Annotated in this window: 56 protein-coding genes and 1 riboswitch (2 of these 57 cut by a window edge); of the genes, 49 read left to right on the plus strand and 7 right to left on the minus strand. The window is 44.4% G+C overall.

Annotation, left to right across the window (positions count from 1 at the left end; genetic code table 11):
• From abc-f to V6668_RS14235, 8 genes are all read left to right on the plus strand, one after another.
• Positions 1-705 carry the final stretch of a ribosomal protection-like ABC-F family protein gene (abc-f, locus tag V6668_RS14200; RefSeq protein ID WP_076249424.1) on the plus strand. It extends 774 nt beyond the left edge of the window, so 705 of the gene's 1,479 nt are visible here — the last part of the coding sequence; its start codon lies beyond the left edge, outside the window; its stop codon occupies positions 703-705.
• A 151-nt stretch (positions 706-856) separates the two neighbouring features.
• Positions 857-1,423 carry a TetR/AcrR family transcriptional regulator gene (locus V6668_RS14205; protein ID WP_036608234.1) on the plus strand — a complete coding sequence of 189 codons (567 nt, stop codon included), beginning with the start codon at positions 857-859 and terminating at the stop codon, positions 1,421-1,423.
• A 352-nt stretch (positions 1,424-1,775) separates the two neighbouring features.
• Positions 1,776-2,930, plus strand: coding sequence for a glycosyltransferase family 2 protein (locus V6668_RS14210; protein ID WP_074094947.1), 1,155 nt, complete (start codon positions 1,776-1,778; stop codon positions 2,928-2,930).
• Positions 2,931-2,967: 37 nt separating this feature from the next.
• Entirely contained in the window at positions 2,968-4,275 is a 1,308-nt protein-coding gene (locus tag V6668_RS14215) for an aminotransferase class III-fold pyridoxal phosphate-dependent enzyme (RefSeq protein WP_338708741.1), read from the plus strand.
• Between the two features lie 42 nt (positions 4,276-4,317).
• Entirely contained in the window at positions 4,318-5,349 is a 1,032-nt protein-coding gene (locus V6668_RS14220) for a zinc-dependent alcohol dehydrogenase (RefSeq protein WP_338708742.1), read from the plus strand.
• Between the two features lie 80 nt (positions 5,350-5,429).
• Complete coding sequence (locus V6668_RS14225; RefSeq protein WP_338708743.1) at positions 5,430-6,674, plus strand: MFS transporter; 1,245 nt, start codon at positions 5,430-5,432, stop codon at positions 6,672-6,674.
• Positions 6,675-6,768: 94 nt separating this feature from the next.
• On the plus strand, positions 6,769-7,362 hold the full coding sequence (locus V6668_RS14230; protein ID WP_100528042.1) for a DUF1349 domain-containing protein: 594 nt from the start codon (positions 6,769-6,771) through the stop codon (positions 7,360-7,362).
• A gap of 39 nt (positions 7,363-7,401) precedes the next feature.
• A complete protein-coding gene (locus V6668_RS14235; RefSeq protein WP_338708744.1) occupies positions 7,402-8,043 on the plus strand; it encodes an HAD family hydrolase in 642 nt (213 codons plus the stop codon).
• Here V6668_RS14235 and V6668_RS14240 read toward each other — a convergent pair.
• Positions 8,040-8,855 (minus strand): AraC family transcriptional regulator, encoded by an 816-nt coding sequence (locus V6668_RS14240; protein WP_338708745.1) that lies wholly within the window; start codon positions 8,853-8,855, stop codon positions 8,040-8,042. The genes V6668_RS14235 and V6668_RS14240 overlap by 4 nt on opposite strands.
• 296 nt (positions 8,856-9,151) lie before the next feature.
• Here V6668_RS14240 and V6668_RS14245 point away from each other — a divergent pair, with 296 nt between their 5' ends.
• The 3 genes from V6668_RS14245 to V6668_RS14255 all read left to right on the plus strand — a co-directional run bounded on the left by V6668_RS14245 (position 9,152) and on the right by V6668_RS14255 (position 12,026).
• On the plus strand, positions 9,152-10,294 hold the full coding sequence (locus V6668_RS14245; protein ID WP_338708746.1) for an FAD-binding oxidoreductase: 1,143 nt from the start codon (positions 9,152-9,154) through the stop codon (positions 10,292-10,294).
• On the plus strand, positions 10,291-10,578 hold the full coding sequence (locus V6668_RS14250) for a hypothetical protein (RefSeq protein ID WP_338708747.1): 288 nt from the start codon (positions 10,291-10,293) through the stop codon (positions 10,576-10,578). Before V6668_RS14245 ends, V6668_RS14250 begins: the two co-directional genes overlap by 4 nt.
• A 215-nt stretch (positions 10,579-10,793) precedes the next feature.
• Entirely contained in the window at positions 10,794-12,026 is a 1,233-nt protein-coding gene (locus V6668_RS14255) for a cytochrome P450 (protein WP_338708748.1), read from the plus strand.
• Positions 12,027-12,127: 101 nt separating this feature from the next.
• Here the strand turns inward: V6668_RS14255 and V6668_RS14260 are convergent, their stop codons facing one another.
• Complete coding sequence (locus V6668_RS14260; RefSeq protein WP_338708948.1) at positions 12,128-13,567, minus strand: DHA2 family efflux MFS transporter permease subunit; 1,440 nt, start codon at positions 13,565-13,567, stop codon at positions 12,128-12,130.
• Between the two features lie 282 nt (positions 13,568-13,849).
• Here V6668_RS14260 and V6668_RS14265 point away from each other — a divergent pair, with 282 nt between their 5' ends.
• From V6668_RS14265 to V6668_RS14340, 16 genes are all read left to right on the plus strand, one after another.
• Entirely contained in the window at positions 13,850-14,455 is a 606-nt protein-coding gene (locus V6668_RS14265; RefSeq protein ID WP_282321527.1) for a TetR/AcrR family transcriptional regulator, read from the plus strand.
• A gap of 45 nt (positions 14,456-14,500) precedes the next feature.
• Complete coding sequence (locus V6668_RS14270) at positions 14,501-15,034, plus strand: GNAT family N-acetyltransferase (protein WP_338708749.1); 534 nt, start codon at positions 14,501-14,503, stop codon at positions 15,032-15,034.
• A gap of 73 nt (positions 15,035-15,107) precedes the next feature.
• Positions 15,108-15,782: a response regulator transcription factor gene (locus tag V6668_RS14275; protein WP_282321525.1), complete on the plus strand. Its 675-nt coding sequence runs from the start codon at positions 15,108-15,110 to the stop codon at positions 15,780-15,782.
• On the plus strand, positions 15,779-17,149 hold the full coding sequence (locus tag V6668_RS14280) for a HAMP domain-containing sensor histidine kinase (protein ID WP_338708750.1): 1,371 nt from the start codon (positions 15,779-15,781) through the stop codon (positions 17,147-17,149). Before V6668_RS14275 ends, V6668_RS14280 begins: the two co-directional genes overlap by 4 nt.
• 217 nt (positions 17,150-17,366) lie before the next feature.
• The gene (locus V6668_RS14285) at positions 17,367-18,353 is read left to right on the plus strand and encodes an alpha/beta hydrolase (protein ID WP_338708751.1); all 987 of its coding nucleotides are present in this window, start codon (positions 17,367-17,369) and stop codon (positions 18,351-18,353) included.
• Between the two features lie 193 nt (positions 18,354-18,546).
• Positions 18,547-19,467, plus strand: a complete 921-nt coding sequence (locus V6668_RS14290) for an alpha/beta fold hydrolase (RefSeq protein WP_051447070.1) — start codon at positions 18,547-18,549, stop codon at positions 19,465-19,467.
• Positions 19,468-19,506: 39 nt separating this feature from the next.
• On the plus strand, positions 19,507-20,964 hold the full coding sequence (locus V6668_RS14295) for an alpha/beta hydrolase family protein (protein ID WP_422395260.1): 1,458 nt from the start codon (positions 19,507-19,509) through the stop codon (positions 20,962-20,964).
• Positions 20,965-20,996: 32 nt separating this feature from the next.
• Complete coding sequence (locus V6668_RS14300; protein ID WP_338708753.1) at positions 20,997-23,084, plus strand: serine hydrolase domain-containing protein; 2,088 nt, start codon at positions 20,997-20,999, stop codon at positions 23,082-23,084.
• A 162-nt stretch (positions 23,085-23,246) separates the two neighbouring features.
• Positions 23,247-23,921: a response regulator transcription factor gene (locus V6668_RS14305; RefSeq protein WP_036608200.1), complete on the plus strand. Its 675-nt coding sequence runs from the start codon at positions 23,247-23,249 to the stop codon at positions 23,919-23,921.
• Positions 23,918-25,279 carry a sensor histidine kinase gene (locus V6668_RS14310; protein ID WP_282321521.1) on the plus strand — a complete coding sequence of 454 codons (1,362 nt, stop codon included), beginning with the start codon at positions 23,918-23,920 and terminating at the stop codon, positions 25,277-25,279. The genes V6668_RS14305 and V6668_RS14310 overlap by 4 nt, the downstream gene beginning before the upstream one ends.
• Positions 25,280-25,473: 194 nt before the next feature.
• Positions 25,474-27,600 (plus strand): serine hydrolase domain-containing protein, encoded by a 2,127-nt coding sequence (locus tag V6668_RS14315; RefSeq protein WP_338708949.1) that lies wholly within the window; start codon positions 25,474-25,476, stop codon positions 27,598-27,600.
• A gap of 57 nt (positions 27,601-27,657) precedes the next feature.
• On the plus strand, positions 27,658-28,599 hold the full coding sequence (locus V6668_RS14320; protein ID WP_047842860.1) for an alpha/beta hydrolase: 942 nt from the start codon (positions 27,658-27,660) through the stop codon (positions 28,597-28,599).
• Positions 28,600-28,775: 176 nt separating this feature from the next.
• Positions 28,776-29,150 (plus strand): hypothetical protein, encoded by a 375-nt coding sequence (locus tag V6668_RS14325; protein WP_338708754.1) that lies wholly within the window; start codon positions 28,776-28,778, stop codon positions 29,148-29,150.
• A 2-nt stretch (positions 29,151-29,152) separates the two neighbouring features.
• Positions 29,153-30,871: an ABC transporter ATP-binding protein gene (locus V6668_RS14330; RefSeq protein ID WP_100528051.1), complete on the plus strand. Its 1,719-nt coding sequence runs from the start codon at positions 29,153-29,155 to the stop codon at positions 30,869-30,871.
• A gap of 457 nt (positions 30,872-31,328) precedes the next feature.
• Positions 31,329-31,751, plus strand: coding sequence for a MarR family winged helix-turn-helix transcriptional regulator (locus V6668_RS14335; protein ID WP_036670809.1), 423 nt, complete (start codon positions 31,329-31,331; stop codon positions 31,749-31,751).
• Positions 31,748-32,827 (plus strand): low specificity L-threonine aldolase, encoded by a 1,080-nt coding sequence (locus tag V6668_RS14340; RefSeq protein WP_338708755.1) that lies wholly within the window; start codon positions 31,748-31,750, stop codon positions 32,825-32,827. Before V6668_RS14335 ends, V6668_RS14340 begins: the two co-directional genes overlap by 4 nt.
• Positions 32,828-32,948: 121 nt before the next feature.
• On the opposite strand, the gene V6668_RS14345 is transcribed toward V6668_RS14340, so the two are convergent.
• The gene (locus V6668_RS14345; protein ID WP_422395280.1) at positions 32,949-33,218 is read right to left on the minus strand and encodes an AraC family transcriptional regulator; all 270 of its coding nucleotides are present in this window, start codon (positions 33,216-33,218) and stop codon (positions 32,949-32,951) included.
• A 509-nt stretch (positions 33,219-33,727) separates the two neighbouring features.
• Between V6668_RS14345 and V6668_RS14350 the strand changes: the two genes are divergently transcribed.
• The 12 genes from V6668_RS14350 (at position 33,728) to V6668_RS14405 (ending at position 44,544) form a co-directional block, all read left to right on the plus strand.
• The gene (locus V6668_RS14350; RefSeq protein ID WP_338708756.1) at positions 33,728-34,492 is read left to right on the plus strand and encodes a methyltransferase domain-containing protein; all 765 of its coding nucleotides are present in this window, start codon (positions 33,728-33,730) and stop codon (positions 34,490-34,492) included.
• Between the two features lie 11 nt (positions 34,493-34,503).
• A complete protein-coding gene (locus V6668_RS14355; RefSeq protein ID WP_338708757.1) occupies positions 34,504-35,133 on the plus strand; it encodes a pentapeptide repeat-containing protein in 630 nt (209 codons plus the stop codon).
• A gap of 70 nt (positions 35,134-35,203) precedes the next feature.
• Positions 35,204-35,304: riboswitch (guanidine-I (ykkC/yxkD leader) on the plus strand.
• Positions 35,305-35,405: 101 nt separating this feature from the next.
• Positions 35,406-35,744, plus strand: a complete 339-nt coding sequence (locus tag V6668_RS14360; protein WP_100528055.1) for a DMT family transporter — start codon at positions 35,406-35,408, stop codon at positions 35,742-35,744.
• Entirely contained in the window at positions 35,744-36,058 is a 315-nt protein-coding gene (locus tag V6668_RS14365; protein WP_100528056.1) for a DMT family transporter, read from the plus strand. The genes V6668_RS14360 and V6668_RS14365 overlap by 1 nt, the downstream gene beginning before the upstream one ends.
• Before the next feature lie 117 nt (positions 36,059-36,175).
• Positions 36,176-37,582: a DEAD/DEAH box helicase gene (locus V6668_RS14370; protein ID WP_036608186.1), complete on the plus strand. Its 1,407-nt coding sequence runs from the start codon at positions 36,176-36,178 to the stop codon at positions 37,580-37,582.
• 142 nt (positions 37,583-37,724) lie between these two features.
• Positions 37,725-38,078: an MmcQ/YjbR family DNA-binding protein gene (locus V6668_RS14375; RefSeq protein WP_076317967.1), complete on the plus strand. Its 354-nt coding sequence runs from the start codon at positions 37,725-37,727 to the stop codon at positions 38,076-38,078.
• Between the two features lie 105 nt (positions 38,079-38,183).
• Positions 38,184-38,876: a hypothetical protein gene (locus V6668_RS14380; protein WP_036608182.1), complete on the plus strand. Its 693-nt coding sequence runs from the start codon at positions 38,184-38,186 to the stop codon at positions 38,874-38,876.
• Positions 38,877-39,040: 164 nt separating this feature from the next.
• Positions 39,041-39,925, plus strand: coding sequence for an alpha/beta hydrolase (locus tag V6668_RS14385; RefSeq protein ID WP_338708758.1), 885 nt, complete (start codon positions 39,041-39,043; stop codon positions 39,923-39,925).
• Between the two features lie 230 nt (positions 39,926-40,155).
• Positions 40,156-41,313 (plus strand): type III polyketide synthase, encoded by a 1,158-nt coding sequence (locus V6668_RS14390; protein ID WP_338708759.1) that lies wholly within the window; start codon positions 40,156-40,158, stop codon positions 41,311-41,313.
• Positions 41,300-42,019 (plus strand): methyltransferase domain-containing protein, encoded by a 720-nt coding sequence (locus tag V6668_RS14395; protein WP_338708760.1) that lies wholly within the window; start codon positions 41,300-41,302, stop codon positions 42,017-42,019. The genes V6668_RS14390 and V6668_RS14395 overlap by 14 nt, the downstream gene beginning before the upstream one ends.
• A gap of 6 nt (positions 42,020-42,025) precedes the next feature.
• The gene (locus V6668_RS14400) at positions 42,026-43,174 is read left to right on the plus strand and encodes an NAD(P)/FAD-dependent oxidoreductase (protein WP_338708761.1); all 1,149 of its coding nucleotides are present in this window, start codon (positions 42,026-42,028) and stop codon (positions 43,172-43,174) included.
• Between the two features lie 179 nt (positions 43,175-43,353).
• Positions 43,354-44,544 (plus strand): PLP-dependent aminotransferase family protein, encoded by a 1,191-nt coding sequence (locus V6668_RS14405; RefSeq protein WP_338708762.1) that lies wholly within the window; start codon positions 43,354-43,356, stop codon positions 44,542-44,544.
• Between the two features lie 67 nt (positions 44,545-44,611).
• Here the strand turns inward: V6668_RS14405 and V6668_RS14410 are convergent, their stop codons facing one another.
• Entirely contained in the window at positions 44,612-45,037 is a 426-nt protein-coding gene (locus V6668_RS14410; protein WP_338708763.1) for a MaoC family dehydratase, read from the minus strand.
• A gap of 161 nt (positions 45,038-45,198) precedes the next feature.
• Here V6668_RS14410 and V6668_RS14415 point away from each other — a divergent pair, with 161 nt between their 5' ends.
• The 9 genes from V6668_RS14415 (at position 45,199) to V6668_RS14455 (ending at position 54,607) form a co-directional block, all read left to right on the plus strand.
• Positions 45,199-46,197, plus strand: coding sequence for a LacI family DNA-binding transcriptional regulator (locus V6668_RS14415; protein WP_338708764.1), 999 nt, complete (start codon positions 45,199-45,201; stop codon positions 46,195-46,197).
• Between the two features lie 116 nt (positions 46,198-46,313).
• Positions 46,314-47,198 (plus strand): AraC family transcriptional regulator, encoded by an 885-nt coding sequence (locus V6668_RS14420; RefSeq protein ID WP_017688600.1) that lies wholly within the window; start codon positions 46,314-46,316, stop codon positions 47,196-47,198.
• Positions 47,199-47,283: 85 nt separating this feature from the next.
• Entirely contained in the window at positions 47,284-48,549 is a 1,266-nt protein-coding gene (locus tag V6668_RS14425; protein ID WP_036608163.1) for an ABC transporter substrate-binding protein, read from the plus strand.
• 46 nt (positions 48,550-48,595) lie between these two features.
• Complete coding sequence (locus V6668_RS14430; RefSeq protein ID WP_036608160.1) at positions 48,596-49,486, plus strand: carbohydrate ABC transporter permease; 891 nt, start codon at positions 48,596-48,598, stop codon at positions 49,484-49,486.
• 14 nt (positions 49,487-49,500) lie between these two features.
• Positions 49,501-50,382 carry a carbohydrate ABC transporter permease gene (locus tag V6668_RS14435; protein ID WP_081745887.1) on the plus strand — a complete coding sequence of 294 codons (882 nt, stop codon included), beginning with the start codon at positions 49,501-49,503 and terminating at the stop codon, positions 50,380-50,382.
• A 200-nt stretch (positions 50,383-50,582) separates the two neighbouring features.
• Positions 50,583-51,992, plus strand: coding sequence for a spore germination protein (locus V6668_RS14440; protein ID WP_036608157.1), 1,410 nt, complete (start codon positions 50,583-50,585; stop codon positions 51,990-51,992).
• 40 nt (positions 51,993-52,032) lie between these two features.
• Entirely contained in the window at positions 52,033-53,151 is a 1,119-nt protein-coding gene (locus V6668_RS14445) for a GerAB/ArcD/ProY family transporter (protein WP_036670828.1), read from the plus strand.
• Between the two features lie 19 nt (positions 53,152-53,170).
• Positions 53,171-54,346 carry a Ger(x)C family spore germination protein gene (locus V6668_RS14450; RefSeq protein WP_338708765.1) on the plus strand — a complete coding sequence of 392 codons (1,176 nt, stop codon included), beginning with the start codon at positions 53,171-53,173 and terminating at the stop codon, positions 54,344-54,346.
• A 42-nt stretch (positions 54,347-54,388) separates the two neighbouring features.
• Positions 54,389-54,607 carry a hypothetical protein gene (locus V6668_RS14455; RefSeq protein WP_036608149.1) on the plus strand — a complete coding sequence of 73 codons (219 nt, stop codon included), beginning with the start codon at positions 54,389-54,391 and terminating at the stop codon, positions 54,605-54,607.
• A gap of 83 nt (positions 54,608-54,690) precedes the next feature.
• Here the strand turns inward: V6668_RS14455 and V6668_RS14460 are convergent, their stop codons facing one another.
• Entirely contained in the window at positions 54,691-55,965 is a 1,275-nt protein-coding gene (locus tag V6668_RS14460) for a stalk domain-containing protein (RefSeq protein ID WP_338708766.1), read from the minus strand.
• Between the two features lie 266 nt (positions 55,966-56,231).
• Here V6668_RS14460 and V6668_RS14465 point away from each other — a divergent pair, with 266 nt between their 5' ends.
• A complete protein-coding gene (locus V6668_RS14465; protein ID WP_017688591.1) occupies positions 56,232-56,654 on the plus strand; it encodes a hypothetical protein in 423 nt (140 codons plus the stop codon).
• 96 nt (positions 56,655-56,750) lie between these two features.
• Here V6668_RS14465 and V6668_RS14470 read toward each other — a convergent pair whose 3' ends face one another.
• Together V6668_RS14470 and V6668_RS14475 are read right to left on the minus strand one after the other, a co-directional pair.
• On the minus strand, positions 56,751-57,176 hold the full coding sequence (locus V6668_RS14470; protein WP_338708767.1) for a hypothetical protein: 426 nt from the start codon (positions 57,174-57,176) through the stop codon (positions 56,751-56,753).
• Between the two features lie 46 nt (positions 57,177-57,222).
• On the minus strand, positions 57,223-57,671 hold the 3' portion of the coding sequence (locus V6668_RS14475; RefSeq protein WP_338708768.1) for a GAF domain-containing sensor histidine kinase. 784 nt of this gene lie beyond the right edge of the window; the window shows 449 of its 1,233 coding nt (coding positions 785-1,233); its start codon lies off the right edge, out of view — the gene reads right to left on this strand; it ends in the stop codon at positions 57,223-57,225.

Here is a 57,671-nt window from a genome sequence, read left to right on the forward strand (position 1 = left end):
ATTGGGCACAAGGCTGCCAAAATGATGAAACGTTCCAAAAATATCGAACAAAGGCAGCAATCTGCGATTCAAGAGAAATCCAAACTTCTCAAAAACATCGAGAGTGCAGAACGTTTACAGATTCATCAGCTGGATTTTCACAAGCAGGAACTTGTTGAATTGGAACATGTGTCGATATCATACGGCTCCAATACGGTGTGTAAGAATGTCAGTATCACGGTTGAAAACGGGGGTCGTATTGCCCTGTACGGTAAAAATGGATCTGGCAAATCAAGCATTCTTAAACTTATCTGTGGTGAAGATATCCCTTATACAGGTCTTTTCCGAAAGGATCATCAGCTTAAAATCTCGTATGTGTCGCAGGACACGTCCGATCTCGGAGGGCATTTATCTGAGTATGCGGCCACACAGGGGATTGATGAAAGCCTGTTTAAATCGATACTTCGAAAGTTGGATTTTTCCAGACTGCAATTGGAGAAAGATATCTCAACGTTTAGCGCAGGTCAAAAAAAGAAAGTGCTCATTGCTAAAAGTCTTAGTGAGAAAGCTCATCTGCATATTTGGGATGAACCACTCAACTTTGTAGATGTCATTTCACGTATGCAGATCGAAGATTTACTCTTGGAATACTCGCCAACCCTGCTTTTTGTAGAGCATGATCGTGAATTTTGTACAAATATTGCAACGAGAATCATCGAACTGTAAGTAACGTGAAAGATAACCATGTTAAGAGCCGCCAAATGGCGGCTTTTAGTATTACTCGTGAGGAAGTATGCTATAATTTTATAATCTCATCCAATCATTTGATGGATGACTAGATCAATTGTAGACTAATTCGCCAAGAGGTGTAATACCAATGAAAAAGGAAATGACAACAATCAAACAAACCAGGCTCCATTCCATTTTGGACGAGGCCACCAAATTGCTGATTGAAAAACCGAATGCTTCCATGAATGAAATTGCGGAATCTGCAAAAATCGGAATCGCTACGTTACATCGATACGTGGAAAGCCGCGAACAGCTTATGGTATATCTCGGATTACGCGCAATCGAGGTGGTCAGTGAGACCATGAAAGAAATCCAACTGGATGAGGAGCATTGTGAAAAGTACATACCTGAGCTGATCGAGGCGTTGATTCCATTAGGCGACAAAATTTATTTTCTGGCTCATGACACCACCATTAACTATAATCCCGAGATTGAGGGAGCAGATCTGAAACTGAGAGAACCTGTATTACACGCGGTCGGTCTGTTACAACAGAAAGGTTATTTCCGCTCCGATCTCGATAAAACCTGGATTGTCGATGTGTTGTATTCCATCATGTTCCTGACGTGGCAGCAGGTTGTAAGTGGTCATATCGCGAGAAAAGCAGCCCCTGCGCTTGTGGTGGATACGTTTTATCATGGATTTAAGCAGCGATAGGTCAGGGTCTATCCAATGAAAAACAATAGATTTTAATACGAAAACACCCTCAAAGAATCAACTGTATCGTTAGATACACAGACTCTTTGAGGGTGTTTTTTTTGCGTTCACAACAGCGTTTCTCAGTGCGCAAGCTGCAAAAACTTGATTTTCTCACATATTCAAATATTAACAGAGTTCAGAATTTAAGATTTTCAGTTTACAAAAAATGATATAAATTTCTAGTAGATTCAAATCATTACCAAATAAAGACAAAATATTCAAGTGAGGGGGCCGGACAGAAACACCAGCAATTGTGCAGTTCGAATCAGCTTATGTACTCATTCCATCAACCCAAATCAGGAGGGATTCCATGCTTTACACCATTATTGTGCCAGTCAACCAGGACTATAACATTTTGAACCTGTTCACAGATTCGCTACTCCGGACGGTAAGCCCATCCACTCAGATTATTTTCATCAACGATGGTTCCGGCTCAGCAGTCTTTCAACATCTGGATAAACTGAAGCAAGAAGTAAGAGAAGGTGTGACCATCGAGATTCTTCAGCATGATTTTCCACTCGGTTGCGCCGTGTCGATTAATAGCGCACTGAGCCTAGCCAAGGGAGAGTACATTTTCTTCCTGGATTCTGACACCATTCTTCAACCGAACTGGCAACCGATGATGAAAGAGACACTGGATAGCGATATTACGATTGGCATGATTGGGGGCGTTCTGTTGTATCCGCAAACAGGAGGCGTGCAGCATTGCGGCATTGCTTTTGCGGACACCATCGGCCGACACCTGTTCCTGAACGCATCACCTGATGATATCCCAAAAGAAACCTTCTCTGTTCAACTGGTGGTGTTTGCCATGTTTGGCATGAAGCGGGAGGTGTATGAGACCATCGGCAACCTCGATGAGAAATTCTTTAACGGATACGAGGACTTTGATTATCAGATGCGGGCACGAGCTGCCGGATACGATACGGTCATTAATCCGAATATTCAAGCATATCACTGGGAACGCAGCAGCGGCATTCACCGCAACTTCAACCGGAAGAACAATCTGGCACGATTCTGGAAAAAGTGGGGCGGTCAAATCGAGGCTGATGTGTGGCCCTTCGTTTTCAGTCATCTGAAAGCACAACTGGAAAGCCAAGAGGAAAACCAGCAACTGCCGATTGTCGGCATTGACCTTGCCGAGGTTCGAAGTGATGCCGATACATTCTGGACCAAGCTGGAGGAAGCCGAATTTGCAAATGTAGCCGAAGTACGGGACTATTCAAACCGCTTTAATTCCAACGGGGCCATCTGGCTGCCACAGGTACTGGGCAAGGAATTGATTCATAGTGAGAACCGGTTACTGTTTTTGGTGGACAATTTCGCCCGTTTGCTGGAGAACCGCTACTGGATTGAGATGAGACATGCTCATCGAGCCAAGGATCTGATCATTGATCTGTATGGCAATGTGATCACAATGGATCGCATATACGATGGATGCTGGCCTGGAACCAAAGTTCGGTAATACACTCACAACGAAAATAAACAGGGAGGTACTTAAGGTGAAAGAAAAAGAGAGCACGCTCGATCGTGCCGTACGGTTTACCCGTAATCTGGAGTGGTTGGAACAAGTCGAGAAGGTAATTCCGAGCGGATGCAGCACTTTAGCCAAAGCACCTGAACGTTTATTTCCGGGCCATACACCCGTATGTTGTGCAGAGGCTTATAACTCCCGATTTACAGATATCGACGGGAATGAATGGCTGGATTGCGAAATGGCCATGGGTACGGCGCCATGGGGCCATGCCAGACATGAAGTCCAATTAACCGTCATTCACCAGTTGAAAAAAGGGACAAGCTTTTCTTTACCTGCCGACATCGAGCTTGAATGTGCCGAGTTGATTCTGGAGCGGTTCGAGGGGCGTTATCCATCGCTGCGCTTCACCAAGAGTGGTGCTGATGCAGTGAGTGGGGCCGTGCGTCTGGCCCGTGCCGCTAGTGGCAAAAGCAAGGTTATTGCGACAGCTTATCATGGGTGGCACGACTGGTCTGCCTACGGTTATTATGGTGGCCAGACGAAAGAACGTGGCATCCCGGTGGATATCGAGCGTTCAACGATCTGGGTCAACAAGCCTACTACGGAGCGAATTGAGGCTCAGATTACCGCGTCTCCCGAGGATATCGCATGTATTGTTCTATGCCCCAACGAGTGGAAAAAGGATGCGCTGGAGGAAGCCGTAAACCTATGTCGGTCTCTGGACATCATTATCATATTCGATGAGGTAACTTCCGGTATTCGAATGGGCAAGCAGGCTACAGCAGGAGAATATGACATCTGGCCTGATCTGCTCTGTATCTCTAAAGGTATGGCCAACGGTTTACCGCTCGCAGCGGTTATGGGGCCTGAGCACTTGATGTCTTTGTCAGGACAGGTCAGATTCAGTAATGCCCATTCCAGTGAAACGACAGCGCTCGCGGCAGCTATTGCCTGTGAACGATTAATGAAAAATGCGAAAGTATGGCCGACTTGGCGTGATCCGGCAACCCGGATCATGGATCGTCTGGAATCTGAACTTGTGTTACTCGGATTGACGGATCAATTGGAAGTGAGAGGGACTTATGCAAGCTTCTGCATTCAATCCTTGGCTGAAGATAACTTCCAAACCGATCCTTTCCGCGAGTTCATGGTGAAGAGAATGGCTCACTTCGGCATTTTCACCAAAGGATACTTTATTTTCTCTGATGCCCATACACGGGAAGAATTGCTATGGGTCGAGGAAGCGCTGTTGCAGATCCTGTCAGACTGGAAAGAGATTCAGAAGCAGGAACATCTTCATGCGATGCAACTTTCGAAAACGTTTGAAGCTTAATCCATAGATCATAATCAACAATCGACTAGGAGGAATTATTCAATGAAAGCACTCGTATATCAGGATCTCAAACAGGTGACTTACCAGGAGATTGAGGAGCCAACCATTCAAAAGCCAAACCAGGTGAAAATTAAAATCTATGGTTCCGGCATCTGCGGTACAGATCTGAATATTGTCAAAGGCAAAGTGCCTGCGAATAAAGGAACGATCATTGGTCATGAAGGCGTAGGCACAGTGGTTGAGGTGGGCGACGACGTTCGTGGTTTCAAGATCGGTGATCGGGTATTGGTTGATCCCACGCAATCTTGCGGTACCTGCTCATACTGCCGTGAGGGTCTGTTCATCTACTGCGAGAATTTTGATGATTATCAAGTAGGGATGACGACACACGGAACCTTTGCTGAATATTTTGTCGGGGACGAAAAGTATATCTATGCCATCCCGGATTCCATGAGTTGGGAAACGGCCATGATGATCGAACCACTGGGATGTGTACTTCAGACGTTCATGAAAGCAGGGACTAAGCCAAGTGACTCTGTACTGGTCCTCGGTTCTGGAGCAATCGGTTCCCTGTGTCAGCTTGTTAGCAAACGATTGGCAAGGCTTACCGTAGGCACGGAAGTTGATCCATACCGCAAAGAGTTTGCTTCAGGGATCGCGGATCATGTGTTCTATCCTCAGGATCTGAAACTGGATAAAGTATACGAGATCAATAATAACAAAAAGTTTGATATTGTAGTGGACGCGGTTGGTAACCAACTTCATGTAGGATTTGAGCTGATTGCCAAAGGCGGAAAAATTATTCCTATGGGATATGACGACAGCTATGAGGTGACGTTCAAATCAACAGCCGTGATTAATGATGGCATTAGTATCATCGGCGCGGTGGCTAATCACTCGATGATCAGTACAGCACTGAAATTTGCCCAAAGCATCCCGGAACTGGAACAGATGGTGACAGCCAAGGAACTGCTGAGTGATTATGAACAGGCCTTTAATGGAACGATTGGTTATGACATGCACACTGGAGAGAAGTTGCCGATGAATTCGGTCAAAACAGCTCTTATCCTATAAGCATGTAGACATTAGGGGGTTTGCCGCTGCGAGAAGTTTGAATTCGCAGCGGTGAAAACCGCAGAAGGAAGGGATATCGATTGAAATTGCTTCAAGATTTGCCGAAGAATCCACGCTACTCCATTTTACTCGAACCGGTATGGGCCATTCCGGGCACGATCGTTCTCTTTTACGCTCCTTTATATATGAAGGAAGCCGGACTTTCGGACATAGAAATCGGTTTAATCAATTCGGTGAATCTTTATTTTGCCTTTATCTTTCAATTGTTTGCGGGTTCCATTACGAATAAGCTGGGCCGGAAACGAACAACACTGATCTTTGATCTGCTTGCTTGGAGTGTTCCCATGTTCATCTGGGCCTTCTCCCAGAACTTCTGGCTGTTCCTGATCGCCTACTTACTGAACGCAACATCCAAGTTTGTAACGGTCGCCTTTAACTGTCTGATCATAGAGGATGTGGAGGAACACAAACGATCCAAGGTATTTGCCATTCTCAACATGATTATTACAGGGGCAGGTGTACTCACGCCTATTGCCGGGGTGGTCATTGCTGATTATGGTATTGTGCCTACACTCGCCAGCATTTACTTTGTCGGAGGCATCCTCATGACCGCCATGTTTTTCATTCGTAACCGATACACGGATGAGACCGAGGTCGGCAAGGAACTTATGGGATTGCATAGTAAAACCCGAGTGCTTCAGAGCTTGGGTTCCAGTCTGCGCCTGTTTGGAAAATCGTTCTACAAACGGAGACTTTTTCCGATTATTCTGATCACGGTGTTATCCAATCTGATTTTGCAGCTGAATTTCTTCCAGGTCATTTTCTTCAAGGAACAGTTGAAGTTTGATGACCGTGTCATTTCTTTTATTCCGGTCGTGACCGCGGTGACCGTCATGCTGCTCTATCTGGTCATCATTCCGCGACTGAAACGGCGTTCGGAAGAAAAGTATGTTGGTTTTTCCATCGTGCTTAGCACGGTCGGAGCCATTCTGTTTCTATTGATCCCTGTGGGGAATATAGGGATGTTGTTTCTCACGCTAATCGTGCTTGCTGCGGGTAACTTCATTTTGCAGACGTACCGGGATTCCCTGCTGATGAACCGATTGGGTACGCATGAGAAAGCCGATATGTTCTCGGCCGTGCAGACCGTCATGACGCTTACAGCCATTCCATCCGGTTACCTGACGGGCCTGCTCTACCATCACAATCCAACACTGTTATTCAGCGTCATTCTTGGTCTATATGTTGTACTCATGGTCATTATGTTTTTCCTGCCAGATCCGCAAAAGCACTCCCAAGTGCTGGAACCTTACAAAAATATGTAGAAAAAGGGGTTTACTGTATCTGGAGCGAATATGTAGTACAGAAAAAAACTAGAACTACCTCTAGAACATATTTTAACTTGGGAGGCTGCTACAAATGACTAACGTAATGACAACAGAAGCACGGAAGCAATGGAGCTGGATGAACGAGCCCGAAAGCTGGTCCTATACCGATCAGGGAGGTGTGCTGGTGGAAGCGAAGGCGGACACCGACTTTTTCCAGGACCCTGCGGGCAAGCATATTCGTGCAACTGCTCCTTTCTTGTCCATGCCTGTGCCTGGCGATTTCGAAATCACAACCCAATTAACCGTTGATATGAAAAATCAATATGATTCCGGATGCCTTATGGTGATGGCGGATGATCTTAACTGGTGCAAAATTTGTTTTGAGTATGATGGCAAAGTGCCTACCATCGTGTCGGTGGTGACACGTGATGGTTCATCGGATGATTGTAATTCGGTGGAAGTCTCCGTACCTAATCCCTATCTGCGTATACGCAAAGTAGAGGGCTGCATATCATTCTTTTATTCACCCGATGGGGATGAGTGGAAACTAATTCGTTATTTCGGCATGCCGATACAAGGGGAACTTCGAGCTGGATTAGTTGTTCAGTCGCCGACTGGAACGGGCTGTACGTGTCACTTTTTATCGGTGAACGTTACTCATCCGGACTTGACCGCACGTTTCTAATCCGCTCCCCCGGCCGATCATTGGAGGGAGAACAGGTTCATGGTAAAAGCATTTATATTTGATTTTGATGGACTTATTGTCGATACAGAGACACCCTGGTATTATGCATTTCGCGATATTTATGAAGAGCACGGAGTGGAACTTGGTCTGGAGCTTTGGTCGAAAAATGTGGGGACATCCTTTGAGGAGTTTCATCCATATCTATATCTAGAGCAGGCACTCCAAAAAAAGATAGATCATGATCATATCAAACTGCTCTCTGAACAAAAATACGAAGTCTATTTGGGACAGGCCGCCATTCTTCCAGGGGTGTATGAATTGCTTCAGTCTGCGAGGGAAAAGAGGATTCAGCTTGCGGTTGCTTCCAGCTCCACACGGGACTGGGTGCATGGTTACTTGCAGAAATTAGGCATTTTCGATTATTTCACAGTCGTTCATACATCCGAGGATGTAAAGCGAGTGAAACCGGACCCTGAACTGTACCTTCTTGCTCTCCAGAGTCTTGGGATCGAGGCTTCCGAAGCGATTGTGTTCGAAGACTCACCTAATGGCTTGAAGGCAGCCAATGCAGCAGGTATTCGGTGTATCATCGTACCTAACGAGGTAACGCGTGGTCTGGAATTCGCCATGCATGAACTGCGGTTATCCTCGCTGGCCGAGATTGATATGGAGGCGCTTTAATCCAGATAATGCTTGCGTAGCTCGATAGGGGAGATCCCTTCGTATTTTTTGAACACTGATCCAAAGTAACTGGCACTGTTGAAACCAACGGCTTTGGCTATTTCATGAGCGGTCGTAGCGTTATTTTCGATGAGCATTTCCTTGGCTTTCAACAGCCGATATCGCATCAGATACTCCAATGGAGTCATTTGAAATTCTTTTTTGAATATCCGATTGAGGTGCTGCTCGGTAACGTCCATCTGCTCAGCCAACATGGGGAGAGAAATATCCTGATGATAATTTTGTTTGATAAAAGTAATGATTTCATCCAATCTTAATCGGGCATCAGAACGTTCGTAAGCACTATAGCGTTCACCTTCAATGGTTAATCTGACCAAAAGCATGTACAGTAATGCGGAGACGTGCCAGATCTGATCCTTGTGCCGGGACTGCAGCGCCAACGTAATTTCACGCAACAGGATATGAAGCATTCCATCCGGCTTGAAGGCGCGCAGCTCCCCGATCTGCAAGGTATGCAAGAACCGTGGCAATAAATAGCCATTGAAAGACAGACAATCAAATCGTAATGAATCACTCAGATTGTGGTAACGGTAGGTTACCTCCGGGAACAAAATGAGAGCGGTCCCTTTTTTGATCGAAAATTCATGATTTTTTGCTGCGATTCGCCCTGTTCCTCCGATGCACTGTACAATGCTGTAATCCCGTGAATGGTCGCTCCAATTCATCAATTCATCAACGGTCAACTGGTTTTGCCCTGTAATCATGAGCGGCATATCGGTATCCATCGGATTCCCCATACTAGGTTTCGGCATCGTCGTGTTATTCCTCTTTTCGTTAAAGGATCATGTGCGTAAGTGGCGTGGTTACAGCGTTAAAAGAAACCTAGAAAGAATTATATTACATAAATGGAATAATTTTAATTGAATGACGGGCAATATATAAAACGTTTTCATATAAATGCTTCAACAATTCTTTATTGGATGAATGAGTATGAACTGTGGTCTGATCAGCCTCTATTTATGGATCTAAAAGTACGGCCTGCCTTGCCAACAGAATGCGAAACGGTATACGCTATAAGGAATGAGTGATTAAAGAAAGGGATGCAAACATGAAGAAAGTCATCGTAGTCGGATCGGGTATTCTGGGGGCATCAACAGCCTATCAATTAGCCAAACATGGCGCAGAGGTCATCATCGTAGATCGAAAAGATATAGGACAGGCAACGGATGCAGCTGCCGGTATCATCTGTCCATGGCTGTCACAGCGTCGCAATCAGGACTGGTATCAGCTCGCCAAGGCTGGTGCGCGGTTCTATCCGGGCATCATAGCGGAGCTTAAAGCCGAAGGAGAAACGGAAACCGGTTATGCTCAAGTGGGCGCGCTTAGTATTCATACGGATGTGGACAAAATCAATAAGATGGAAGAGCGGGCCCATCTTCGCAAAGCAGCTGCGCCGGAGATTGGCGACATTACACCTCTTGATGCCAAAGAAACCCGTGATCGTTTTCCTCTACTGGATGAACGTTTTCAATCGGTACATATCAGCGGTGCTGCACGTATAGATGGAAGGGCGCTGCGCGATGCCTTGATCCGGTCTGCACAGCGAAATGGAGCGGAAGTGATCCATGGAGACGCCACGCTTCAATTCGAAGCGGATCGGGTCATTGGTGTGAGTATTAATGATCGGCGTTTCCTGGCAGATGAAGTCGTTGTCTGTGCAGGTGCATGGGCCAACGAACTGCTGAAGCCACTCGGCATACACTTTAAAGTGCATTATCAAAAGGCACAAATTATGCATCTACATGTCACGGATGGGGAGGATACAGGCCGCTGGCCTGTGATCATGCCACCTTCTGATCAATATCTGCTGGCCTTTGATCAACAGAAGATTGTGATTGGTGCCACTCATGAAAATGATGTGGAGGGTTATGATACAAGAGTAACTGCAGGGGGCATGCAGGAAGTTTTGAATAAAGGTCTGGAACTGGCGCCGGGGCTAGCCAATAGCACATTTCAGGAGGTAAGAGTTGGGTTCCGTCCGTTCACACCTGGCTTTCTGCCAGTAATGGGGGCTGTTCCAGGCTGGCAAGGTCTGATTACCGCGAATGGACTTGGAGCCTCTGGACTGACCATGGGTCCTTTTATCGGGAGTCAACTGGCGAAACTAGCTCTAGGCATGGAACTGGATATCGATATTGAGCCCTACACTGTTGGCAAAGCAATGGATGAAATTGAAAGAGGTGAGTCATGACATATTCACAACGTGTATCCGATGGAGCGAACTCGTCCGACATCATATATCTGGAGCATCAGATCGGTACGACAAAAGAAAAACTGCGCATAGCTTTGGAGAAACAAGAAACATACAAAAGCGAATTGTCGGAATTGAAGTCATCACCAATCAGGAATGCATCGGAAGACAATTCTGAAGAGCAAGTCTTAATGGAGAAGGCAAGCCAAACGAAGAACTTGATTGAAACCCTGTCTGAACAACTGGAGCAACTACAGGAAGCATTAGCGAAACTAGGCGATTGATTGGTTCGTATGGCTTACCTCTCTGAGACATCGACAGAAATAATATACGATACGTATAAAACAAAAACCCCTTATATTAAGGGGTTTTTCTGATTTGGTTCAAATGGTTTATATCAATAAATGAACGAATGGTATAAAATGGAATCAGGTGCTGAACTGTCAATTCAGGTACCCATGTAACCAATCACGAAACTATGCTGAGAGGTGGATTCCAAATGTATAAAGAAGTGATACGTGTTGAGGACATCACGGGGTTTCAGTCCAGATCTGAAGAGTTTTTCCCACTTCACTGGTTTCGAAAAATGCTGTCTGAGCATCCAGTGTATTATCACGAAGATACAGACACATGGAATGTGTTCAGATACGATGATGTGAAGCAGGTCCTCAGTAATCATGAGTATTTTTCGGCCGAAGGAACCCGGACGACCGTTGCCGTTGGAGCAAAGAACAATGAAGGCACACCTCCAGACAAATTAAACATATCAAGTATCGATCCTCCCCGTCATCAAAAAAGTCGTTCGTTGTTATCCGCTGCTTTTACACCGCGTAGTCTGAAAAACTGGGAGCCACGAATTCGCAACATTGTAGAGCAACTGGTAGCCGATATTGAGCCAAATACGACCATTGATATTGTTCAAGCGTTGGCCGCTCCACTGCCTTCGATGGTTATGGCCGATCTGCTTGGCATCCCTCTTACAGACAGCCATCGCTTCAAGAACTGGGTAGATATTCTGTTTCAACCCATCAATCCCAAGACGGCTGAGGAGAGTGAACTGAAAAAGCAAACTGCAGCTCAAGAGTATTATCAATTCCTGTATCCTATTGTGGTTCATAAACGGACTCATCCTGGTGAGGATATCATTACCGATCTGTTGAACGTGGATGTTGAGGGGGAGAAGTTCACGGAGGATGAGGTTGTTCGCACGACCATGCTTCTGCTTGGAGCCGGTATAGAGACAACGAGTCATATGGTTTCAAATACGTTCTATTCCTTCCTCTACGATGACCCGAGCTTGTATGGCCAACTCAGGCAGAACCCCGAATGGGTTCCGCTCGCAGTGGAAGAAATGCTTCGTTATAGGTTCCATAATGCCAAGCGGCATCGGACAGTAAAGCAGGATAATCAACTGCTCGGAGTGGATTTGAAAAAAGGAGATGTTGTCATCTCCTGGATGAGTGCAGCCAATATGGATGAGCAGATGTTTGAAGACCCCTTTGAGCTGAATATTCATCGTCGGAATAACAAAAGACATCTTACCTTTGGTAATGGCCCACACTTTTGTCTAGGGGCCCCGCTGGCAAGAATGGAACTAAGCATTGCCTTGACAGCATTTGTGGAGAAGATTGCTCGGATTGAACCGGTGGAGTCCTTTGATCTGGAGAATAATCTGGCCACTTCAGCTCCGGGGCAGTCGTTGACCCATCTGCCAGTGAAGATCGTTGGGTAGAGGGAAAGGTTCATACGGGATACAACCTAAAAAGCGGCAGATCAGACGTAAACGTCTTGATCTGCCGCTTTGTTATGCAAGCAAGTATGAGGCTGGACACCTTAATTTGAATTCATGGAAACTTTTTGTCTTACCACCTGTTTGATTTCTTCCTCTTTGGCTTGTTTGGTGCGTTTGATAAAGAAGGAAAGGACCAATCCCACAACAGCGATACCGATGATAACAACATAAGCATCATTGATACCCTGGATCATGGATTCTGTAGCAAGCTGTTTTTGACTGAGACCATTGGCTGCACCAGTCGCCATCATATCCTGTACGTGCGCTGTTGTACGGGAGGTCATGACACTTACGAGTAATGAAGTGCCTACAGCACCAGCCACTTGTCTGACGGTGTTGGAGATAGCTGTACCGTGTGCACCAAGTCTTGGTGGCAGTTGGTTAAGTCCCGCAGTCTGAATCGGCATCATGAGCAGAGCCATACCAATTCGGCGGCCGGTAGACATTAATACCAGGTAACCATAACTGGTTGAATCCGTTAAGTCGATGAATCCAATTGTTGTCACGATGGTGATCACCATCCCGATAACGGCGAGCCATTTCGCTCCAAATCGGTCAAACAATTTTCCGGCTACTGGCATCAGGAAGCCCATGACAAGAGCACCCGGAAGGAGTAATAATCCGGACTCCAGTGCAGTGTAACCACGTGCGTTCTGGAGATACAAGGGAAGCAACATCATGTCAGCATACATGATCATTGTAATCGCGATACTAATGACCGTGGTCAAGGAGAACATGTTGTATTTGAATGCCCGCAGATCAAGCAGCGGAGTTTCAGAAACGAGCTGTCTCCATGTAAACAGGGCAAGAGAAACAATCCCAGCCGCAATGCAGATAAGAACTTCTGCACTTGACCATCCCAGACTTCCTGCTCTGCTGAAACCATAGAGCAATGCGCCAAATCCGATCGTGGACAGCACCACACTGATTGTGTCGAACTTTGTGTTGACCCGATCGGATACATTCTTCAGGTATACAAACGCAAAAGCAATGACAATAAGAGTTAATGGAATCATGCCGTAGAACATCGTTTGCCAAGAGTAGTTCTCGAGAATATAACCGGCAAGGGTAGGCCCGATTGCAGGGGCAAAAATGATGGCAAAACCAACCATACCCATTGCAGATCCTCGTTTTTCAGGAGCAAACAAGGTCAAAATAACGTGCATTAAGAGCGGCATGATAATGCCGGCACCCGCTGCCTGAATCATACGTCCTGTCAGCAGTGTGCCAAAGTTATCTGCAAGAGCAGATACGATAGTACCAATCAGGAAAATAAACATGGAAGCTTGGAATAATTGCTTGGTTGAAAAGCGTTGCATGAAGTAGGCCGTAATGGGGATAAGCACCCCGTTCACCAGCATGTAACCTGTCGTTAACCATTGTGCAGTTGCGGCGGAGATGTTAAAATCACCCATCAGTTCCGGTGTAGCAACACTCATGATCGTTTGATTCAACGTTGCAAGGAAGGCTCCCAAAATCATGATAAACAGGATGGGGCCTTTCTTTACGGATAATTCTTCTTGTACTCTAGCCTGACTCAATCCTTTTCATCCTTTCAATCCACACGTGACTAAATTTACAACGTGTTGTATAGTTTACATTGTATTTATTGAATTATATACATATTCGGACAGATTACAATTTACGTTATGACGTGTTTTCGTTGTTTATTTTACAAATAAAATGAATTTGTTGTGTAAATCAAAAATAAACGACTGATTGTTTAAAATTGTAATGTTTAAAATTTGATAGGAGGGATACACGTGAAAGACGAGAAGAAATCAGCCGTGGACCCAAGAATATTGCGAACACGTCAGTTAATTCGAGGTGCATTTGTTGAATTGCTGCAGGAAATGGATATTGAGAAGTTGTCAGTCAACAAAATTGCCGAACGAGCGACGATCAATCGGGTAACCTTCTACCTGCACTATCGTGATATTACGGATATGATGGAGAAGATGGCCGACGAGATGATCGAGAATATTCAACGGATCGTGGATGAATATGCCCCTCATTTTGAGAAACAAAGGACGGAAGAGGCTTGGCCTGTTCTGGTCAAGTTACTGGAACATTTTGCAGAGAATGCCTCGTTCTATCAGGTGGTTCTTGCTACAAAGCGCACACCGATTTTTACCGAACGACTGCTCAAATTGTTAAGTACGCTGGTCAAAGCCAAAATTGATCGGGTAGAGATGGAAGATGAACTCGAAGAATCCGGCATTCACAAAGAAATCGCAATATGGTACGGTTCTTCGGCTCTGATTGGAACCATCGTTGCCTGGTTGCGTAATGATATGCCATATTCACCTCATTTCCTGGCGAAACAATTCTCGTTGATTCGCTCGTACTCTTATAATGACCTGATATAATCATGCTACAATTGCATCTAACGTTAATAGAGGAGGAATAATGTGATGAAATATAGTGCAGAACGTATCTATGTGAGATTTTGGAATGTGGATGATGCCTCATTGCTTCTGGATCTACAGGTTCGCAATCGTGCGGAAATCGAGAACATATCAGCAAGTGATCGGGACGAGTTTTTCTACAGCTTGGAAGGGCAAAGGTCACTCATTGAGAGCTGGAACAAGAAGAGAGAAGAAGGAAATCGCTATTCTTTTGGTATTTTTCTACATACAACGGATGAACTCGTCGGTGAAATTTCTTTGTTCGAGATCATACTGGATTCTACCCCAAAATGGATCCTTGGTTATGTGACGGATACTCTGCATCAAGGAAAAGGATATATGAGCGAAGCCCTGCAATGTGTAATGGAATTTGCCAAACACGAAACTGAAATTACTCGAATCGAAGCTGGCGCTGTGCCCGATAATACAGGTTCCATCCGTGTCCTTCAAAAAGCAGGATTCAAGGAGAATGGGTCACAGCCTGTGCCAATCCAGGGAACGTTGAAAGAACATACGATGTTTGCTGTGGATATACTATAAGCAAGATGTTTTAATATTTACTATACAAGTTGGACTATATATTTAAACGTAACGGAGAGGACAGAAAAAACATATGGCTACTATACTCGTTGCAGACGACGATGCGAACATTCGTGAACTCGTCTGTCTATTTCTCAAAAACGATGGATTCACAACAGTGGAAGCTGCGGACGGTAAGGAAGCTCTCACTATATATGGCGAAACTCCAGTGGATCTGGTCGTCCTTGATATTATGATGCCTGTCATGGACGGATGGGCACTGTGCAAAGAACTCCGAAGAGCCAATCCCGACCTCCCGTTACTCATGCTGACGGCGAGAGGCGAGACTTGGGAGAAGGTGAAAGGATTCGAACTGGGTACGGATGATTATTTGACCAAACCATTTGATCCATTAGAGCTGACCGCTCGTGTCCGAGCATTACTGAAACGATACAAAATCGGCTCCACACACACAATCCAGTTTGGCAACGTCATTCTGGACCGTCAGACGTATAAGGTGATGAGAGGTGCAGAGTCGCTTACGTTACCACTTAAGGAGTTCGAATTGCTGTATAAGCTTGCTGGAACACCAGGACAAGTCTATACACGTGAGCAATTAATCGATCAGATATGGGGTATTGATTACGCGGGAGATGATCGAACAATAGACGTACATATTAAACGCCTGCGCGAACGATTCGCAACTACACCTGATTTTCGGATTGAAACGGTGCGTGGGCTAGGGTACAGACTTGAGGTCTATGAATGATCAGATCCTTATATATTCGTGTTGTTCTGACCTTTCTGGTGTCAGTCATCACAGGCACGATTATTTCATTTTTTATGTCAACCTGGATGTTCGAAGATCAATTGAATGAAAATGCTCAAATTAACATACGCAATTTTGGCCAGGACGTTGTGCAGATTTATAAGACGCTGCCTGATGATGAAGCAGAATCATTCGTTAGTAGAATGAAACAACTTGATTCGTATCATATTCGAATTTATGATGCAACGGGCAATTTCCAGTCTTATGGGAAGCTTAACGAACATAAATCATCCCCCGTATCGACGGATCAACTCAAGAAGGTGTTAAACGGAGGGGTTGTGCAGGACACACCTAAAGGTATCGCTACCGTTCTTTTGGGGCTACCGATCAAGACGGAAACGGGTACAAGAGCGATGTTTCTAGAAACACTCTCACCGCCCTCAGCCTCTTTTGTGGTCCAGTTTGGCTTGATTTTTGCAAGCTGTTCCTTGATTGTAGGAAGTTTGTTGATTGTGGTTGCTTCTGTATATCTGGTTAGACCGATCAAAAAATTGACCAAAGCGACCAAACGGATTGCAGCTGGAGATTTCAACGTCAAGTTGAACATTAAACAAACGACGGAGATTGGTACATTGGCCCGCAGCTTTGAAGAAATGATGCATGATCTTCAGCAGTTGGAGCAGATGCGCAGGGAATTCGTTACAAATGTTTCGCATGAGGTTCAGTCTCCGCTCACCTCGATATCCGGTTACGCTTCAGCACTGAAGCAAGTAAATCTCTCAGAACAAGAACGAAACCGTTACCTGGATATTATCATCTCAGAAGCAAAAAGAATGTCCAAAATGAGCGATAGCCTGCTGAAGCTGAGTTTGCTTGAATCGCAGTCACAGCAAGTACGGCTCACCACCTTAAGCCTTGATGAACAGATCAGGCGGGTCATCGTGGCGCTTCAGCCGCAATGGTCTGGGCGCAACATTCATTTCGAGCTTGATTTGGAGAACGTGAAGGTAACGGCTGATCACGATCAGTTAAATCAGGTATGGACAAACATCATCGGAAATAGCATCAAGTTTTCCGAGGATGGCGGTATGATTAAAGTCAGTATCGAAGAGGACTTCAAAAATGTGACTGTTCGAATATCCGACACGGGCATTGGAATTCCCCTGGAAGATCAGAAGCGTATATTCGACCGTTTTTTCAAGGCAGATCGTTCCCACAGCCGCAAATATGACGGGAGTGGTATGGGACTTGCTATCGTTAAACAGATCGTCTCCCTTCATCAGGGTGACATCCAAGTGGAAAGCGAACCTGGTCAAGGCACGACCTTTATGATCACGTTGCCCATCCATCCACCAACCGATAGTTAGATTCACAGGATAGGTGAATGAATTAGAATATCCATCGGAGTATCTAGACCGAATTATCATGTCATGTGTAACATGCAAGCTTCCTTGTATGTTACACATGGCATTTTTTTTGCTTGTTCATACTCCGTTCATATTATGGTCATGGGGAGTACATCTTCGTTGGTTAGGCTTTTATTAGCAGCCTGTTAGGCCAATATACAGATGAGGATAGGAGCAGATGAATGTGAATCAACAAGCAGAGAATGAAGTACAAAGTAAAAGCAAAATAAAGAAAGTGTTAAACATCTTGTTTAAAGTGTTTGCCGCAATCGTTATCGTAATCCTACTTTTTGTAGCTACCGTATATACCGTTAATAAAATCAGTAGTTATTCGGAGCAAAAAAGAATGGAGCCGTATGGTCAACATGTATCCGTAGACGGGAAAAATATGAATGTATTCATTCAAGGCGAAGGCGAGGAAACGATTGTACTTCTGCCGGGTTTTGGAACAGCGTCACCTGCACTTGATTTTAAGCCACTTATTTCAGAACTATCCCCCTATTATAAAGTCGTTGTGGTTGAACCTTTTGGTTATGGATTGAGTGATCAGACTGACAAGGAACGCAGCACAGCAAATATCGTAAGTGAAATCCACGAAGCGCTGCAAAGTCTACATATTGATCGGTATATTCTCATGGGTCATTCCATTTCGGGGATCTATAGTCTGGATTATGTGAACAAATATGCAGATGAAGTAAGTACATATGTCGGGCTGGATAGCAGTGTTCCAGCGATTAGTGAACAGAAGGTTGAAGCATCAGAAATCGTACCGATTACATGGTACCGTAACTTGGGTTTCCCACGTTTGCAATTGAAAATGAGTGATGATCCATATGCTGGGCTACCGTATGATGAACAAACCAAAGAACAATTGAACATTTTGATACAAAAGAACATGTTTAATTCAACTCAATTAAACGAGATTGTAAGCATGTATTCCAATTTTAAAGCAGCTGAACAGTTAACGTTCCCTGTTAATCTTCCGGTTCTTTTCTTTGTTCAAAAGAATCATCCGGCAGCAGACAATTGGGTTCCGGAACACGAGAAGTTAATAGAGAACTCTGTGCGTGGTGAAGTGGTGCTGCTGGAAGCAAATCATTATTTGTATCGTTCCCATGCCAAAGAAATTGCTGAAAAATTCAGGGGATTTATGACGCAGCAGTAAATATAAATGAATTGGCTTGTTCATATTCAGTTCATATTGACGTCACGGGGAGTACATTTTCATTGGATAAGATTTCATTAGCAGCAAAAAAGACAATCGAACTATCAGTTCAGGACAGGAGAAGATAACACTGACGACGCAGCCAGCGGAAAAGAAAACAAAGAATAGATCAAAGGCCAAAAAAGTGAGAAACATGATACTGAAAATAGTAGGAGCAATCGTAATCGCCATTATTCTATTTCTAGGTATTGTTTATATCACCAATGTGATCAGTAGTAATTCAGAGGCCAAGAAAATAGATTCCTATGGTCAGCATGTATCTGTAGACGGGAAAAATATGAATGTACTCATTCAAGGTGAAGGCAAGGAAACGATTGTACTTCTGCCTGGTTTTGGAACAGCAGCACCAGCGCTTGATTTTAAACTGCTCATTGACGAACTATCACCATATTACAAAGTTGTGGCGGTTGAGCCATTCGGGTATGGGTTAAGTGATGCTACTGAAAAAGAACGAACCACAGAGAATATCGTAAGTGAAGTTCATGAAGCTCTGCAGCAACTCGATATTCATCAGTACATGCTCATGGGTCACTCCATTGCAGGCATTTATGGCATTGATTATGTGAACAAATATCCGGATGAGGTCACGGCATTTGTCGGAATTGATAGCAGTGTTTCAACACAACCGGGTATGGATGCCAAATTACCTACTAAAACGTTCGCATTTCTTAAAAAATCAGGTCTCCAAAGATTGGTGGTCAAATTTAGTAGTGACCCCTATGCTGGACTCGCATTTGATGAACATACCGTAGAGCAGATGAACATGCTGTCGAATAAAAACTCGAACAGTTCCACGACTTTGAATGAGATGGACCATATTGCTTCCAATTTTAAAGGAGCTCAAGGTTTAACCTTCCCTAAAGACCTGCCACTTCTTCTCTTTGTACAAGCGAATAATGAAGGTGTAGAAGGATGGATACCGCTGCATGAAGGGCAGATCAAAGATTCAGTACATGGGAAAGTAATCACCATGGATGGCGAACATTACTTGCACCATACGTTATTCAAAGAAATAGCTGAAGATGTTAGAGCATTCATGAACGAAGCGAAATAATAATTCTGTAAAAGTCCGTGATGAGAGAGAGGAATTCAATTGAGATTATTTGAGATACTGTTAGTTCTATCCTGTTTCGCGTTACTCATAGACCTACTATTTATTAAAAGAAGTGCAAAGAAAATAGGTTTGGGTTTGGGTATAGGAAGTAGCGTTATATTATTAGTTCAATTGTTTGTTGAGGGATACAGATGGCAGTTGCTTTTGGTATATATCATGACGGCTCTATTCATAATCATCGTTTTATTCAGACATTCCGATAAGATGGCGGATCTTAAAATAGGGAAGTTCTTGAAATATAGTTTATCTTCCTTAATCGTTATTCTGCTTGTTGGTTCTACCGTCTTGTCTGTATACTTACCTGTTTTTAATCTGCCGAAGCTTGATGGTCCAGAGAAGGTGGGTACTCAAACATTTCATTTAACAGACCAGAACAGAGACGAAATCTTCACTGAAGATCAAAGCGATAAGAGAGAACTAATGGTTCAAGTTTGGTACCCAACTGAAAACAGCAATAATAACAAGCGTGACACGCTGTTTCCAAAAGATAAAGAAATGTTCAAAAAGTATATTCAGAGCTTCTCTAATTCTTTAAAACTGCCCGAATTTTTGCTCGACTACTTGAAGTATAGTCAAACCAACTCTTATGAAAATGTTGAAATATTACCTTCTACAAATCCTTATCCCGTGGTACTACTATCTCATGGTATGGGAACCAGTAGAGTTCTACATGTATCACAGGCCGAGAATCTGGCCAGTCATGGGTATATCGTGGTCACCATCGATCATACGTATAGCACCTTTGCTACTCTTTTTCCAGATGGCCGTGTAACGGATTATAAAAAAAGCACGACTACACTAGATGAACGTACAAAAACAGGGAGTATATGGACGAAAGATGTGGAGTTTGTAATCGATCAAATCGAAAAGCTGAATTCAGGTGCAATCGAAAGTCAGTTTAAAGGGAAAATCGATCTAGATCACATCGGCGCGATGGGGCATTCTTTTGGGGGTGCAACCGCGTTTAATGCAACGTATTTAGATCAGAGAATCAAGGCCGGGGTTAATATGGATGGGTCACTATATGAAGTGGAAAATAGAGATGATATAAACAAGCCGTTTATGTTCATCCGATCGGGAAGTTTTGAAGACTGGTTCGCCAACTTTGAAATAGATAGAAATTCGGATGATGAAGTAACTAAATCTCTTTCAGATGAGCTGCACATTATGAAAAATGTTATGAATCATGGGGGAAAAGTGATCTATGTAGAAGGAACCCAGCACTTCAATTTCACGGACCTTCAGTTCTATTCAGAGCTGGTTAAACTGTCCGGTATCACAGGAGATATCAATGGTAAAAGAGGATCAAACATCGTAAATCAATATGTACTCGATTTCTTTAACAAGCAACTGAAAGGAACGGGTGGAGATCTCATTCAGGGACCAAACGACTTGTATCCGGAGGTGAAATTTGTAGACCCAGAAGAAATCAAATAACCAAAACACTTAAAATTCAGGAGATGATGTGAATGGGACGACAAAAGGGAAAACGCACTTCAATCGCCGTGTTAACGCTGGCATTAACCATGTTAGCTCCAATGTCTGCAATGGCTGCGCCTACTACAAGTAGCAGTGATCATACGTATGAACCAACCAAGAAAACGGTGATGGAGAAAGCCAAGTTACTCACTGAGAAACATGGAATCACAAGCCTGCAATATGCCCTTATCGATGGTGGCGAGATTGTGGTGTCCGGTCAGACGGGCAAAAACGATAAAAACAACAAGGTGCCTCTTACGCCGGATACGATCTATGGCATAGGATCAACGAGTAAAATGTTCCTCACAGCTTCTGTTATGAAGTTAGTTGACGAAGGCAAGGTGGATTTGGATCTGCCTGTTGTGAACTATATACCTGATTTTCAGATGAAAGATCATCGCTACAAACAAATCACACCACGCATGCTGTTGAATCATTCTTCCGGTCTGCTGGGAGGCACGGGCAGTAATGCCACATTGTACGGGGATAATGATACGTACTCACATGATACGTTTCTGGACCAATTGGCAAGTCAAAACCTGAAGGCAGATCCGGGCGCGTTCTCGGTGTATAGTAACGATGGGTTTACGTTATCCGAGATTATGGTTGAACGTGTTAGCGGCATGAGTTTTACAGCTTTTATACACCAATATTTTACGGAACCTTTGGACATGAAACATACCAAAACACCGCAGGATGTGGTTGACACGTCAGCAATGGCGGGAATCTATTCTCCTATGTATGAGGGTCAGCTTCCACAAGAGAATTATAATGTTATCGCTACTGGAGGCATTTATTCCACCGCTGAAGATCTTGCGAAGTTTTCACAAATCTTCACGGGAGAGGTCCAAGGCATTCTTACCGATAAGTCTGTAGAAGCCATGGCGCAAGAAGAATACAAAAAAGGCATGTGGCCAGAGGGTGGCGATACGTCTATATCTTACGGATTAGGGTGGGATAGTGTAAATCTGTACCCATTCAGTGAATATGGTATCAAGGCAGTAACAAAAGGTGGGGATACCATATCGTATCACTCATCATTAGTCGTACTGCCGGAATATAATCTGGCTGCAGCCGTTACCTCATCAGGTGGGACAAGTGCCAAAGATCAGTTCATTGCGAGTGAATTATTACTCAGCGCACTTGAGGAAAAGGGCATTATTACAGAACGGAAGCCGGAAAAATCGTTTGGTGTTCCAGTGAAGGCAGATATACCTAAAGAAATAGCCACGAATGCAGGTATATATGGCGGCAATAATTCAGTTAAGAAGATCGAAATGAATACGGCTGGACAAATGACTGTATCCACACCCGCAGCTCCAAGTGATCCGGCTCAAAAATACACCTATACAGCAGATGGTACTTTTGTTAACGATGAAGGCACGGAAAAGTTGAAATTTGTTAAGGAGAAGAATGGAAGGACTTATCTGTGGTATCGATCTTATATATCCTTACCAGGACTTGGACAATTGGCTTTCTCCGAATATAAAATGGAGAAGCTGGAAGCCAATGAATTATCCCAGGATATTACGGCCTCATGGGAGCAACGTGAAGGTAAAAAATATTACCTTCTGAATGAGAAATATACATCAACGGTTTATCTCAATTCGGCACCAATTCTCCCTATTCATTTGGACAAAGAGACGCCTGGGTATGTATCCAATACTAAGATTATTGGAGCAAACGAAGCAGTCACGGAGCTGCAAATCCCTGGCCTGGCTGGACGTGATACAAAGGAGATTTATTTTGCTAAAAAGAACGGAGTAGAGTACATTACAGCCGTTGGTAGCATATACGCCAGTGAGGAAATGGTACAACCACTCTATTCGGGTAAACAATCTCTAGCAACGATTCAAGCAGACGGATATGCCAGATGGTTTTCGATACCAGCAACGGTGAAAGGAAAACTCATGACGGTTAAAATGCCTGCAACTGGCGCCTTTGCCGTATATGATCAGAAGGGTATTTGTATTAATCACACCGTAGTCAGCGGTAAGACTGAGGTTGTTTTACCAGAAAACGGCCGCATTGTATTTGCAGGTGACGTGGATTCCACTTTCGAAATTTCATTAAAATAGATGTTGTGCCGTAGTTAGTTTTATGAAAGAAACTAAGAAAGCAGCCGATCAAAGTAATCGGCTGCTTTTGTTCAATTTAACTATAATTAGTTTGTCACTTCAGTTAGAAATCTTCGCTCTTACTCAACTGAAGAATTATTCTTTTTTAGGAGAGTGGAAACGATGCCTACGATATTGGTTGCTGACGACGATGCGAACATTCGCAAACTCGTCTGTTTATTTTTGCGCAACGACGGATTTACAACCATCAACGCCGTAGACGGAAAGGAAGCCCTGGCTATCTATACCTCCACGCCAGTCGATTTGGTTATTCTTGATATTATGATGCCAGTCATGGACGGTTGGGCATTATGCGAGGAACTTCGAAGAGCCAATCCGGATCTTCCGTTACTAATGTTGACGGCAAGAAACGAGACCTGGGAGAAAGTACAAGCATTTCAGCTCGGGACAGATGACTATATGACGAAGCCATTCGATCCGCTTGAGTTGATGGCTCGCGTCAAGGCACTGTTGAAACGATACCGTATAGGATTAACGCAGACCATCCAATTAGGAAACGTTATTCTGAACCGGCAGACTTATAAGGTCCTGAGGGGTACAGAGTCGTTCACCTTGCCGCTTAAAGAGTTCGAATTATTGTATAAACTTGCTGGATTACCGGGACAAGTCTATACGCGGGAGCAATTAATCGATCAAGTTTGGGGAATTAATTATACTGGCGATGATCGAACGATAGACGTGCATATTAAACGTCTACGCGAACGTTTCGCAGCTATCTCCGATTTTCGTATCGAAACGGTGCGGGGACTTGGCTACCGGCTAGAGGTGCAAGAGTGACCGGCTCCCTCTATACACGTGTAGTCCTGACCTTTCTGGTCTCCGTGATTGGGGGCACAATCCTTTCTTTTCTTGCTACAACCTGGATATTTCAAGATAAATTAAACGAAAACTTACAAGGCTCCTTGCTTGACTTTGGCCAGGATATCGTCCGCATCTACGAGACATTGCCGTTACATGAAGCAGAAATGTTTATAAGTGAAATGAAACAACTCAATTCCTATCACATTCGAATCTATAAAGCAACGGATCAATTCCAATCCTACGGAGAACTTAAAGAACAACATCCTTTCCCGGTGACGACGGAACAAGTGAAGAAAGTGCTGGATGGGGAAAGGGTCCAATTCAATGGGATCGATACGTTCTTCTTGGGATTGCCGATAAAAACTGAAATGGGAAGCAAAGCAATGTTTGTAGAGCCCCTCACTTCCTCTTCCACCTCATTTCTCATCAAGTTTGTTTTAACTTTTATGATTTGTTCGTTAATAGCAGGAAGCCTATTGATACTAATTGCGGCTATGTTTCTGGTGAGACCGATCAAAAAGCTGACAGAAGCGACCCGGCTTATAGCTGCCGGAGATTTCAATGTCAAGCTTAATATTAAACAAAAGGGTGAGATAGGTGCTCTGGCTCGTAGTTTCGAAGAAATGATGCACGATCTAAAGCAGCTTGAGCAGATGCGTAGGGAATTCGTAGCAAACGTGTCCCATGAAGTTCAGTCTCCGCTCACTTCCATTTCCGGTTTTGCTATAGCGCTCAAGCAGGTAGACCTCCCGGATGACGAAAGAAGCGATTATCTCGATATTATCATCACTGAAACTGCAAGAATGTCCAAAATAAGTGATAGTCTGCTAAAGCTGAGTTTGCTTGAATCTCAATCATTGCAAATGCGGCTCGCCACGCTCAGTCTGGATGAACAGATCAGACAAGTAATCGTCGCTATTCAACCCCAATGGTCGGCCCGTAACATTCAGTTCGATCTTGATTTGCAGCCCACCAAAATCACGGCCGATCATGACCAGTTAAATCAGGTGTGGATCAATATCTTCGGCAATGCCATCAAATTTTCCGAAGATGGTGCCCGAATTAACGTCACGATCAAACAGAATATCAAGAACGTGACGATCCGCATATCGGATTCGGGTATTGGTATTCTCCCGGAAGACCAAAAGCGTATATTTGACCGCTTCTTTAAAGCTGATCGTTCCCACAGTCAGAAATATGAAGGAAGCGGTATGGGACTAGCTATTGTAAAGCAGATCGTCTCGCTTCATCAAGGGGACATCCGGGTGGAGAGCGAATATGGACGAGGAACGACCTTCATAGTCATCTTGCCAATCACAACACCCACAGAGTGATTGGATTTCATGCCTTCTCAAAGCTATGACGCCCTGTATAAACCTCCTTGCGTATGATGATGCAAACTTTTTTTGCCTGTTCATCCTCCGTTCATGCTGCAGTCATTAGGGGGACATCTTGGTTTGTTATATTGTCTTTAGCGCCCACGTTAAGGTGGCTTAACACAATGATGAAGACAGGAGTAGATGCAAGAATGAAACCAAGAGAGGTAACAAAACTGAAGATAAGTGTGAGGGCAGCAAAAAAGAGAAATACTATAGCTGCTGTGACTCTCATGCTGACGATACTTGCCCCAATGTCTGCAATGGCCGCACCGGCTCCCATGAACAACAGCAACCTTACGTATGAGACAACAAAGAAAGCCGTGATCGAAAAAGCCAAATTGCTGACCGAGACATATGGTACGACGAGTCTGCAATATGCGCTCATCGATGGTGGAGAGATTGTGGTGTCCGGTCAAACGGGCAAGAACGATATAAACGACAAGGTACCTCTTACTTCGAACACCGTCTATGGCATTGGTTCAACCAGTAAAATGATGCTTACGGCCGCTGTAATGAAGCTGGTTGACGAAGGCAAGATTGATTTGGATGCACCTGTTGTGAACTATATGCCTGACTTTACAATGAAAGATAACCGATACAAACAGATCACACCCCGTATGTTGCTGAATCATTCCTCCGGTCTTCTGGGTACCTCAACCAGCAATGCCACATTGTACGGAGATAATGACACGTATTCACATGATACGTTTCTGGAGCAATTGGCGAATCAAAACCTGAAGGCAGATCCCGGCGCATACTCAGTCTACAGCAACGATGGCTTTACGTTAGCTGAGATTCTGGTCGAAAGAGTGAGCGGCATTGGTTATACCGCATTTATACACAAGTATTTCACGGAGCCTTTGGATATGAAACATACCAAAACACCACAGGATGTGGTTAATCCGTCAGACATGGCGGCAATCTATTCCCCTTTTTATGAGGGACCACTTCCAAAAGAGAATTATAATATCATCGGTACTGGAGGTCTGTATTCCACCGCTGAAGATCTGGTCAAATTTTCAAGAATCTTCACGGGAGAAGTTGATGGTATTCTTTCCAGTAAGTCTGTAAAAGCTATGGCGCAAGAAGAGTACAGAAGAGGCATGTGGCCAGAGGATAGCGATACGCTGATGTCTTACGGGTTGGGATGGGATAGTGTGAACTTGTTCCCATTCAACGAATACGGCATTAAGGCCGTTATGAAAGGCGGAGATACGTTATCTTATCAGTCCTCATTAGTGGTACTCCCGGAATATAACATGGCTGCAGCCGTTATCTCTTCAGGCGGGTCAAGCTTAACCAATCATTTTATTGCCAATGAATTATTACTCAGCGCACTTGAGGAAAAGGGCGTTATTAAAGAACGGAAGCCGGAAAAATCATTTGGCGTACCTGTGAAGGCAAATATGCCTAAAGGAATATCCAAATATGCAGGTATATATGGCGGCAATAATTCGGTTATGAAGATCAAAATAAATACGGCTGGAAAAATGACTGTATCTTCACTTGCAGCTCCGAGTAATCCGGCTCAAGAATACACCTATACAGCAGATGGTACTTTTGTTAATAACGAAGGTACAGACAAGTTGAAATTCGTTGTGGAGAAAAATGGGAAAACCTACTTGTGGTCACGATCTTATATATCCGTTCCAGGACTCGGACAGCTGGCTTTCTCAGAATATAATGGGGAGAAGCTTGAAGCCAATAAATTATCCAAGGAGATTAACGCTGCATGGGCAAAGCGCGATGGTAAAAAATATTATCTGGTGAATGAGAAATACACATCAATGCTCTATCTTAATGCTACATCGATCCTGCCTATTCAGTTGAATAAAGAGAATCCGGGATATATGTCCAATAATAAGATTATTGGAGCCAACGAAGCAGCCAATCAATTGCAGATTCCGGGTACTGCCGGACGTGATACGATGGACATTCATTTCTCCAAAAAGAACGGAGGAGAGTATCTTACATTTTCAGGTTATGTATACGCTAGTGAGGAAATGGTGAAACCAATCTATTCGGGTAAACGATCCGCAACAACCATTCAAGCAGATGGATATGCCAAATGGTTTTCGGTACCAGCTACTGCGAAAGGAAAAGTCATGACAGTGAAGTTGCCTGCAAATGGAGCCTTTGCTGTCTATGACCAGACCGGAATTTGTATTAATCACAGCGTGGTCAGCGGTAAGAATAATGTTGTTTTACCAGAAAACGGCCGTATTGTATTTGCAGGTGAGGTTGGTTCCAAATTCGAAATTTCATTAAAAAAATAAAATGAATGGATTTCCAAACGGCTGAACACCAAACGAACTCAACAGGAGAGAACCATCATGATGAAAAAAATATTAATCATTTTGCTCAAAATATTCGGAGCCATCGTTATCGCTTTTGCATTATTTATTGCCACTGTTTTTATTGTTAATGTATTTAGCAACAAATCGGAAGAAGGGAAAATAAAACCCTATGGTCAGTTTGTAGCAGTTGACGGGAAAAACATGAATGTGTTGATTCAAGGAAAAGGCAAAGAAACGGTGGTATTGCTTCCTGGATACGGAACACCTGCCCCAGCCCTTGATTTCAAACCGCTTATTGATGAGCTATCTCCATTTTACAAAGTCGTTGTCATTGAGCCTTTCGGTTATGGATTAAGTGACATTACTGAAAAAGAGCGTACCACTGAAAATATGGTTAGTGAAATTCATGAAGCGTTACAGCAACTTGGTATTCATAATTACACGCTCATGGCTCACTCCATTTCAGGGATATACGGCCTGGATTATGTGAACAAATATCCAAACGAAGTAAGTTCATTTGTCGGAATTGAGAGCAGCGTCCCAACGCAGGGAGGTAATGATGATCCATTTCCAACCGAAACGTACAAACTGCTTAAAAAATCAGGATTCTACCGATTGTTAATGAAACTGGCCCCTGATCAACTGATTGCACCCGATGTTGATGATGAGACCAGAGAACAAATTAGAATACTTTCACTCAAAAATACGTTTAATCCGAACAACCTGAATGAAGGTGAGAACTTTGGTCCTAATTTCAAAGTAGCTGAGAACCTGTCCTTCCCCAAAGATCTTCCTGTGATTTTCTTCTTACAAGCGAATGATACGGAAACAGAAGGCTGGATACCCTTGCATGAAGAGCAAGTCAAAGATTCTGTGCATGGAAAAGTGATGACATTTGAGGGAGAACATTATTTGCATCACACCCGATCCAAAGAAATGGTTCAAGAATATAGAAAGTTTATGAGTGAGATAAAATAGTGTCGCCAACAAAAAAAGTCGCGAAATCGCGGCTTTTTTCTGTTAAGAAGATGGTGAATATACAAGCGTAGTTACTCTATTGGAAAATTTAGGTTGACACTTATTTTTGTCACGTATACAATCGTATACATGAATATGTTGTATACGTATGTATACACGTAATGGGGGTGGCACAAATGAGAGATCGTCCTATCGAAGAGATGGATGGAAGTGTACGTCAAGGTGAGCGTCCGAGACGCGATATGAGTGACAATGAGCAACGTGGTGAACGTTCCAGACGTGGAAGGGGTCATGGTGAACATGAGGGAAAACGGGGCCGTGGTGCGCAGACATTCCGTCGCGGCCGAATTCTTGTATTTCTGGAACAAATGCAGAATCGGAGAACAACGCTTGTCCGACAACTTGGACAGGAGGAGTATGAACATATTCGCCCGGTGATCAGTGGGGAGTTAAAAGCTATTGATCAGGTCATCGACGAGTATGTCCATCTTTTCGAGCTGCAAAATGAAGATGTAAACCCCAATAAGGATCTGGAGAGTGAGAGTGAATAAGTATGATTCGTCGTTTTTTTTCGTATTATCGTCCCTATAAAAAACTGTTTTTGATTGATTTTGGATGCGCTGTACTCGCAGGTCTTCTGGAGTTGGCTTTCCCCCTTGCCGTCAGCAAATTCATTAATGAATTGTTGCCAGGTCAGGATTGGCCTCTCATTATGCTTGCCTGTGTTGTGCTGTTATCCATCTATGCACTTAATACCGTATTGAACTATGTAGTTACATATTGGGGACATATGCTGGGCATTAACATTGAGACCAACATGCGTGAGAAGATGTTCGCTCACTTGCAGAAGCTGTCCTTCCGGTTCTTTGATAATCGTAAAACAGGCCACTTAATTGGTCATCTTACGAATGATCTGAATGATATCGGCGAGGTTGCTCACCATGGGCCTGAAGATGTATTCATCGCAGTAATGACATTAATCGGATCGTTCTGGCTGATGGCTAACATTAATCTGGAGCTTGCGCTGCTTACCTTTATCATTATCCCAATAATGGCTTGGGTGATTATCGTATTTGGTGGTCGGATGACAAAGACGTATCGGCGACTTTTCGGAGATGTCGGCAATTTCAATGCGCGTATTGAAGACAACGTCGGCGGTATGCGTGTTGTGCAATCGTTCGCCAACGAAGAACATGAGAAAGAACTTTTTGCAGTGGACAATCAGAATTTCCGTAAAACCAAACTGCTTGCCTATAAAACGATGGCGAAAAGTATCTCGGTCAGTTATATGATGATGCGACTGGTTACGGTGTTTGTCATGATCAGCGGGGCTTGGTTTTATATCGATGGCAGAATCAATATGGGTGACTTTATGGCCTTCCTGCTTCTGTCTAATATCTTCTTCCGCCCGATTGAGAAAATCAATGCCGTCATAGAAAGTTATCCAAAGGGCATTGCTGGTTTCAAGCGTTATCTGGAGATCATTGATACAGAACCTGAGATTGCGGATAGCAAAAACGCCGTTGAATTCGAAAGTGTGAAAGGTGATATTCGCTTCGAGAACGTCTCGTTCGGATATGAATCCAGTCGGCGAATTCTAAGTGATATCAGTCTGTCTGTTCGACCAGGCGAAACGGTTGCTTTTGTTGGACCTTCGGGTGCAGGTAAAACGACAATCTGTAGCCTGTTGCCCCGATTCTATGAGGTAGAAGAGGGACGTATCACTGTAGATGGTGTGGACATTCGCGACGTTAAGCTTCAATCCTTGCGCAAACATATCGGAATCGTTCAGCAGGATGTATTTTTGTTCTCGGGTACCATTAAGGAGAATATTGCTTATGGTGATCTGAGTGCAACGGATGAACAAATCTGGGATGCCGCCCGTCGTGCCTCATTGGAGGAATTGATTCTTACGTTGCCGGATGGTATGGATACTGTCATTGGCGAGCGTGGAGTCAAGCTGTCCGGAGGACAGAAGCAACGGTTATCTATTGCTCGTATGTTCTTGAAAAATCCACCCATTCTTATTCTGGATGAGGCAACCTCAGCGCTGGATACGGAAACGGAAGCACTGATCCAGCAATCACTCGCTGAATTGTCGGTGGGCAGAACTACACTTGTGATTGCACACAGACTGACAACTATCAAGAATGCAGATCGAATTATCGTAGTAAACACAGATGGTATCGCTGAGCAGGGCAACCACGAGGAATTGGTCGCCGCTGGAGGGATATACAGCCGTCTTCATCAGGTGCAATATAGTCACTCTTAATCCATGTAAATTGAATTTACACTAGCCACTCCGATGACAGAACAACCTTCCGATCGCTGTTATCCCCAGATTTTTTTATTCCTCTTATCTAAAGGGGAAATCCGGGGATAGTGTATGCTTCCGATGTAGCTTTCTTGCAGAAAGCTTGTAGGCGAATGCTTCGCTTCTTCAGGTTATTTCTGTCCTCTCCGTTTTGTGTAAATGTTTAGTTCAATTTATATAGAAACTTAAGCAGCTGACTAAGTATCTGGATAAAGTACTAAAACAAGTAAACCTTGCCGCGCATATGCGTGGCTTTTTTTATTGATTGGATATTAAAAATGAAGTTATAAAATGCTATGTAAAATATAATGTTGACAACGTCCACTAACGTGATTATTATAATGTTGACAATGTCCACTAAAAAGGAGGGTTTGACATCGACTCTCAGTACATAAATCCAGATATACTCGCTGACATGCGACGTTTTAACCGTTTTTATACCAACATACTCGGTGTACTCGATAAACATATTCTCGGAACAGGGTATTCGTTTGCAGAAGTACGAGTCATTATTGAGATTGGAATTCGGGGAGAGAGCATTGCGAATAATCTGGTAGATACACTGACCATTGATCGCAGTTACATGAGCCGAATTGTGAACAAGCTGTCCAAGGAAGGACTGCTGGTGAAAGTGGATTCTGCGGCCGACAGCCGGGTCAGTCTGATTCGTCTGACAGCCAAGGGTGAGGAACTGTATGCCCAATTGAATGACCGATCCGATCAACAGATCCTGAAGCTGATGCAAGAATTGAATGAAGAAGAGATTCAAGAGGTATACACCTCCATGATGAACATACAAGAGAAGTTGAACAAGAAGGCAGGAGAGACAACACGATGATACGATTTGAATGTGATTATAACGAAGGTGCGCATGAACGCATTTTACAAAGACTGATGGAAACCAATATGGAACAGACGAGCGGGTATGGCACGGATGGACACTGCGAACGGGCGAGAATGCTTATTCGTCAGGCTTGTGACAATGAGCAAGCTGATGTTCATTTCCTGGTTGGTGGTACACAGACAAATACAACGGTGATTGCCTCTATTTTGCGTCCATATCAAGGTGTGATTGCTGCGTCCTCGGGACACATTGCGGTTCATGAAACCGGAGCTATTGAAGCTACGGGACATAAGGTACTCACAGTTCCAAGCGAGGACGGAAAGATCACGCCTGAGCAGGTTAGAGCCGTCTACGGTGCACACATGAATGAGTCGTCTCCGGAACACTGTGTTCAACCAGGAATGGTCTACATATCCCAACCAACGGAGAATGGAACGATGTACAGCAAGGCAGAACTGCAAGCATTGTATACAGTGAGCAGAGCATATGGTCTTCCTTTTTTCGTGGATGGAGCACGTCTTGGATATGCACTCGCTTCACGCGATTGCGATATGACACTTGCTGATCTTGCACGCTTGTGTGATGTGTTTTACATCGGGGGAACCAAGATTGGCGCATTGATGGGAGAGGCGGTTGTTATCCTGAATGATGCACTAAAACCAGATTTTCGTTATATGATCAAACAAAAAGGTGGCCTGCTTGCCAAAGGCAGATTGTTGGGTATCCAATTCGAAACGTTGTTCGAAGACGGTCTGTACCTCGATATTTCTCGTCATGCCATAGATATGGCCTTGAGAATTCATGACTCACTCGAACAGCAGGGAGTACGCTTCTTGTACGATTCACCAACCAACCAGCAGTTTCCGATTCTGCCTGATCGTTTGCTTGAGAAATTACGCAGCGGTTATACGTTCACCTTCTGGGAAAAGGTTGACGCTACACACAGTGCGGTACGGTTCTGCACCAGCTGGGCAACTCGCCAAGAGAATGTGGATGCACTGACTCGTGATATCACTCAATTATTGCACGAAGAGATCCACGTGCCAGAACGGGTCGAAGCATTGGTCTAATCTTGTTCAAAAATTAAGGAGAACAGTTCCGATTTCCTTCTCATAAATACGAGTATTTTGAAAATTCCAAAAGATATTACGCAGAATTTTGATACTGAAAAAAAGGACAACTCATTGTGGCTCATTGTGGTTGTCCTTTTTTGGTTTGCCTTTGGTGTGATAGTTGTGAGATAGAGAGTGAATACAACGGAGCCAGAAATGGAATCTCTCCCGGCGTATCCAGCAATCGAACAAGTCGGAGTACAGCATCCTGAATGGACGATTCCATCTGACCTACAAACATGGCTCGTCTGGCGTTCTCGTTGAATTCGAGCTTGAGACTTAAGTAGGGTGCATCAGAGGATGCCTTGATAATCTGCCCGATGACTGAGAGATTCATGGAAGCAATCAGGTAATATTATAAAGCTTACCGTATAGAACCAAAAGGGTGCCTGAGAGGATCAGGCAATCAATTAAGACGATTGATATACCGTATGGTATCTATAACTCGGCATACTAAGAGTATATTAACAGAGCCAAGCGATTAAAGTTTATTCGAAAAGTTGGTGAGTAAGGTGATGAAGTGGTTATCAAACCATGTGAGGCAAATTTTGATTGACAGGCTCGAATCACAGATCAAGTATGAAGAAAATTCTGTACATCGAGAGATATACTTCACATGCTGGTTAGAGCTAGTTACCGTAGAGGTCGAGACAACATCAGTTTACAGAACAAATTCAAGGAGAGTATGAAATATGGAATATGTGGGCGAACAAAATCTCAGTTGATCCGAATTCTTAATGTTAAAGTCGCCATTCGGCGGCTTTTTTTATAGTGATCTGATGAGTGAATTGACAGTTCCTTTATATTGAAGTTATTATAGATACATTAGATCCTTAATTCAGAAGGAGATTATAATCTATGAATAACGGACATTCATCCGGTCAAACGAACGAATCGTGGAGTGGTCATTCCGCTCCTTTTGCGACGTTACAGGAAACACCTATCTTATCATTGCTCCAGCCATCCCAAGGTGAACGTATTCTTGATGTGGGTTGTGGCAATGGGGATCTGACAGCCAAAATTGCAGCCAGAGGAGCACTGCCAACAGGTATAGATTTTTCAGAAGAGACGATTAGGCAAGCTAAACAGAAATACCCTGATATGAATATTCAAGTAGCAAATGCTTGTCATTATCGGACAGAAGAACCGTTTGATGCGGTCTTCTCTCATGCCGTTCTGCATTGGATAAAGGATGCTCCAGCTGTAGTACAATCAATACAGTTAGCGCTCAAGAGGGGCGGGCGATTCGTGGCTGAGTTTGCTGCAAATGGTAACACGGCTATATTAATTACAGCGGTACAGGAAGAACTGGATGCCCGTGGATACAAATGGGAAGGACGGAATCCGTGGTATCACCCGACCATTGGCGAATATGCTAATCTTCTGGAGCAACACGGATTTCGAGTTAGTCTGGCTCAGCATGTGGATCAATTTACCCCGTTCAAGCCAGGTGCCAAAAAGTGGTTGACCAGCTTCGCGGAGTATTTATTCAGTGGTATCACACCTGCGGAACAGGATGTTATTATGGAAGCTGTTGAGAAAAAAGTACAGCCACAACTGATGCGGGATGGACAGTGGTATCTGGACAGAAGCCGACTGCGAGTTGTAGCTATTAAGGAATAGGGGAATACGGGATGAAAATGGACAAACCCAAGATTCAGGAGCAGTTGCTCGAACCGGAAACGATTGCATTCCTGGAATCCAAAGTGGAGTACAAACACAAACTGATCGAGAACATTACATTGGATCAACAGGAAGCGAGTAAGGTTTCCTTTGAAAATGTTGTATTTAGACATGTGACAATCTCGGAGTCTACCTTGGAACAATTTGAATTCACCGATGTCCGGTTCGAACACTGTGACTTCTCCAATGTCAATCTCTCTAGTGCCTTCATGCATCGAATCGAATGGCATAACTGCAAGTTTGTCGGAACTGATTTTTCCAATAGCCGATTGCAAAATGTCAATTTCCTTCATGGTCTAGGCGACTACAGCAATTTCCGTTTTGCCCATCTGAAACAGGTCTCCTTCTCAGAAAGTACCTTGATTGGTGCGGACTTTGCCTATCTGGCACTGCAAAAAATGGAGTTCAGTCAATGTAACATCGACCAAGCTTCCTTAACAGGCACCAAACTGAAGGATTTGGATCTTAGCGATTGCGAATTTGACTCCTTGGTGCTGACGATGGAAGATCTCAACGGTTGTGTGATTTCACCACATCAAGCCGCCACATTTGTGGGATTAATGGGTTTGATTATCAAATAAAGGGCGTGATCACATTTACGGGGTTGCCAAGATAGTGGAAGTGTGTATAATTGGAGACACATTAGAATAAAAACAGGTTTTCTAGGGTTCCGCGATGGATGTGTCGGTCTGGTCCGAGAGAAAACCCGCAACCTGTTGGTTGTGCCACGGAGGGATAAAAGCCTGGGAGATGAACTGCTACATGCAGTTTGTTTCCCGGGCTTTTTTTGTTTTTTCGCTAATGTACCTTACGGGTTGTACAAAAAATGTAGTAGAGAAGGAGTGTTACAAGAATGAATAAAACGTGGATGTCGGTTGTGATTGCTGCGTTGTTTGAAGTGGGTTGGGTCATTGGATTGAAACATGCCAGTGGTCTGCTGGAATGGGGGTTTACGTTGGTTGCAATTATCATTAGTTTCTCCTTGATGATTGCAGCTTCGCGGACACTGCCTGTGGGAACCGTATATGCCGTATTCGTTGGCCTGGGTACCGCTGGTACGGTACTTGCAGAGATTGTTCTGTTTAATGCGACTGTTCAAAGCGGAAAAATGGTGCTGATTGGTGTACTTTTACTCGGCGTAATTGGTCTTAAAATGCTGAGTAAAGAGAAGAATAAGGAGGTGCAGCTATAATGAACTGGGTATTTCTTATCTTGGCAGGTATATTTGAGATGATCGGAGTGCTGATGATAAACAAGTTGCACAAAGACCGTAATCTCATTTCACTGGTTCTATTGGTAGTCGGGTTTGGTTTAAGCTTCATGTTCCTGTCCATTGCAATGGAAACTCTTCCGATGGGGACAGCATATGCCGTATGGACGGGAATCGGAGCCTCCGGTGGTGCCATTCTGGGCATGGTGTTTTATGGAGAACCTCGAAATGCCCTACGAATTCTGTTTATCGCTATGGTGCTCGGATCGGCAGTTGGTCTTAAATTGGTCAGTTAAACAAAGTGATTTTAAAAAGATAATGTACAAATTGCGTTTTTAATGGTATCCTTATACGTTACGTGTGAAATAAAAGATGCGTCTTATTGATAGATGTGCGTAAATGAAGGAGACAACATGACATTTAAGGACTTAAATATTATCCCCTCTATTATGGAAGGGTTAAGCAAAGCAAACTATACTAATCCTACCCCTATACAGGAACAGGCCATACCAGCTGTATTAGCTGGCAGAGATCTGCTGGGATGTGCACAGACAGGAACAGGCAAGACGGCAGCATTTTCAGTGCCGATCATTCAATTATTAAGCGAAAGATCCAAAGGGCAAGGATCGAAGTCCGCACGACATATTCGCTCATTAATTTTGACACCAACACGAGAACTGGCGATTCAGATCGCGGATAACATCAAGGTATATAGCCGGTATACGGACATTCGTTGTACGGCAATCGTTGGCGGCGTTTCGCAAAAAGTACAAGAGCGTGCGCTGAATCAAGGTGCAGATATTATTATCGCAACGCCTGGCAGATTGAACGATCTGATTAACCAGAAACGTATTGATCTGAAGATGGTTGAGATTCTCGTTCTGGATGAAGCAGACCGGATGTTGGACATGGGCTTCATTCATGATGTGAAAAGAATCATTGCCAAAATGCCTAACAAAAAGCAGACGCTGTTCTTCTCAGCTACGATGCCTCCTGAAATCACCAAAATGGTTAAAACCCTGCTGGTTGATCCAGTCAAAGTAGAAATCACACCGGTTTCTTCAACGGTAGACCGCATTGAGCAGTCTATTTATTTGTTGGAGAACGGCAAGAAGCAACATATGTTGAACCAAATTTTGGAGGATAAATCCATCGTCACGGCATTGGTGTTCACACGCACGAAGCGCGGCGCTGACCGGGTTACACGTGATTTGGCCAAAGCGAATGTTACGGCACAGGCTATTCATGGCAACAAGTCTCAGAACGAGAGACAACGGGCACTGAACAACTTCAAGAGTGGTGCAACACGTGTATTAGTTGCGACGGACATCGCGGCAAGAGGAATTGACGTAGAGGAACTTTCACATGTCATTAACTTCAACCTGCCTAACATTCCGGAAACGTATGTTCACCGTATTGGACGTACAGGGCGAGCTGGCAAAAGCGGGATGGCCATATCGTTCTGCGAGAAGGATGAACTTCCATTCCTGAAGGATATCGAGAAAGTAATCAAAAAGACGATTCCTGAAGTGAAAGGTCATCCGTATCCAATGACAGGTGTACCTGTGTTTGATAAAACCAGCAAAGCATCAGGCAGTAAACCTTCGTTCAACAAATCGGCTGCAGGCAAACCGGCGAAGTCCAAAGCTAACCCGGCACGCAAGCCCAAATCCGAATGGTTTGCCAAGAGTGGTAAATCAAACAGTAGTCGTTCAAACGACGGTAGACCCAATAGCAGTAGATCAAACAGCAGTAGCAGTAAATCAAACCATGGCTCATTCAGCCGCAGCAGCAAAACTAGGAATGATAGAGCCAATTAAGAGTTAAATAAATCCAGATAAAGCCTTCTCCATTCATTTGGGGGAGGTTTTGTTATGTGCTTTTATGTGCAACGAGCTTATTTACATACGAACTTACATTCGGTATCATTATATCGTCCACTGGTGAAAGGGAGGTACTGACTTGAAGGATACGATGATTGAATACAGTTTGAAGAAGAAAGGTGCGACCAAGGATTATCCATTTGGACCTGATCCAGTCGCGATTAAAGTTGCGGGTAAGATGTTCGCGCTTATTTTTGAAAACAAAGAAAAGAACTGTCGTTTAAACTTAAAATGTGATCCCATTATTGCAGAGAACCTGAGAGAGCAGCATGAAGCAGTTCAACCGGGATATCATATGAACAAAAAACACTGGAATACCATTACGCTGGATGGTTCACTATCCGATGAAGATGTCTACGTCATGATCGATCACTCTTATGATATGGTTATTAAATCCCTTCCAAAAAGCGTTCGGGAATCTTTGGCCGAATGAGGAGAACGTATACCACTTTCTCTACACCTCATTCATCATGTTATTGACATTTAAGAGGTAGGTGAAAAGGCTAATGGTCTGCTTCTCTAACAGAATGAATATCCTATGAAAATGAAGACATATTTGAAGTCCATTTGGTTCCATTACCTTGGAAATAAACAAGATCGAACAGCCTTGTTTAATGTGGCTTCCCTTGTTATCAATGCGGTAACAGGGATAGGCAAGTTAATCCTGGGCATATATCTGCTTTCGGGATGGTTCATTACAAATGCTGTATATTATCTGATTCTGTGTGTGGCAAAAGGACAAGTGCTCCATAAATATACAGTTACCAAGAGAATGGACTCTCCCGAAGAAAGATATAGATTAGAACTTACGGTATATAAGCGCGGAGGTCTGTTCCTGTGTTTACTAGGCGTGTCCTATTCGATGGTCTGCCTGCGAATGTATCTAATCGGCGATGCCTTCATATATGAGGGTAACATCGTGTATATCGTATCTACAGTTGCTTTTACCAAGCTGGTTTTTGCCGTGTATGGTACCTGGGCGAACCGTCATCTCCATAACCCGATCATATCTACATTGAAAATGATTAACTTCACCGATGCGATGGTATCCATCGTGGTGACCCAAGCGACGTTACTTACCATGCAAGGCTCACCTCTTGCATTAAAAACCAGTAGCTTGTTTGGCATGGGGTGCAGCGTTTTATTTTGTTTGATGGGGGTCTGGATGATGTTCCACAAAAAAAAGGAAACAAGCACGGACCCAAACCAATCTCCTGGCACTGAATGTTAACATTGAAGCATTAAGAGCAGGGGAAGGTAATTTTGGTTGACGTTTCAGCATGTTGATCAATACATATCAAATGATTTGCACATGACGGAATAGACGAGTGTCATCTATACTTAAAGTGACAACGGAAGAAGGCGTATTGGCAATCCACTAAAGGAGTGATATCTATGGATCAACAACAACAATTGGCAATGGTACAACGTATGCGTCAAAATGTCGTCGGTACAGGTGCAGCTCTTCAACCCAGTTCCACGTATGCAGTCACAGTAAAAGAAGTCATGATTCCTACAAATAAAGGTGATACACGTGTACTTGTGTATACACCGGATAGAGACCATTCCGCGCCTCTGCCGGTCTTCTTTAATATGCATGGGGGTGGTTTCATCTTGGGACAAGCAGAGATGGATGATCCATGGTGTCGCTTGATCGCTGATCGATCTGATTGTGTGGTCGTTAATATCGATTACAGTCTTGCACCAGAGCACAAGTTCCCAACGGCGGTTCATGAATGTTACGACGTTGTACAGTGGGTCCATGCCAACCCGCAATCCTTCTCGGTTAACCCGTCTCTATTCGCTATTGGGGGACATAGCGCTGGTGGTAATCTTGCTGCAGCAGTGTGTTTACTGAATCAGCAACGAGGTAGCGAGCTGCCAATTGTTCTGCAAATTATGGATTATGCCGTATTGGATGTGGCTACAGATCCGGCCGAGAAACCGAGTTTTGCAGAAGCCATTCCAGCCGATATCGCCAGAACGTTCAATGCTATGTACCTTGAAACGTCAGAAGAGGCGCAAGACCCGTTGGCTTCACCTGTGCTTGCAACATCAGTAGAGGGACTTCCAGAAGCATTGATCATTACCGCGGAGAAAGATTCACTGGCCCAAGAAGCAAGAACATATGCAGCAAGGCTGGAAGCAAGCGGTGTGAAGGTGACACTTAAGGAGTATAAGGGAGCCGCTCATGGATTTACGCATTTTGGCGATCTCCAGATGGCTGAGGATGCCTGGTACCTGATGAGTGACAAGATCAGAGAAGCATTTTCCAAATAACGTGTATCAGAATGACGCTTAGAAGGAATATAGTTACCTTGAAGTCGCCTAATGGCGGCTTTTTTTCGTTCATTGGTGTAATTGCTTCAATGGCATGTTGAAACCAAGCTTCTGAGCTTGCAGATGTGTTAATAAACTAGATTAGGAGCCTTATTGAGATTATAACGATATCGTTAAGGGTAAGAGTTGTTAAATTAGAGGAAATAATGACCAATACCAGGAGGTTTATTATGAACCAATATAACAGTCCATCCGATATCGCGATTCTTGGCATGGGAACGGCTCTACCTGCTCACCCCGTAGCACAGTCAGATATTGCAGAACTAATCGCTTCTTCTCTTCAGGATCGGCCAGATTTGGCCCGTTTTGCCAGACGAATATTCAAGTCCTGTGGTGTTGAAACACGATATACCGTGGAACCGGGCTATCTGGGTTCACTCGAAGAATGCCGTTATCTGCCCTCTGGTGAGCGATCAGACATCCCGACAACCGAAGAACGAATGAATACATACAAGCGAGAGGCGCTTCCGCTCGGGGTTGAGGCTGCAGAGAAAGCCCTGGAGGATTCAGGCGTATCTCCAAAGAGCATCACACATATCATCACGGTCAGCTGCACAGGTCAATATCTGCCGGGTCTTGATGTTATGCTCATCCGTCATTTGGGTTTGTCTGCCCGAGTTAATCGACTGCCGCTAATCTTTCAGGGGTGTGCCGCAGGGCTGAAAGCCATTCAGATGGCACGAGATGTGGTGCAGGGAGCTCCCGGATCACAGGTCCTTGTGGTCTGTGTAGAGTTGTGCACCATTCATTTTCAGCCTGTACAAGATCGGGAAGCGCTGTTTGCAGCTTCATTCTTCGGAGACGCTGCTTCTTCTTGTGTAGTGGGCACACCAGAATCTCAGCACAAGAATGTTTTGAGTCTGGGAACGGGTTATTCTGTGCTTCTTCCGGATTCGACTGAAGATATGACCTGGGAGGTGGGGAATCTGGGGTATGACCTGTATCTATCCCCTCGTATTCCGAAGCTGTTAGGTGTTCATCTGGAAGAGGAACTGCGTCTCTTATTGCAAAGTGAACAGCTTCCTGAACTATGGGCCATTCATCCGGGAGGACGCGGGATTGTGGACTCTGTGCAGAATGTAATGAAGCTGCGAGACGAGCAAACGAAGTATAGCAGGGATGTCCTCAGAACGTATGGTAACTTATCATCCAATACCATTCTGTTTGTACTGAATGCGATGCGTGAGGACATGAAGGCACAGGGTCAATCCTCTACGGATGGTGTAGCCATGGCATTTGGACCGGGACTCACCGCAGAGTTGATGAAATTCACTTATGTCCCCTCATTATCTTCAGTGATGGAGGAGCACGATCATGTCCTTTTTTAGAACATTGTCCATTCGAGCCAAGGAAGATGAACTGATGGATGACTTCTCTCTGGGAGGGGAGGAGCTGCGTGAAGCGCTTAGACATCTGAGACGTCTTAACAAAATATTTGCAGCACCTGGCCCAACTCTGGCTGGTGTAGAGAAGTTGTGGAACTCAGTCGGTAAGCCGAATAAGCTGACCCTGCTGGATGTGGGGGCAGGTTCAGGGGATGTGAACCAGAAACTACTGCAATGGGCAGATCGTCAGGGTGTTCAGCTGGAAATTACGTTGGTTGATCTGACGGAAGAAGCGTGTGAGGAAGCGAGACAACTATTTCGTGACGAACCCCGAGTTCGGGTACAGCGTGCCGATCTTACACAACTGCCGGATGCTTCCGCAGATATCGTGACAGGCTCCCAGTTTGTACATCATTTTGACGGAGATCAACTGGTTGATATGGTTTCTCATATGTTGCGAGCATCCAAATACGGTGTCGTTATTAATGATATTCACCGTCATCCCGTATCCTATAAGGCGGTCTGGATTACTACACGGATGATCTCGCGCAATCGTTATATTCGTCATGATGGGCCTCTTTCCGTAGCCAAAGGTTTTACAGGGAGGGATTGGAAGGAACTTAAACAACGTCTCAATCATGATACGATGACCTATGAATGGAAGCCATTATTCCGATACTCTGTTGTTATTCCCACGAAAGGCAGGTGATCTTACATGTCGAAATCGATAGATGTGATTGTCATCGGAGCCGGAATTGCCGGCAGTACATGTGCAATGCAACTGGCAGGAAAAGGACATCGGACCCTTTTGCTGGATCGCCAGGAGTTCCCGCGGCACAAAACCTGCGGTGAGTTCATGTCACCCGAAACCAAGGAGATGTTAGAAGTTCTGGACATTCACCTTCTGGACCAGTTGAAGAAACCCAGCATCATGGATCATGCCAAAATCGTTATGCCACAAGGCGGAGTGATTGAAGCACCGCTGCCGGGATTCGCATATGGCATAAGTCGATATGAGCTTGACCAGATTTTGCATCAGAAGGCGCTGGAGGCCGGAGCCCAGATTGTGACCAAAGCGACCATAACGAGCATCGAGCAGCTTGAGGATGCCAGTTATGAGGTTCAGGTGAAACAGGGAGATGAGCGGATCAGCTACAGAGCCAAAGCCGTTATCGGGGCACATGGGACCAAAAAGCCGCGCGGGATGGCTTCCGCACCTGATCTGCGGGACCAAACTGTATACGTTGGCGTTAAGTCCCACTTCAGCGGGATAGAGATTCCCGCACGTGTAGAGTTATATTTTTGCGAGGGTGGTTACGTGGGAATTTCTCCGATTGAGGATGGCATTGTGAATGTTGCCGCATTGTTGACACTGGATACCGTACAGGGAAGTGGCAAGTCTGTAAACGATATTTTACAGGCGGCATCCCTGACAAACGTGAGTTTGGCGGCCCGTTTAGCCGAGGGAAAACCTGTAGATGGAACGCAAGTGTCGATTGCGCCGCTGCATCTGTCCAACGTTCCTGAGCCGTGGTCCCAATATCCGCATATTGGGGATGCCATGCTGATGATACCGCCCTTATGTGGAGACGGAATGTCCATTGCCCTTCGCTCCTCACTCCTGTGTGCAAGGTGGACTGACAAGTACCTGCAAGGCGATATTGAACATGCCGATTGGCAGAGTAATTACACGCTGGAAGCAAGCCGCGAATTCACCCAATTGCTCAGACGCGCAAGAAGAATCCAAAAGCTGGCTTTTGCCAAGACCAATAAATTCTATCCTGGTCTGGCTCGGATGATCCCTGGTCTAGCCGCTTATGTTGTGAAGGCCACACGGTTATCCGAGATGAACGCAGCGCGCTAACAGGCTGAAATTTTGCTCAATACTTATGCGAAAGAGGTTGCTGACGGCGGCCTCTTTTTTGGCGTACAGACATTAATTTTGTGGAGACAGTTTGGAAATTCGGGAAATGCTCGTATAATAGAATTTAATGTAATGATAGAGAGTTAATTCAGATGAAATGTCGGGAGGCACTATTTAAGATGAACTATTCATTTTCCAATCGTATCGCAGCACTGCAACCATCCATTATTCGTGAGATTCTGAAGGCTTCTTCGGGGCAAAATGTGATTCCATTCTCCGCGGGAAATCCTGCTCCTGAAACCTTTCCTATTGAGGCGATTCGCACATTCACTCAATCCATTCTGGAGCATGACCCCGTCACAGCTCTGCAATATGGGATTACGGAAGGATATGTTCCCCTCAGGGAAGCATTGACTCAACATTTGAAGACAGGTTTTGATACAGGTAAACCATCCGATCAATTGTTCATCGTATCTGGAGCACAACAGGGGATTGAACTGGCCTGTAAAGTGTTCTGTAATGAAGGGGACACGATTATCTGTGAGAGCCCGAGCTTTATCGGTTCCCTGAACTCCTTCCGGGCATCCGGTGCAAAGCTTGCAGGTGTTCCGATGGAGATGGACGGTATGGATATCGAGAAGCTGGAACAGGCGCTGCAAACGGAGCCTAATGTGAAAATGATCTACGTGATCCCAAGTTTCCAGAATCCTACCGGTGTAACAACGAGTCTTGCAAAACGTAAGGCCATATACGAGCTGGCTAAGAAGTATGGCGTGATGATTTTGGAAGATAACCCGTACGGAGAACTTCGATTCAATGGAGACGATGTGCCAACCATCAAGTCTATGGATGATGAGGGTCTGGTCATCTATGTTGGATCATTCTCCAAAATTTTGTCGGCGGGACTGCGCGTTGGTTTTGTACAAGCGCCCCATGAAGTCGTGGAGAAGATGGTTGTTGCCAAACAGGGAGAAGACGTACATACAGCCATGCTTCCACAGATCCTGGCATACAAGTTCATGACAGAGTATGATTACGCGGGGCACATTAACAGTATTCGTGAGGTCTATCGGAGAAAAGCAACATTGATGATGGACAAGCTGCAAGAGCATATGGGTGAGTCCATTACCTATACCCAACCGGATGGTGGACTGTTCCTCTGGTGTGATCTGCCAGCACATGTGCCCATGCTTGATTTTGCCAAGACAGCGGCAGCTCAAGGGGTTGCGGTTGTACCGGGAAATGCATTCCTGGTGAACGAGCAAGACCCTTGTAATGCCATCAGACTTAATTTCTCAACCCCGTCAGACGAACAGATTGTCAAGGGTGTAGAGATTTTGGGGCAGGTATTGAAAGGTTATAACACTTAAAAATGCTGCAATGTGATATATCTACGAAAAGCCGCCAATTGGCGGCTTTTTTGGGCCTTTTCTCAGCCTAATTATCGATTAATGCACTTAATTCTGCCTGAAATACCTTCTGATTCTTCTGATTGAAAGTACTCAGCAGCACCGTGACAATCCCGTTTCCTTTTCGTCTGGGAGTCAGTCCAATGACTTCTGCAATGACATGAAGTTCATCATCCGGAAAGACCGGTTTCAGGAATTGAATGTTATTCATTCCGGTGCCCGCCACGACATGCTCTCCATAGACCCCAACCTCAATCCATAATTTAAAGGAGATATTCATCGTTTGCATGCCAGAAGCAATTAAACTGCCAAATCGGCCTTGCTTGGCCTTTTCCTCATCCAAATGCATGTACTGTGGATCATAGATTGTGGCAAACTCAATAATATCACGCTTGGATAATGCCAAGGTTGTGGTTTCGTAGCGCTGACCTATTACATATTCACTAAATCTCATGAAGGCACCTCGGTTTCTTTAATATGTTTTATCGTAGTTGATGTTTTGCTAAGAGACATGATTGGACTGACGTGTTAAAATGCTAGTGAACTATCCCGTGTGTATTGCTGTGTTACTGCCATGAAGGACTAAACAGATGAAACTGTCTTTGAGGAGTATATATGATGACAACGATTAAAGATGTAGCTAGGATGGCTGGTGTAGCCAGTTCGACCGTATCTTGCGTACTCAACGATAAAGGGAATGTAAGTGAGCCGACAAGAATCCGAGTGCTTGAGGCAGCGAGTCAACTCAATTACGTTAGGCATGGTCCTGCATCGGAATTAAAACGAAATAGTACACAAACCATTGGTATTATTGTCCATGACATGTCCAGCCCGTATTTCTCGGATTTGGTGAATGGAATAGAAACCGTCGTTATGAGTCATGGATACGATATGATCGTATGTAGTTCGTTGGGTGGAGAGAAGTCGACAGCCCATCGTTACATTCGTGAACGAAGAATTGACGGAGCTATTGTTATCGCTCAGAATATTCAAGATCAGTTGCTGATTGAAGCATCTGAAGCAGGGTTTCCGATTGTCGTCATGGATCGGGATCTGGATGCTCAACATATTGTAAAGGTTTTGATGAGTGATACGCAAGGCGGTTACTTGGCTACCCGTTATCTGATCGATAAAGGGCATCGGACAATAGCTTATATTAGTGGCCCGTCACAATCGGAATGTAATCTCCATCGTTATCAAGGTTATTTGAAAGCCTTGAAGGAGGCAGGCATCGAAGAGAACCCCGAATGGAAAATTGGCGGACAATACATGAAGCAAGATGGCTACAATGCAGCCAAGAAACTGCTTGAAGGAGAGCTGCCATCCGCTGTATTTTTTGCAAATGATGAAATGGCGATCGGCGGCTTGGAAGCCTTCAGGGAGCATGATATCTCAATACCTGAGCAGTTATCCGTAATTGGCTTTGACAATATACCTGCATCTCAATACATGAATCCACCTCTAACCACATTTCGTCAGCCGAAGAGGGATGCAGGCCAGCTTGCAGGTCATGTTCTCTTCCAACTGCTGAACGGAGAGATCGTAGAGACGTTATATACACTGGACATCCAATGCGTGGAACGTGATTCTGTTCGGCTCCTCAACCTGAGTTGAGGAGTTTTTTGCATTCAATAGAAATTTAAATACTTAAAAAGAAAGGAGAGTAGCCATTTATGCATAATATAAAGACGAGGAGTTTTTTGCGTTGGAAATAAATGGAGGTTGATACGATGGGCGTACCCACTTTTTTGGAGACAGGCCATATGCAAGAAGGTTTTCCCATTCGGGTAATTCATACAGGAAATCAGTTCAATTATGCTGCACACTGGCATGATGAGGTTGAACTGGTTCTCGTCAATGGTAAGAGCGCCAGAATTGGCGTGAACGACCACGTGTGTGAGTTGGAAAAGGGGGATGTGCTGCTGATCAAACCAGGGGATGTGCACTGCTTTTTGCCGGGGACCGAACATTTGACCATTATCTTGTTCCGACTCGAATTGTTAACCGGGAGTTTCACGACCGAAGCCGAAATTCAGGATCTCGGACAACTTTTCAACAAAACAACAGTTATTCCCTCGAATACGGGAAGTCAGAGCAATCTGACTCAATATATAGATGACATCATTACCGAGAAGAAAAATCAGAAGCCGGGATACCGATGGTTAATGGTATCCAGGTTGTATGATCTCATCATACTTTTATTACGTACCAAAGTACCGGTTACCACCGATGAATCTTCATCTTCAGGATGGGCATGTACTTCCTCCAAAAAATTTGAATTCCTTGAATCGGTCTGTGAATACCTGGAGGAGCACTATGCTGAGCCCATTAAGCTGGAACAGGTGGCAGAACATATTAAATTCAGCAAGTTCCATGTCTGCAAGCTGTTCAAAGAGATCAAGGGAGTAACACTGATGGAATACTTGAATCATTTTCGAATTATCAAGTCCGAGTGGGCTTTATTGTTCCGTCAGGATACGATTCTGGAGATTGCGATCGGACACGGATTTAACAATGTTAACTCCTATAATCGTCTTTTCAAAAAATATAATGACTGCACACCCTCCGAATTTCGTAAGAAACATCGTACGAATATCACAAAATATGGAGGCTAATGCACAATATTTGTGGAGAAAGCCCTCTCCAAAATCAATATACTCTAATAAATTGTAAGCGTTTCCTTTTTGAAGGAGGGGGCCTATGAAGAAGTGGTTTAAGCCAACTATTGTATTTGTATGTGCAGCGATGTTGTTAGCTGGTTGTCAGTTCAGTCCATCGAGTCAAACCAAGCAACAGGAGATTACCGTGTGGAGTTTTACGGATGAAGCAGGGTACGCCATCGAAAAATTCGAACAGAAATATCCTGACATCAAAGTGAACTTTGTCAACATCCCCGGTAATTTCTATATCACCAAGCTGAAATCTGCGCTACAGACAACCTCGAAGGCTCCAGATGTATTTATGATTGAAAATGCGAATATTCGAGAGCTGATTGACGTTCCATATCTGGAGAATCTATCAGCTTCGCCGTATAACGCCAATGAACTTATCCAGGAACAATATGCTTTTGTTCAGGCCAATGAACAGGACAGTGAGGGAAATGTCAGAGCAATAGGTTATCAGGGAACACCAGGGGGCATCTACTATCGTCGGGATTTGGCGAAGAAATATCTGGGCACCGATGATCCTGAGAAGGTGGGTTCACAGATCGATACATGGGAGAAGATCTTCGAGATTGGAGAGAAGGTACAGCAACTTAGCGGGAATAAAGTACATGCATTGGCGAATTGGAATGCTATATCGAATTCATATGATGGTATACCTTGGGTGAAGGACGGCAAACTTGTTATCGATCCAACGTACTTGGAAGTGCTCGATCTTGTACGTGAAGCACGTGAGCGGAATGTACTTGCCGAGTATGAAGATGGAAGTGCCGGTTACGCTGCATCCATGCAAAAAGGAGAGGTCATGTTCTATCCCGGGGCAACCTGGGGTTTGCAATATACGTTCAAGGCAAACGCTCCGGATACCGAAGGCATGTGGGGCTTAGCCCAGGGACCGTCAGCCTTTAGTTCAGGTGGAACCTACATCGCGATGTACAGTAAAAGTGAGAAAAAGGATTTGGCCTGGAAGTTTATTGAGTTCTATAATTTTGACCACGATTTTCTATCCGAGTTAGCGAAAGAACAGGATTATTTCACCAGCAACATGGTTGTGAATGATGAACTTGCCCCGTCTCTCTCATCATCTTATTTGGGAGGACAAAAGCATTTCGAGTTTTTCTCGGAGGCTGCAAAACGGGTACCTGTATACGAACGCACCAAATATGATGCCACGATTAACAATGATATCTACAAGATTGTACTCCAGTTATATCTCAATAAGGACATTCAGACCAAGGAAGAAGTCGTAAAGCGAATCAAACGTGATGTCACCTTGAGATTTCCGGAGCTGGAAGTGGATTAGTAAGCGATTGAATATACACATCCGATGATAACTGGGGGGATAGAACATGTTTGCCAAAACGATTCGTAAGGACCATTACGGCTACTACTTCATTGCTCCGTTTTTTATTATTTTCACCACTTTTGGGCTGTATCCCATTTTATATTCCCTCTACATCAGTTTCACCAACTTTGATGGGATCACGACACCTGATTTTGTAGGGATCGGTAACTACGTTGCCGTATTACAAGATCCGTTGTTCTACAAAACCTTGTTTAATACGTTATTCATCTGGGGCGTATCTGTAGTTCCACAGCTCACAATCTCACTTGTGTTGGCTTTTATCTTGAATGATAAGCTGCTCAAAGGACGGGACTTTTTCAGAGCGGTATACTTTTTTCCCAACATCGTTACGGCGGCATCACTTGGATTGCTTGTCAGCTTGATTTTTGACTGGCAGTCTGGCGGACTGAATCATTTTTTGGTGCAGACCGGCATAATACAAGATCCAATTAACTGGAAAAATGACCCCTGGTTTATGCGTCTTATTGTATCATCCATTTTGTTTTTTCAATACTTCGGCTATTCCATGGTCATCTACCTTGCAGGTCTTCAGGGCATTGATCCTTCATTGCTGGAAGCTGCACAGATGGATGGCGCGAAAAAGAAACATATTTTCATCCATATTATCGTGCCGATGCTCCGTCCAATAATTCTGTTTCAGATGATTACATCCATTATTGGTGGCATCCAGATTTTCGATCAGCCATTTACACTAACCAACGGCAATGGCGGTCCTGACCGAGCAGCCATGACGAGCATTATGTATCTCTATAATGTAGCATTTCAGAGCACACGATTTGGTTACGGCGCTGCCATCGCATTTTGCCTGTTTATTATCATCATATTGTTGTCCGTTGCATCCTTCATCATGACCAAGCGGAAGAGCCGTTCATAGGGAGGGGAGTTCTTATGCAAACTGCAAAATCAGTTGAACAACCAAATGCGGCGATTCAGCAATATGCCAATACAAGGGGCCTGACGGCAGGCAAAATCATCATCTATCTGTTGCTGACAGGTCTTGCCGTGCTCTGCATTATTCCATTTTATCTGATGCTTATCTATTCCACACATAACAATGCAACGATTGCTTCGACGTTTACATTTCTCCCTGGGTCATTTTTGATTGATAACTATCTGAACATGGTATCCAAAATCAACATATGGCGTGGGTTTGCCAACAGCATATTTATTGCCGGAACATCGACCGTATTATCTCTGTATATTGGGGCCTTAACTGCGTATGGATTTGCCAAATTTAAATTCAAAGGACGAAACGGGTTGTTCCTGTTTCTGTTAGCAACCATGATGGTACCGGGTCAACTGGCTCTGATTGGCGTATATCGACTATTCAGCATGATGGGACTTCTGGATAGTTATGCCGCAATTATTTTGCCTGCTGCGGCTAACGCGTTTAATGTATTTTTTATCAAACAGTTCATGGAGAGCAGCATCCCGGATGAGATTATTGAATCTGCGCGGGTGGACAGTGCCGGTGAGTTCCGGACGTTCAATCAGATTGTACTGCCTATTCTGGGGCCGGCAATCGCCGCCCTTGGCATATTCACGTTTATCGGATCATGGAATAATTTCCTAACACCGCTGGTGCTATTTTTCTCCCTGGATAAATATCCACTTCCGGTATTGGTTGCGCTAGTGCAGGGGTACTATGGGATGGATTATGGACTCTTGTATTTGGGTGTAGCGATCTCAATCCTGCCTATTATCATTGTATTTTCTATATTTTCTAAACAGATTATTGGGAGTGTTGCTTTGGGTGCTGTGAAAGGATAGCGATCAATAGAAAATAGGGAATTTCAAAGAGCAAGATCAACGAATTCATAGGAATGCAATAGCGTTCTATATCATCAGAGTCGCTCATGAGGGCGGCTTTTTTGGCATTCTATATTTTGCGTATATATCCCATCTGATAAGTAAAGGATACCTTTAACTGAGAATATCTGGACGGAGCGTTTACGGAAAGGGGAGGCGTCATGGACACATCAGCGATAACACAACAGGACCTGCCATTAACCGGAAATCTTGCTATTGATCAAGAAATGTTACGCTCCGTTTTTGCGGGTTGCTCGGACGTTGTATTTCATACATTCCAAACGGCGTGTCTTACATCAGCATTATGCGTATATTGTGTTGGTGTATGCGATACGGAGCGGCTGGAACGCCAGGTACTAACGCCCCTTCAGGAAATGGGGATCGAAGCTGCGCAAGTTCCCCTAGCTTCTGTTAAGCAAGTTGAAACGACTACTCAGGCAGTACAGGCCATATTTGAAGGAGAAGCTCTGTTACTGCTGGATGGTTCAATAGGAGGAACTACATACCCTCTATACCTAGCTGCAAATCGTTCAACGGAAGAACCGTTAGCTGAATCGACCGTGCGTGGTGCACGGGATGGGTTCACAGAGTCGTTGACCATGAATATGTCTTTACTGCGCAAACGTCTCAAGACACCTGCATTGAAGATTCATACACGTAACATGGGAGATCGTACAAACACCAGTATTTCACTTGTATACATGGAGGGGATTATTGATCCCAAACTTGTTAAGGAAGTGGAGACACGACTTGGCGATTTAAAGCTCCGAGACGTACTGGAGAGTCAGTACATTGAAGAAGGCATTGTTGACCAGCGATATTCACCATTTCCACAGATGATTGCGACGGAGCGCCCGGATGTCGTTGTTTCCAACTTGCTGGAAGGTCGTTTTGCTATTCTCGTTGACGGAACACCGTTTACCCTTATCGCGCCAGTGACTATTTTTTCCATGTTACAATCCCCCGAAGATTATTATCAAAATGTGTTCATGAGTGTTTTTGTACGCTGGCTGCGATACATTTTTTTTGTTTTATCCATGCTGCTTCCATCGGCTTATGTAGCGATTACGACGTTTCATCAGGAGATGATTCCTACCGTATTACTTCTCAGTATTGCTCGGGCGAGAGAAGAGATCCCTTTTCCTGCCCTGGTGGAAGCGCTCATTATGGAAATTGCCTTTGAAGCATTGCGTGAGGCTGGCGTCCGATTGCCCAAGCAGGTCGGATCAGCGGTCAGTATCGTGGGCGCCTTAATTATTGGGCAAGCGGCGACGAGTGCCGGAATTGTCTCAGCCCCCATGATTATCATTGTCGCGATTACCGGTATCGCTTCTTTCATGATCCCTCGCTATGCTGCCAGCATCGCGACCCGTCTACTACGTTTTCCCATGATGTTTCTTGCAGGAACGTTGGGACTCACGGGTGTCATGTTGGGAGTCATCTTGGTTGTCATTCATCTAAGCAGTCTTCGTTCATTTGGAACACCTTATCTCTCACCGGTAGCACCTACGATGGCTAAGGAACTTAAGGATGTGTGGTGGCGTCCATCCCCAAGGAACAAACCACACTAGAACAATCTACATTCGAGCAAACAAGGGAGCGGGATTACATATGTTGACTGACAAAGGGAAAATATCGGTGACTCAATTGGCATTTATGGTCTTTCCCGCCATTCTCGCGACGGCTATCTTGTCTGTGCCTGGAATTACAATGCATTATGCAGGACATGACATGTGGATGACTCCAATTATAGGTTCAATCGTTGGATTGGCTGCTATTGGTATTTCCGTTGGACTTGATCGTCTGTACCCTGGAAAAACGCTCATTCAATCCAGTGTATTGATCATCGGTCGGATTCCAGGCAAGTTATTCGGTCTGATATATATCGCTTTTTTGCCCCACCTGACGGGCTTGATTATTCGGGAATACGGTGAATTCATTGTTAATAATGCACTTCCGCGTACACCTTTGTTTGTTGTGATGGGTACGATGGTTGTTGTATGTGCGATTAATGTCAGACTTGGGATTGAAGTTGTCGGACGAACCGCTCAGGTGTTTGTTACCCTGCTGATCGTTCTGCTGGCTTTGATCTTTATATTGTTGATTGGTGAACTGAATCCTGCCGAGCTGTTTCCTTTTATGGAGAAGGGTCCAATTCCCATTATTACGGGGGCTGCTGCACCTGCTGCATGGTTTAGTGAATATATCGTGTTGGCTTTTCTGCTACCTTATGTGAATGAAAAAAAAAGAATAACCCGGGTCATGCTGGGTTCCCTTGTATTTACAACAACTGCGATGACAGTTACCAATCTGTTTTGCCTGTTTTTAATTGGTGATTTGACGGATACATTTGTATTTCCAGTCATGATCGCAGCAAGATACATAACCATTGCGGACTTTCTGCAACATATCGAATCCCTTATTATTGCCATCTGGATTTTCGGTATTTTCGTTAAAATTTCCGTTTTTCTATATATCTTTGCTACATCAACCGCGGAATGGTTTGGTTTGCGGGACTACAAACCTGTGGTTGGTCCACTTTCGTTTCTGTGCATGGTATTTGCTTACTGGGTTGTGTCCGGTGGATCTGGTGTTTCCAGTTTGGTTAGTGCTTCAGCCAACTTGTATACGATCAGCATTTTATTAATCCTTCCGGCTATGATCTACGGTGTTGCATGGCTGAAGAAAGGGTGGGCACATTTTCGGAAGAAGAATCGAGCGAACACCTGATTGATGGGGGGAGGAGCACTTGCGAATATTTAGAGTACTACTAATGCCAATATTGTGTTGTGTGCTTTTAAGTGGATGTTGGGATCGTATCGAGATTAACGATTTGGCTATCGTGCTGGCTACAGGGATAGATTATGAAGATGGTGAAGTACAATTGACTTCACAGATTTTCATTCCGCGAAAGGCGAGTGCAGGAGATAGCAGTGGGAGTGGAGGCAGTCCAAGCGGGGTAACAATGATTCGAACAGCGGAAGGACGTACAATTGCCGAGGCATTGAATCGGTTACAACGTAAAGTTCCCCGGAATATGTTCTGGGGCCACTGCGAAGTCATAATCATCAGTGAGCAAGCCGGCAAACGCGGTATCCGCGAGTATATCGATTTCTTCCTGCGTTACCCTCAGTTCAGGGAGCATGCATATGTCTTTTCCAGCGATAAGGCTGCGAAAGATATCCTTGCGTTACTTGATCCACTGGAGCGAAGTTCTGCTGAATCGTTACGTGAGATGGCCAATTTGAAGTTAGGTACACGTGTTACTGCGCTTGAACTGGCTAAATCTATTGAAGGTCCGAGCAGTTCAGCCATTTTGTCTCGCATGTTAATCTTACCCCCGGAGCCCGATCAGGATAAACTGACGACAACGCCATATGTGAAAGGTCTGAGTATGTATAAGAAGGATCGTTATGTCAAGACGGTCAAAGAACCACTAAGCGTAGGTGTATTACTACTTGCAAAAGAACTGAACAGCATTATCATGCCCGTTGAGTTTGAGCCGTTAAAGGGTTCTTTTTCGATAAGACTCATTGAAAATGAAACCTCCTTGAAGCCGCGAATTGTAAACAAACAGTGGAGTATGAAGGTCGACATCCAAACCAGGGGAGAAGTGGTGTTAAATACGACGGATGCCAATCTGACGGATCCCGCTGTATTAACTAAACTGGAAAAGGAATGGTCGGCTAAACTCACATCTTTGGCTCATGATGCTTTAGACATGTCCCAGAAAGAGCTGCGCTCCGATTTCTTCAAATTCGCAGTTGAATTCCGCAGATATTACCCGCATCAATGGAAGGCGCAGGAGAAGAACTGGGAAACCATCTATCCTGATATGGACGTGCAAGTCAACGTAGATGCACATGTAGTACGCACCGGAAAATCAACAGGACCACAGGGGATACCTAATGAGGACGAAAGTTGAACAGAATCGGTTCCTGTACAAGCCTGGAAGAGAGGTGATTGCATGAAACTAGGCTCAATCCTTGGAATATTGATGCTGGCGACTGCGATAGTGTATGGAGAGTGGAAGAGCAGCAAAGAGAAGCGAGCCAGAATAGTGAGCGCGGGATTTACTGCTGTGGCGGCAGTAATTGGGATCATTCTTCTCTTTCAGCCCCGTTTGCCTGGTCCTACCCAGTTTGTGAAGCTTATATTTGGAAGTGTGGATAAATTTATAAAATAAGATGATGGGAAAAAGAAGGACCAAGTCTCTGCGTACCAGAGGCTTGGTCCTTCTTTTATTTAAGTTGTAGCCAGTTAGAAAGTTTACTCTTTGATCACAGAAGCATTTACGGCATCTTCCATTTTCGTATTGTAGGAACGGAACAGACCCAGACGCCAGAACGCGGCTCCTTTGAGGTCATAACGTTTGGCGAGACCCAGCTTATCATCAACAGAGGAGGGCGTTTCACTGCTTAGACTGATACCAAGCAGAAGCTTGCTCTTTGGTACACCAGCCTGTATGGCTAATTGAATCGCTTGATCCACAAGACTATTTGGCTCAGGTACCTGAGATTTGGTGCCAACCGGATTATACTGATAGGCCATAATAATAAGATCATCTGCAATAGAGGCAAGTGTTTTGTAATCATAACCTTTATAAGCACTATTTAGCGGTGGTACCGCCAGAGATAAAGCTGTGTCCTGGGGCAAGGAACTCTTTAGTTGTTTCACGTAAGCATTGAGCAGCTTCTGTTGTTCTACCGCATCCAGTTTAAAGCCCAGTCCTTCAAAATCCAGAACAACTCCGCCAAAACCATGCTCTGCGACAGCAGCAGTTATGCCTTCAATCGATTTCTGCCGCAGGCTGCTGTCGCTCAGAACTTTGGTCAGTTCACCATTTCCGTCCAATGCGTACACCATGAGCTGTGGTTGGATCTGCTGATCTGCTGCGTCAGCAACGATAGACTGCGGTGTAATATCACCCGCAGCAGCAGGGAGGCGGTACTCATCCCCTTGGAGCGTAAATTGGCCTTCACGATCAATGCGGCTCCAGCCAAAGGCTACGGAATTCATGGAAGTAATAAGGTCCTTTTCTTGAAAGGATTGCAATGCATAGAAGGCTCTCAGGTGCATCTCGCGTTGTGGGGAGACAAGGGAGACCGTCTTGGTTGCTTGATTCCAGCTTACTTGTACACCGAATTGGTTACTGAACGAACTTAGTGGAATAAGTACGCGGCCCTCCCGCTGAACGGGTGCAGCTGCGAGTGTAACTTTTTTTCCATTTACGGTCGCTGTGGTGCTGCCAACTTGTAATAGTACCTCGGTAGTTTGTCCTTTCACAGTGTTTGTCGCTTTTACAGTCTGTGATTTGCTGTTCCAGGTAATATCGATACCTAGGGCTTCACCGACTGTCCGAAACGGAACGTAAGTGACACCTTTATCAATACGTGGAGCTGCATCAAATTTCAGGGGAACATCATCCAAGTGCACTGAAATGGCCGGGGCAGCATAGGCTCCACCGATATTGGGGGTACTTCCAAGAATAGAGAGAGCAATTAAAGTAACCGCGGCGATTTTCCCTACACGTTTAATAAGCATCGTTTGTGTCCTCCAACTCCGTACATAATAGTAGAATCGTATTTTGAACAGAATCTAGTAATCTAACATATGTAGCATAACAAAATTTTCATATCGTTCCAATATAAGAGTCCGGAATTTAGTCGTATATATCATATCGCTGTTTAATAGATTCTTCCGACCATAGTGTAATTAAATGATAGCATTGGTGAGTTGTTGGCTAGAAGTCCAAACACAATAGTACGCTACGAATATACTATCCTATCCCAACATTAGGAGGTAGATTGATGAGCACATTTCTGGATGCAAGAACATCACAAAATGCCAGTTTGGCCAACTCAATAGCTATTCCAATATTATTCCTGAACACCCCACAGCTCTTTGGTCAAATTGGTCTGCAAACTGCCGGAGCAGGAGCCAATCCCAGAGTTCAATTTAAAGGGACGGTTTCTGTACAATTACCTTTAGCTCTTGTGGGCATAACGATTACCGTTGTAAGAGGTACCTTGTCAACGGACCCGGTTATTTACTCCGCAACGTCCACATTTGGTTTAAGTGTATTGGCACCACAAGTAATTACATTCTCTGGAAATGATTTTAATCCACCGATTTTACCACAATTAACTTACACTGCTTTTGTAAGCTCCAACTTGCTGGGAACAATCCGCGTTGGTCCCGAGAATTTTGATGGATTTGTGGTCTCTGATTAATAGCTCGCTCTAAAAATAGTTATGTTATCGTAAAAACAACCCCATATCTCTAATCTACGGGAAACCGATTAGAGGTATGGGGTTGTACGTGTTTGTTCAATCTGAAACGACATATCCGTCGAAACTCTCGGGTCCCACCCGAGTAGTACCGAGCAGGTTTGTGCTGATAAATGCGGTATAGGTTAATTGAGGCATAAGCGGTGGGTTATAGTCAGTGGAAGAGAAGACAATCACTTCAGGGTTAAGCAGACCATTCAGACCATATGTGTGGTTTCCCGAGTATACAATTGGATCGGTTGCGATTATTCCTCTTACCACAGTAATCCTCACTATAAAAAGTGCACGCGGCAATTGCACCGTGATGGTTCCTTTTAATGAAACTCTTAGATTGGTTCCGGCTCCAGCGGTGATGAGACCAATCTGGCCGAATAATTGTGGCGTAAAAATCACTGGAATCGGTATGGAAATGGAATTAAACAACGCAGCATTTTGCGATGATCTTGCATCCAGAAATTGAGTCAACGTATATACCTCCTATCTGTTTCAGATAGAATAATATATTCATCATTCAGATTTTCGCATGGACGGAGGGTGCAGCGCTGGAGATATTAAAGACAAACCGACTGCCCATAGGACTGGACTCTTTAAGCCATACAATGCCACCCATTAATTCAGCGAGTTGTTTACAGATGGACAGGCCAAGCCCCGCTCCGCCATACTTTCCTGAATTACCATGAATCTGGGAATAGGATTTGAACAACAGATCCTGACGGTCCTGCGGGATGCCGATGCCCGTATCCTTTATTTCGTAGGATGCATGGAGAGTACCTTTTGTATCAGCAGATACCTCAGTAGAGATGCATACTTCACCTGTCTCCGTAAATTTTAGCGCATTCCCAACGAGATTGATTAAAATCTGACGAACTTTGTGCTGATCGCCCATAAGCATCAGATGATCATTAATATTATATTCTGCGTACAACCTAATTCCTTTTTTCTGTGCTTCAGAAGAGAATA

The organism is Paenibacillus amylolyticus (assembly GCF_036894225.1).
GTDB lineage: Bacteria > Bacillota > Bacilli > Paenibacillales > Paenibacillaceae > Paenibacillus > Paenibacillus amylolyticus.

What these genes read in the sequence shown, in the direction of transcription:
- V6668_RS14290 (WP_051447070.1), top strand. Translation starts at nt 18,547, where the DNA reads ATGATACTGAAAATAGTAGGAGCAATCGTAATCGCCATTATTCTATTT.
- V6668_RS14380 (WP_036608182.1), top strand. Translation starts at nt 38,184, where the DNA reads ATGAAAATGAAGACATATTTGAAGTCCATTTGGTTCCATTACCTTGGA.
- V6668_RS14435 (WP_081745887.1), top strand. Translation starts at nt 49,501, where the DNA reads ATGCAAACTGCAAAATCAGTTGAACAACCAAATGCGGCGATTCAGCAA.
- V6668_RS14330 (WP_100528051.1), top strand. Translation starts at nt 29,153, where the DNA reads ATGATTCGTCGTTTTTTTTCGTATTATCGTCCCTATAAAAAACTGTTT.
- V6668_RS14300 (WP_338708753.1), top strand. Translation starts at nt 20,997, where the DNA reads ATGGGACGACAAAAGGGAAAACGCACTTCAATCGCCGTGTTAACGCTG.
- V6668_RS14280 (WP_338708750.1), top strand. Translation starts at nt 15,779, where the DNA reads ATGATCAGATCCTTATATATTCGTGTTGTTCTGACCTTTCTGGTGTCA.
- V6668_RS14275 (WP_282321525.1), top strand. Translation starts at nt 15,108, where the DNA reads ATGGCTACTATACTCGTTGCAGACGACGATGCGAACATTCGTGAACTC.
- V6668_RS14410 (WP_338708763.1), bottom strand. Translation starts at nt 45,037, where the DNA reads ATGAGATTTAGTGAATATGTAATAGGTCAGCGCTACGAAACCACAACC.
- V6668_RS14365 (WP_100528056.1), top strand. Translation starts at nt 35,744, where the DNA reads ATGAACTGGGTATTTCTTATCTTGGCAGGTATATTTGAGATGATCGGA.
- V6668_RS14445 (WP_036670828.1), top strand. Translation starts at nt 52,033, where the DNA reads ATGTTGACTGACAAAGGGAAAATATCGGTGACTCAATTGGCATTTATG.
- V6668_RS14245 (WP_338708746.1), top strand. Translation starts at nt 9,152, where the DNA reads ATGAAGAAAGTCATCGTAGTCGGATCGGGTATTCTGGGGGCATCAACA.
- V6668_RS14465 (WP_017688591.1), top strand. Translation starts at nt 56,232, where the DNA reads ATGAGCACATTTCTGGATGCAAGAACATCACAAAATGCCAGTTTGGCC.
- V6668_RS14360 (WP_100528055.1), top strand. Translation starts at nt 35,406, where the DNA reads ATGAATAAAACGTGGATGTCGGTTGTGATTGCTGCGTTGTTTGAAGTG.
- V6668_RS14210 (WP_074094947.1), top strand. Translation starts at nt 1,776, where the DNA reads ATGCTTTACACCATTATTGTGCCAGTCAACCAGGACTATAACATTTTG.
- V6668_RS14440 (WP_036608157.1), top strand. Translation starts at nt 50,583, where the DNA reads ATGGACACATCAGCGATAACACAACAGGACCTGCCATTAACCGGAAAT.
- V6668_RS14425 (WP_036608163.1), top strand. Translation starts at nt 47,284, where the DNA reads ATGAAGAAGTGGTTTAAGCCAACTATTGTATTTGTATGTGCAGCGATG.
- V6668_RS14205 (WP_036608234.1), top strand. Translation starts at nt 857, where the DNA reads ATGAAAAAGGAAATGACAACAATCAAACAAACCAGGCTCCATTCCATT.
- V6668_RS14415 (WP_338708764.1), top strand. Translation starts at nt 45,199, where the DNA reads ATGATGACAACGATTAAAGATGTAGCTAGGATGGCTGGTGTAGCCAGT.
- V6668_RS14305 (WP_036608200.1), top strand. Translation starts at nt 23,247, where the DNA reads ATGCCTACGATATTGGTTGCTGACGACGATGCGAACATTCGCAAACTC.
- V6668_RS14420 (WP_017688600.1), top strand. Translation starts at nt 46,314, where the DNA reads ATGGGCGTACCCACTTTTTTGGAGACAGGCCATATGCAAGAAGGTTTT.
- V6668_RS14400 (WP_338708761.1), top strand. Translation starts at nt 42,026, where the DNA reads ATGTCGAAATCGATAGATGTGATTGTCATCGGAGCCGGAATTGCCGGC.
- V6668_RS14390 (WP_338708759.1), top strand. Translation starts at nt 40,156, where the DNA reads ATGAACCAATATAACAGTCCATCCGATATCGCGATTCTTGGCATGGGA.
- V6668_RS14240 (WP_338708745.1), bottom strand. Translation starts at nt 8,855, where the DNA reads ATGCCGAAACCTAGTATGGGGAATCCGATGGATACCGATATGCCGCTC.
- V6668_RS14270 (WP_338708749.1), top strand. Translation starts at nt 14,501, where the DNA reads ATGAAATATAGTGCAGAACGTATCTATGTGAGATTTTGGAATGTGGAT.
- V6668_RS14460 (WP_338708766.1), bottom strand. Translation starts at nt 55,965, where the DNA reads ATGCTTATTAAACGTGTAGGGAAAATCGCCGCGGTTACTTTAATTGCT.
- V6668_RS14405 (WP_338708762.1), top strand. Translation starts at nt 43,354, where the DNA reads ATGAACTATTCATTTTCCAATCGTATCGCAGCACTGCAACCATCCATT.
- V6668_RS14250 (WP_338708747.1), top strand. Translation starts at nt 10,291, where the DNA reads ATGACATATTCACAACGTGTATCCGATGGAGCGAACTCGTCCGACATC.
- V6668_RS14220 (WP_338708742.1), top strand. Translation starts at nt 4,318, where the DNA reads ATGAAAGCACTCGTATATCAGGATCTCAAACAGGTGACTTACCAGGAG.
- V6668_RS14430 (WP_036608160.1), top strand. Translation starts at nt 48,596, where the DNA reads ATGTTTGCCAAAACGATTCGTAAGGACCATTACGGCTACTACTTCATT.
- V6668_RS14355 (WP_338708757.1), top strand. Translation starts at nt 34,504, where the DNA reads ATGAAAATGGACAAACCCAAGATTCAGGAGCAGTTGCTCGAACCGGAA.
- V6668_RS14255 (WP_338708748.1), top strand. Translation starts at nt 10,794, where the DNA reads ATGTATAAAGAAGTGATACGTGTTGAGGACATCACGGGGTTTCAGTCC.
- V6668_RS14335 (WP_036670809.1), top strand. Translation starts at nt 31,329, where the DNA reads ATGCGACGTTTTAACCGTTTTTATACCAACATACTCGGTGTACTCGAT.
- V6668_RS14285 (WP_338708751.1), top strand. Translation starts at nt 17,367, where the DNA reads ATGAATGTGAATCAACAAGCAGAGAATGAAGTACAAAGTAAAAGCAAA.
- V6668_RS14320 (WP_047842860.1), top strand. Translation starts at nt 27,658, where the DNA reads ATGATGAAAAAAATATTAATCATTTTGCTCAAAATATTCGGAGCCATC.
- V6668_RS14385 (WP_338708758.1), top strand. Translation starts at nt 39,041, where the DNA reads ATGGATCAACAACAACAATTGGCAATGGTACAACGTATGCGTCAAAAT.
- V6668_RS14260 (WP_338708948.1), bottom strand. Translation starts at nt 13,567, where the DNA reads ATGATTTTGGGAGCCTTCCTTGCAACGTTGAATCAAACGATCATGAGT.
- V6668_RS14350 (WP_338708756.1), top strand. Translation starts at nt 33,728, where the DNA reads ATGAATAACGGACATTCATCCGGTCAAACGAACGAATCGTGGAGTGGT.
- V6668_RS14235 (WP_338708744.1), top strand. Translation starts at nt 7,402, where the DNA reads ATGGTAAAAGCATTTATATTTGATTTTGATGGACTTATTGTCGATACA.
- V6668_RS14325 (WP_338708754.1), top strand. Translation starts at nt 28,776, where the DNA reads ATGAGAGATCGTCCTATCGAAGAGATGGATGGAAGTGTACGTCAAGGT.
- V6668_RS14315 (WP_338708949.1), top strand. Translation starts at nt 25,474, where the DNA reads ATGAAACCAAGAGAGGTAACAAAACTGAAGATAAGTGTGAGGGCAGCA.
- V6668_RS14370 (WP_036608186.1), top strand. Translation starts at nt 36,176, where the DNA reads ATGACATTTAAGGACTTAAATATTATCCCCTCTATTATGGAAGGGTTA.
- V6668_RS14395 (WP_338708760.1), top strand. Translation starts at nt 41,300, where the DNA reads ATGTCCTTTTTTAGAACATTGTCCATTCGAGCCAAGGAAGATGAACTG.
- V6668_RS14230 (WP_100528042.1), top strand. Translation starts at nt 6,769, where the DNA reads ATGACTAACGTAATGACAACAGAAGCACGGAAGCAATGGAGCTGGATG.
- V6668_RS14455 (WP_036608149.1), top strand. Translation starts at nt 54,389, where the DNA reads ATGAAACTAGGCTCAATCCTTGGAATATTGATGCTGGCGACTGCGATA.
- V6668_RS14340 (WP_338708755.1), top strand. Translation starts at nt 31,748, where the DNA reads ATGATACGATTTGAATGTGATTATAACGAAGGTGCGCATGAACGCATT.